This window comes from Blautia sp. DFI.6.71 (assembly GCF_020593585.1).
GTDB classification, from domain to species: Bacteria; Bacillota; Clostridia; order Lachnospirales; family Lachnospiraceae; genus Blautia_A; species Blautia_A wexlerae.
This window is the reverse complement of record NZ_JAJDMJ010000002.1, coordinates 1-57,671: the sequence shown is the minus strand read 5'-3', so window position 1 is coordinate 57,671 and position 57,671 is coordinate 1. Positions and strand designations below refer to the sequence as shown.

The following is a 57,671-nucleotide window of genomic DNA, read 5'->3' as shown; positions in this document are numbered from 1 at the left end:
ATTTCCGCTTTTTTCTTCGCCTTGATTTTGTCCTCATACTGTTTCTGTGCGCCGCTGGCTTTCCGCTTCAAATAATTCTGATGAAGCCTGTCCTTGCGTTCTTCTTTTTTCTGCAGTTCTTCCTGTTCCTCCGGGGTTAAAGGAACCGGCTGTAAGGATGGTGGGATATAGCGCCCTAAAAAATTGAAGTAGATTTCAATTTCCTGCGTGGTGTTCTGGCTGCCTTTTCGGGCGCGTTCGTGGACAAGGATTTTCTCTACAAACTCGTTGAGCATGGTGTTTGTCAGAGTGTCAAAATTCTCATACTTATCAATTAGGGCTATAAATTTCTCTGCGGATTTCTGGCTCTGCTCATAGCCGGTAACAGCCTTTTCCAGCTCTGCAATTTCAATCTCAAGTGCATCCTGCTCTTTGGCATACTGTGCATCAAGCGCCTTATATCGTGCATCCGGCAGCTTGCCGAGGGCGTTGTCCTCATAGATTTTGCAAATCAGTTTTTCCAGTTCTCCGGCTCTCTTTTGGGCAGCAGCCAGACGCCTGCGCTTTTTCGATATATCGGCACTCTGTTGAGCAACCTGCGTCTCCTGAACAGTGTGAATAAATTCCGTCCGGTCATTTCTCGAATATTCAGCGATAGCCCGGAGCGTGTCGGAAACCAATGTCAGGACAGCACTCTCATTGATACGGTGTTGTGTAGAGCATAGTGTCCCACACGGAACTTTGGTATAATTGGAACAGGTATATTGAGAAACCCGCTTTCCATTGTTGGTGCGGTGGACATACATCTTGCCGCCGCAATCGGCACAATAGAGCAAGCCTGTGAGGGGAGCCGCTTCGCCCCAGCCGTTTGGATAACGCCGTACATTGCTGCGGATTTTCTGCGCCAAATCAAAGGTCTGCTGGTCGATAATGGCTTCATGGGTATTCTCAAAGATCGTCCATTCGTCCTCAGAAACATAGTGCTTTTCTTGTCCTTAAAGTGCTTGCGGGTCTTGAAATTGATGGTATGCCCTAAATACTCTCGTTTTTTCAAAATGTTCACGATGGTAGATGATCCCCATCCATATGGGTCTTTGACCGGCTTTGAACGGTTCACACCCTCGTTGAAGCGGGCAAGGTGTACGACAGGAATTTCAATCCGGTCTGTGGATAATTTGCAGGCGATCTGGTAAGGCCCATATCTCTCCAGCGTGAGGGAGAATATACGGCGTACCACTTCGGCAGCTTCCTCATCTACCAGCCAATGCTCCCGTTTTTCGTCTCATAAGTAGCCGTAAATCACAGTGCCGGTCAGGTGCTTGCAACTCATGCCTTTTGACTTAAACTCAGATCGGATTTTCCGGCTGGTATCACGGGCGTAAAATTCATTCATAATGTTGCGGAACGGGGTAAACTCGTCATCGCCTTTCAGACTGTCCACACCGTCGTTGATGGCAATCAGACGAACGCCTCGCTGCCGCAAAACCTCCATAACTTGACCGACCTTCAGATAGTCGCGTCCTAACCGGTTCATGTCCTTGATGACGATTGCCTCTACACGCCCTGCCTCCACTTCCTCCATCATCGCCAAAAATCCGGGGCGGTCAAAACGGGTGCCTGAGATACCATCATCGGTAAAGTGCGTAGGGTTGGGCAACCCATTCCGGCGGGCAAAATCCTCTAACATCTGCTTTTGAGACGAGATTTGTCAAGGTATGTTTTTGTAAAGGAGTGTGCAATTCGCATTGACAAGCAGCCTTCATTGACTGGATGCGGGGTAGCCTCTTCGGGCAGGTAGCCGGAATGGTGATATTCCCCTCAACACTTCTCGGCATTTTGCCGGTGGGCTGCCTTCTTTATTGATCCTTGATCCGCAGTCCGTTCTTCCTGATTTCCTCTGCCCAATTTCCCCGGGCAAGCAGGGTCACATCCTTTCCGGCGTGAAACAGATTCCTTTCCAGATTACACCCTAAAACACCTGCACCATATACCAGAATTTTCATTGCTTGCCACCAAATCTGATCTTTACAATCTGCATCTTCATCATTCTGTCACCGACTTTGGCAAGAAAACGGAAAAATCTGCTGACGGAGGGGTCTTTCAAATCATTGTAGCCCAACATATAGCCCCGGCTGGAGACCTGCAAACGGCTGTCCCACGCGCCGATCTCTTTGGGAGCGTCGGAAACCGCGAAATAAGCGCCCACATCCTTGATTTTCGCACTCTTGAGCCATGTCTTGGCGATCATCTTTACCGCCGTCCGATTTGCAGCGTCAAACACCAGCACACCGCCGGGGAAGGCGTCTGCCATACCCTGCACAAGAGCTTTGACCTGCTCGGTCAGAAAATAATAGAACACGCCGGAGGCAAAGAAAACCGAGCCGCCCGATGCATCGATTTTTGCAAACCACTCAGTATTATTCAAATCGCAGGGGATATTTTTCTCACGCTCCCCGGCGGGCAAAAGCTCGTTGCGCACGGCTATGACATCGGGAAAGTCCAGATTGTAGATTTTGCAGCTGCCGTTATCACAGCTTTTTCCGGTACTGTCCAGCCCGCAGCCCAGATTGACCACCGCCGCATTGGGGTGAGATTTCAGATAATCCCGCACCTCAAAAGCAAGGTCATTCTGCCGCATGGCCACCTCCAGTGAACCGAAACGCTGCATCAGGCTGCGGGATTTTTTCTCCGACTCAGAAAAATCGTAGTCAATCTCGTCAATCAGGCGAACCGCTGTTTCATCCCGGTAAAGATTCGGGTATAGTCCTGAGCAGACCTTCCGCGCAAACAGCGGGATGATCAGCGTTTCCTGTACCGTGTTTTTCTCGATTTTGTATTTCATGGGTATCTCCTTTCAGCGAACAAATATCATCATAATTGTGCCAGCACTGCCGAAATGACCGCCATGCCCACCGCGCCCTTGCGGGTACCGATGGCGCAAACCAAAATGAGCAGAACGCCAAGTCCTATGCCTTCCAAAATCACCTGTAAAATCATCATTTACTTCCTTATCCCAGCGCCACATCCAGCACCATCATCACGCTGAAGCCTACCGCAAAGAACACCGTTCCAAGATTCGAGTGCCGCCCCTGCGACATTTCCGGAATACCGGACATTGCCTCTTCCAGATAGGCGTCGTTTTCCGCCTTGTTCATTGCCCACACCAAGCGGCACACCGCTTTCCCGCTCAGAGTAGAGCAGGTGATCATGCCGTCATAAAGGCTGTTTCCACCTGTCATTCGGTACGCACCGCGAATGGCTTCTTTTCGTTCCATGGTTCTTCCTCCGTGTTTCAATCATCACACGACCGTTTCCAATCTCATTTTTTCAAAATGTCCACGATTTTCGCAAAGTCCTCCTTTGCCTCCTTGAAGATCGGCAGCATACAGTAGCAATGCACCATCTTCGGGCGGGCGGACACCGTATAGGGGACATTTGCCCGTTTGCAAGCTTCCTCAAAGTCCGGCAAAGCACCGTAGAGCACCTCGTCGGCAGAATAGAAGAAGTGAATATCGCCTACGCCGGTAAAATCTCCCCGGGAGCCGGAGAGCATATAGGCCGGCACATTCTCACAGCCATGCCGCATGAACTTCTCCACCGTCACCATAAAGGCATAGTCGATGGAAACGTCCCTTTCATCGAGTGCCTGCATCCGCGCTCTTTCCGCATCGTTCCACGGTACTTCACCGGGGGATACAACGACGATGTGTCTCGGCTGCGGCAGCGGCTCGGGCTGCGCGTTGTTGTGCGCCGCGATCCCCAAAGCCAGCGCACCGCCGGAGGAAAAGCCGCAGGTACTGACATTTCCGCCGCCATACAGCCCAATCATTTTCCGGTAACATTCGTAAACCATCGCATAGGTTTCGGTGATACAATACTCCATGCAGAGGGGATAAAACGGGAACCACACATCACAGCCGGGGATAAGTGTTATTTTCTTTTTATGTATAACGATGAGGGGATAAAACGGGAACCACACATCACAGCCGGTCTCGCGGCAGAGCTTGCGCATCACAGGCAGGTCGCCCTTATCGGGGCCGATCACCATGCCGCCGCCAAAGAAATAGAGAATCGCGCGCTCGGACGGCTTCGGATGTTCTCGCACAATCAGGCAGAGAAAGCCGTTTACCGCGATCGTTTCATAATATGCCTTGCGGTCGGTGGGCGTAAAAACGCCACGATGCCGGTTCTGCTTTTCAATTTCCTTTCTCAGTGCATCCTCCGGCAAGGCGAACGCCTTTTTCGCGCCGGAGAGCTTGTATACGCTGCGTAAGATAGATGCAAAGATACTCATGATTTAGCCCCCTCATTTCCACGCCGTAATGCAGAGCCAGCTTTTCTTTTTGTGTATCTGCACATCGTGAAAGCCCGCCTGCTCCAGATACATCTTCAGCTCGGCGTCCTTGTAGATGGTCATGCCGCCGATGATCTCCGTCCACTTCTTGTCCTTGTCCGTATCGCCGTTGCTTTCGTTGCAGATGAGTAATGTCCCGCCGGGCTTCAGCACCCGGTAAACCTCCCGGAAGCACTGCGGCAGATCGGGCCAGAAATAGACGGTTTCAAAGGCCGTTACCGCATCGAACCAGTCGCCTGCAAAAATCATATCCGCCACGCTGCCTTGCAGAACGGTGCAGCGGCCCTCCGCTATGGCGGCCTCGTTGACCTTTTTGGATTTTTCCACACTGACGGGGGAATAGTCAATACCCTTCACAATACCCTCCGGGCATTTTTTCAGAAGTCTCTTGATGTTCGCCCCTCCGCCGCAGCCGCAGTCCAACACCTTGGCGTCCGGCGCAGCATTCAGAAATTGAAGCCCCCACCGGGCCACGGCGCTGTGCCCGACATTCATCATGGCGACCATAATTTTCCCGCCAAAGCCCACGGGCTTGCGGGTGTTTTCAAAGAATGACATATCACACCTCCATTTTTACACACTCGGCATAGGTCAGCGGGAACGAGGCTTTCAGCACAGCGCTTTTCCGCACCGTCCAGCTGTTCTGCCTTAGGAAGCGCAGGTATTCCGCGCTCGTCCACTTGCTGTGGAGAGGGAAGCCTGCCAGCTTCATGAAAAATGCCCTGACCTTGCCGGTAAACGAGTTCCCTGCGTGGGTAAAGGTCGGCGCAATCAACACGCCATCGTCTTTCAGCACCCGGCGAATCTCGGCAAGGGCTTTCTCCGGCTGCGGCACGATATGCAGTGCGTTGGACACGATCACCACATCAAAGGACTTATCTGCATAGGGCAGGCGGAACATATCCTGCACGGAAAAGTGCAGCTTTGCAGATTGATTATCCCGCTTTGCTTCAAGAATCATCTCCGCAGAGGCGTCCGTCGCCTCGATGTGCGCCGCCGCGTTTACGATGTGTTTTGCGATCAATCCCGTGCCGGTCGCCAGCTCCAACACCGTCTTGGCTTTTACAACCGGCCGGATCAGCACATACATCTCGTCATACGCCACCCGATCCTTTCGCATAAAGCGGTCATAACGTCCGGCATTTTTGTCCCAGAAATTCTTGTGTTCTCGCATCTCTTTCATTCCTTTCGGCGTTAGATTCATCTAACCGATACGCACAGTTGTGCGGTTAGGGGAGGCTAACTGGCATGTCTTGAAAAAGCTGCATTTCTGCGGCCTTTCGGCTTATTCAAATAGCTCCCTGCAAGCACCGTACACCAGCGTTTCCAGCACCTGCGGGTATAGCTCCCCGATCTGCTCCTTATGGGAAACTGTGAGAATCAGTCCCTGCACCGTGGCGGCAGCCAAAGAGATGCCGCCACTCGGCACAAGGTCATATTTTTCCAGAAGCTGACGGATGTGCGTCTCGTCATCGTGGTAATGGATGTTTTTGACATCCTCCGGCAGTCTCTGCAAAAGCAGCTTCGCATCGTTTTCAATGAAAACCATGTCGCCGGTATCGGACAGCCTCCGGCAGACGGCCAGAACCGCCTCTGCCGCGCGCTCCGACGATGGCAAGCCGTTTGCTTCGCTCAGTGCATGGTCAGCCACTCCGTAAAGCTCGGAGTGGATACTTTCCAGAACTGCGAAGAAGGCCATCTCCTTGGATTCGTAGAATTTATAAAACGAGCCTTTTGCGATACCGACAGCCTTTGTCAGTTGATCCACGGAGGTTTTCTTCATCCCCAGTGTGACGGCGCAGCGTCTTGTTTCCTTCAGCAGCGCCTTGTGAAGTTGTTCTGTTTCATAGTCGGTAAAAGCCAAGCCCACGCCTCCTTAAATATGACCAATTCGGTTCTTTTGGTCATATTATACCGCGTTTCTTTCTGTTTTGCAAGAGGTGCGGAGAAAAAATCACTAATCAAAAGGGGTTCAGCGTTGCAGAAAGAGACGCTGGAATTCCGATAATCGTTGTCGCCGCGGTAAAAGAAACTATATCGTAAAAGGGCATCAGAGCGAAGCATCCAAACGCTGCGTTCTGATACCCTTTTTGTTTCATATTGCACAGATGGGGTGATTGCAAGGAGAAGAACAGAAATTCACACAACATGAATGACGTATTCACATAATACTACTGCTTTTGCGCTATCATTAACGTTCGATCTTGCATCGATCCGTTTTAAGGTGAGACCTTTTAAGTTGCTCCGTACTCCTTCGCCGCATGATCATCTGCCGCGCCTGCCGATTCTCCGCATCCTCTCCGGCAGTACGAAGTTTCATAGGCAGCTCCTTTCGCCATTAAGCAAGACTCCATCCAGCCGCACTCTTTCGGATATTGACAAAATCCTGATAGATACCGGGCTGTTTCAAAAGTTCCTCATGGTTTCCTTGCTGTGCAATCTGGCCGTTGTCTATAACTAAAATCTGATCAGCAGTTTGGATCGTATTCAGACGATGAGCAATTACAAGCAGGGTCTTTCCCTTCACCAATTCGGAAATAGCTTCCTGAATATAGCTTTCATTGTCTGTATCCACACTTGCGGTAGCTTCGTCCAAAATGACGATAGGCGCGTCTTTCAGGATACAGCGTGCAATCGAAATACGCTGCTTTTCGCCCCCAGAGAGTGTCGCACCGCCTTCGCCAACCACCGTTTTGAACCCCTCAGGCAGAGCCATAATGAAATCATAGCAGCGGGCTTTTCTGGCAGCCTCATAAACTTCTTCTTCCGTAGCATCCGGTTTTCCCATACTGATATTGTTGTAAATGGTGTCCTGAAACAGATACACACGCTGGAATACCATGCTGATCTGATCCATCAATTCCGACAGAGGTACATTGCGAATATCCACGCCCCTTATCGTCACATTGCCAGATTTTACATCCCAAAGTCGCGCCAGCAAGTTTGCAATGGTGGACTTACCACTACCGGATGGCCCAACCAGTGCTGTCATAGAATTTTTCTTCATGGCAAAACTGATATGATGCAGAACCTCTTTGTCCTGATAAGCAAATGTAACATCGTTGAACTGGACTTCTGGCTGTCCTGGCTGTGCCTGAGCTGGAATATGCTGCTTGCCATTGTCGGAAAGTTCTGGTTCGTCCAGTACCGCTTCAATGCGATCAAGAGCAGCGTTCATAACGGTCAGTCTGGATGCTTCTCCATAGAGAGCCTTCAACGGGCCAAAAAGATCAAATACAAACAGCAGAACACCCAACACATAAGCCAAAGAAAGCACACCGCTCTGTTCCAACACAATAGACAGGCCGAAAATTGCCGCAATACCAATACCATAAAGGATATTCAGCCCCATTGTCCACGGGGTCATTTTCTGTTCAAAGTCAAGCGATGTATTTCTGGAACGCTTGAAATTGCCGGACAATTCTTCGGATTTTTCTCCAAGCAGGTTATAGCTCTTAATAACACCAATGCCCTCCACAAAAGACAGCACCGCATCGGTCAGCCGTTCGCTCTGCTCCTGACGGCCTGCTGCTTCTCGCAGGGAAACTTTGTTCATCCCCTTAGATACCAGCCATGCCAAAATAGTAACTATCGAGGCGATCAAGCCAAGCTGCCAATTCAGATAAAACATGAACGCCAGCAAAAGCAACGAGGATAGCAGATAGCTCATCATGTTTCCCAGCGTACTCATAGAAACTTCTTCAATGAACACCATGTCGGTACTGAGGACTGAACTAATCTTGCCAATATTGCCGGAAGTGAAATATCCCATGGGAAGTTTCCGCAGATGACCACCCAATTCGATACGCTTGTCAGCAAACATCAAATATCCTGCTGCACTTTGCAGGCTGTCACTAAGATAGTGGACGAACATCTGAACCAGCACAACAGCAGCAAGGCCAAGTCCCACATAAAGGCAAGTCTGCCCGGTAATTGTCTTGCTTGCAAATCCGCTCAAAACCACAAAGGCCAGAAAAATCGGCATTTTGGACAGAATGGATTCCAGAAACGCACAAACAAATGCGCCCTGAATACGGCTCTTATAACGGCCAGAAAGTTTCAATATTCTTGAAAACAAAGCAAACATTTATTTCCCCTCCTTTGCAGTATGTACTTTCCACTCGGCGCTGTCCTGTGCCGCTTTCCACAACTTTTGATATTCTGGGCAGGACTGGATCAGCTCCTGATGTTTACCCGTTGCAACCAGCTTTCCGTGATCCATAACACAAATCTGATCTGCGTTTATAATGGCTGGTAATTTGTGCGCGATAACCACAAGGGTTTTACCTTTTACAAGTTCTGCAATGGCAGCCTCCATCTTTTCCTCGTTTTCAGGATCGGCATAGGCAGTTGCCTCGTCAAGCACCACAATAGGATCATCCTTTAAGATTGCCCTTGCCAGAGAAATACGCTGGCGCTGACCGCCGGAGAGCATTTTTCCTGCATCACCAGCCATCGAATGAATACCCTGCGGAAGTTTCTCAAGGAACTCCATACACTGAGCTTTCTTTGCGGCCTCCACCACTTCTTCATCCGTTGCGTTTAACCGACCAAGCCGAATGTTTTCGAGCAGAGAGGTGTTGAACAGGTATTGATCCTGTGCCACATAGGAGATACGGCTGTTCAGTGCTTCAAGACTCATATCGCAAAGTTTCTGTCTTCCGATAGAAATGCTGCCTTTCTGCGGGTCATAATAGTGAATCAGCAGTTTTGCCAATGTACTCTTGCCGGAGCCAGATTCACCAACAAGAGCTGTTTTCTGTCCAGCCTTTGCCGTAAAGGAAATATCATGGAGAACTTCATCCATGGTCACCACAGGCTTTCCATCTGGTCCGGGTTGTGTGTTCTGATAGCCAAAAGAAACATGATCATAAGTAATTGTGTCATCTTTCCCGTGGAACGCATCCTCTGTCTGCTGAAGCTCCGGTGCATCCAGCACTTGCTCCAATGCAGAAATTTTATAGTTGAGCTGGGGCATGGTAGGCAGGAAACCAAGGGATTTCAGCAGCGGCATACCGATACTCAAAGAAAGACACAGTACCAAAATCAAATTAGGAAGAGTTGACCAACCGGAAAGAACGAACCATGCGCCCACAGGCAAAGTCAGAATAATGGTGCATGGAAGCAGACTACTGTAAATTGCCATCCACGGCCACGCCGCCTTATACCACGCCAACGTATAGTCCCGGTAATCTGATACATCTTTGCGGAACCGCTCATAGGAATCTGCGTCCTTATTGAATACCTTGACAACTTCCATACCGTTAATGTACTCAATAATGGTATTGTTCATCTTTTGTCCGGCCATATAGTAAGGCCCCATTTTCTTCATGCCGACGGAATACATCGTCATCATGGCAATCAGACTAATCGGAATAGATGCCAGCGACAGAAGCGCCAGTTTCCAATCCACAAAGAACATTGCCACATAAACCGCAATAGGGATCATCAGGTTTGCAATTCCCTCCGGCATGGAGTGAGCCAGTAAAACTTCCAGACTGTCTACATCATCCACGAACAGCTTTTTGACTGTGCCGGTGCCTTTATCCTGAATGACACCGAGGGGCAGCTTTTCAAACCGTTTTTGAAGTGCCGTTCGCAGACGGAGCAGCGTGTCATAAGCGGCTTTGTGAGAAAGATTCAGTCCCCAGCCATAGAAAAGGGCTTGCAGCACCAGACACGCCAAGACAAGAGCCACGCGCGAAATGATAAAGGATGCTCCAATAGATTCACCCATGACCAGCGGCGCTATCACCTGATAAGCCAACACAAAGGGCAGGACACCCATCAGGACGCTGACCAGCACGATGGCCGTTGCTGCATAAAGCCCCTTCTTATGAGGCCCTGCATACTCAAATACTTTTTGAAACATAATTCCAACCTCCTTATCAGTTAAAATATTTTTCGGACAGCGTTTTCAAAATTTCTGGTGAAAGCCTTTGATTTTGAATAGCCCCGTCATCATCCAACTGAACCACCTCCGTACAGGTACGAACAATAAATTCAAAATCGTGTGACACCACAAACACGATCACACCAGAGCTTGAAAGTTGTTCGATCAGTTTGCTGACACGCACCATAGAATCGTAGTCCAAACCACTGGTAGGCTCGTCAAAGTAGATCACTGGGCTGCCCTTTACGATTGCCGCACCGATAGTAACCCTCTGCTTTTGACCACCTGAAAGGGATGCCGGATGCCATTCACGGTAATCTGATAGTTCCAGTGCTTTCAGCGTTTCATCCACTTTTTCTTTGCAATCATCCTTCATACCAAGGGATAGTTCTTCCTCCACACTGCTGGCAAAAAGCTGATAATCCGTATCTTGCATGACAAGATAGGAAAGTGCCCGCCGCTGGCGTGGTGTAAGTTTTTTACCGTCAAAGCAGACCTCGCCACGCTGCTGCTTTAGCAGACCCGTTAGAATAGATAAGAGGGTCGTTTTTCCGGCTCCGTTATGACCCAGAATACCAATCACATCTCCTGCATGAGCTTCAAAGCTGACATTGTGGAAAATATCCGGCCCTTTCTTGTAGGCAAAACTTAAATTGTGAACTTCCAGCCGATGTGTCTCGTCCTTTGTATGTGGCTTTTCCTGATAATGTTCTGCATCGCGTTCCGGGTATGCTGTCCGCAGACCATAAGAAATTCGTGTTTCTTCAGGCAGAGAGCAAAACTGTTCCCTTGTGAACTCATGCTCAATTTTTCCATTCTGAATGAGAAAGGCTCGGTCAATCAGATCGCGCAAATAATAAAAACGATGCTCTACCACAAAAATGGTGTATCCAGCGTGTTTCAGTTTTCCCATAATTTCTGCCAGCCGTTTGGTAGCGGCATAGTCCAGATTGGCCGATGGTTCATCAAAAATATATACTTTTGGCACCAGCGCATAAACAGAACCGATTGCGATCTGTTGTTTTTCCCCGCTGGATAAAGCAAAGATACTTCTGTTCAAGTAGTCTACCAATTCCAACTCTTTCGCCGCTTTTGCAATGCGGTCAATCGTTTCCTTGCGGGGCAGTCCGAGATTTTCGCAGCCGAAAGCCAATTCCCGCGTGGTATCCGTCATAAAGAACTGAGAACGTGGGTCTTGGAATACCGTTCCAAGCTGTCCGGCCAATTCAGACGGCTTCATTTCCAGCAGCGAATGACCGTCCATGAGCAGATCCCCTTGGATTTCTCCGGGATAAAAGTGCGGAATCAGACCATTGAGCGAGCGGATCAGGGTTGTTTTGCCGCAGCCGCTTCGCCCAGTCAAAAGAATAAATTCTCCTGTCTGTACGGTCATATCAATGCCACGGAGGGTAAAGTCTTTGCTTTCTTCATAACGAAAGCTGAAATTCTGAAATGAGATCATCGTCACACCCTCCATAAAATGATTTCCCCGATTTTAGTCTGGTCGATAAACAATAACCCGACCAAAAAGAGGATACCCAACAGCGATACCACAATTTCCCGCCACGAAAAACGGATTGGCCGCAGCGCATATCGTTTGCACTCCAACTCCAGACCGCGTGTTGTGCCGGATGCTGCCAGTTCATCGGTAACTTTCAAGCACCGCATCAGCAGAGGTATCAAAATATATTCTATGGTTGCTAACGGATGGGATACCCGTTTCCACACAGTATCGCTGATACCTCGAATATCCATCGTGCTTCGGATTTGTCGGTATTCAATCCGTAAAGTAGGGATATATCGGAACATAACAACAAGGGGAATTGTGACCGCCTGGGGCAACCGCATCCGTTGAAGTGCCACCATTAAGTCATCCATGTATGTAGTTCGTAATATCCAAAGTCCCATCATCATGATAGGGATCAATTTTAAGACCGTCACGCCGAACACGCTCATAATCACACTTAAAACCGGAACTTGGACATAACGGAGCAGGGCATTGAGATAAGCAACAATAATATAGGTCACTATCATTTTGACAGCCCATTTTCCACCGTTACCCAAGGCAATAAACAGCCCATAAACCAGCATGAGCGCGAGACTGACAACTTCTCCGGCCAGAAAATAACTGACAAAACCAATGCAGACCAAAAGAAGTATCTTGCAACGTGGGTCGAGGAGCGCAGAGCCATGTAAGGGCTGGCGCTCGATTATTTGTTTAATTTGTGCTTCTTCCATTCAAATGTCTCCCTATAAAAAATCAAAGCGCGGGACTGTTCTCAGCCCCACGCTCTGAAGTCAGGCAGCCCGCTTGCCTGTATTGCCTGATAAAGTTTCAGGGGGCTGATCCTGTTATTTTACTGAAACAAGTCCAGCTTTGATAAAGTGTTTTTTCAATGCTTTCTGACCGATAAAGCCACCAATCAGACCGCCCACCAATCCGGCAGCAACAATGACTACCAGCATGGGAACGGAAGTAATGTTCAACATTCCCTGAATGTACTCCGGGGCAATATTGTTTTTCTCCATTGCTCCGACAAACGCGCTTTGAAGAAATTTGATAGGGCAGATAGCACTAAAAGCAAAAATAGCACTGAACAGCGCATAGGCTGCCATCATGGACTTCATTGTAATTTCATTCCGGCTCATAACCAGGAAATCGCAGATGACACCGCCAATTATCAAACCGATAGGAATGAACCAGAAAGCACCCACCAGCAGAAACAGGATAGCCTGAATTGCGGCGCAAATGGTAAACACGCCTTTCTTCGGTACCTTAGCCAGTAGAAGCATCATAACGATACCATTCGGGATTGCAACAACGGATGGGTAAAATACATTTGTCACCGGACCTGCCACGCTCATAATAGTGCTGATAATCATGCAGATGATCCACATGAGGGCCGTTAAAACACCGATGAGAATAAAATCTTTCGCATTTAGCTTTTGTTTCATACTCTTACCTCCTCATAATAAAATGTAACGCGGTTAGTTTTTTCTAACCACGCTACATAGAATATCAGTTATATTAGACTAAACCAACCCAAAACCAACCCGATTTAACCCAAAAACCGTCAATCTTAACTTTTTATCTAAACAAATCTACTTTCCGGATAATTTTTGGGAGATACACCATATTTTTTTTTAAATGCGGCAGCAAAATTGCTAGGTTTTCCATATCCAACAATTGCAGCGACTTCACTTACGTTCCAATCTCCTTCTAAAAGAAGTTGTGCCGCCTGAGTTAATCGTTGTTCGATGACATATTGGTGGATTGGCATACCGTAAAATAGTGAAAATCCACGAGTCAGTTTCGTCATACTTAAGTGTACTAGACGGGATAGTTCTTCACATGAAGGTGCAAAGGCAAGTTGACAATCTATAATACGCTTAGCCTCCATAATAGCGGTTCTTTCGGTACGGGATATGGAAATATTTTTCCCCATAAGAATATCCTGCTCAAACACTTCACCTAAATAAATAGACAGTAATTCCAGCAATTTGCCGTCAAGATATAGATAGCCTAAGCTACCTCGGTATTGGGTAAAACAACTTAGATCTGTTAAAATCTGTTTCATATTAGGTGTTACTGGAACTTTCGAAATTTCATTCAACAGTTTCTCCTCATAAACTGTAGCTTCACATTTTTCAAAATATTCCTCAAGAATATGCCTAAAATATGTAAGAGGAATTTTAATACTCTTAAATGAATATTCGCTATCCTTTTTATAGCAAATGTATTCTGTTCCTCCATGGCCAGTATAAATACAAGATTCATTTTTTTGTATACTCACAGACCTATAATTACCTGTCATTCCCCATGAAATTCCATCATTTAAGCAAAAAATTATTTGAATATATTCATTACTAACAGGACCTTGAACATTCATATCGCTTTCATAACACATTTTCCAATCAGCTAAAATTACACCATGCTTTATTTTTGTCTGAGAAATATTTCCTTTTCCTATTTTTAAAGGAATATCCATAGTAATCATTTGAGGAGAATTCAAAAGTAATTTGTAATAAATTTCATTTAAAGACCTATTTTTTGCCAACATACCATTTCCTCTCACAAAAGTTAGTTGTTTCTAATTGGATTATATGACTTAATTTTTTTTTAGGCAAGTCCCAAATTTCTTGTACTCTTTTTGCTTTTTTATTTTTTTCTGGCAAATAATAATGTATCTGATACTTTTACACATCTAAAATTTGCATATGATAACTCTTTTAATACTGCTTCCTCACTCTCATAATTCCAGTTCATTGGACAAGTTATTTCTCTAATCACCTTATTTTTATAAGAAATTCTATATGAAATCACCCATTCACATTTCTCCTTATTATTACAATTTATCTCTTTTATAAATGTTTCATATCGATTTTTACCTTGTTGTGCAATGGATATTGGTGTTCCAATAGGTACTGAAAGAAATTTTTTATTCAAAACTCCAATCAAAACAGGTGTACCCGTTTTTAATTTTTTCTCAAAAGTTTCCCACAAAGATTCTCTTTCTTCTTTTGTTAAATGTCCTAAGACACCCATACATAGTACTCCGCTTATATCGTCCTCAAAACTTGTCAAAATAAAAGAGACACCGACAAATATCAATGTCTCAAGATATTTTCTATTATTCTATTATGCTACTTTCCCCTCCCCTCTGCTGTCAAATTCTATATGTATCTGCCCTGTGGACTCCCATGTTTCACATGGAATTTCCATATATTTTAAAAATATGTTTCATTTCTAAACCTACATCTTATACTGACCATATACATAAATCATAATGTCTCGGATATCTCAAACAGCCTGCTTTATAGCCGCATACGAATTTTGTATTTCTCACCTATATATTGCAAAGAAATTCAAGATATTCCAGAACTTTCTTATAATCTGTTTATGTACATTGACTTTGCTGATTTGTACTTGTTGTCTGTCATATTTTTTCAACACAAAAAGGCCATTTAGAAATTTTCATTCTAAATGACCTTATTTATTACAAAGGCAGGAGGCCTTTGGCTTCTTAATGTTTTACTCCCGGTCAGATCCGGAACCAGCGTTTCTTATCTGTATCTACAGATACAAATACAAATTTCACAAGCCTATTAACACAAGATATTGTTGTAGTCAATTATGTATTTCCATATATGGCATCTCATACCATTTTCAATGAAATATCCTGTATTTCATTCTCCATTTCCTGCAAATTAGATGTCCATACGCCTTCTGATACCAGAATCTGCTTGATACTTTTATATATATCATCATTCAACATATTCGTTGCCTTCACTGCTGCATAATCATTTCCAGCAGTACATTTTCCCATCAGCCTTTCAAATCTTGTTTTATACTTTTTCTGATAACCAACCTCTTGCAGATCTTCATAAATTTCTTCCATATGCTGATAGATATTTTCCCACTGTTCCATACGAATTCCCATTACCCGTACAATATCATTTAATCCAATTGCTGTTATCGTATTTTTTCCGATTTTTTCATCATCTATACCTACTAGTCGAAATGGATTTTTCTTTGCCAGACCTATATAATCTGCTGGTTTATCCATACAGGGGTTTACGAGCCGATCTTCATTATCATTTTTCTTTCTGTTACATCGCAAACAAGCTGGAAATAAATTTTCCCACTCTACCACTAACCCTTCATGCGACTTTTTAGGTAAGAAATGGTCAATCGTTACATCTTTCGATTCAATTCCCAAAGCACATTCACAATACGAACATTTTCCATGGCTCATTTCCAGCAGTGCTTCTTTTAATGTTTTTTTTATTTTAGGTGAATTCCAGACATCTTTTTCTTTATCCTTTTTATATAGTTCTGTGAGCTCTTCTTTTACTTCATCAGTAAGCTCTTTCGGGCATTCTCCTCTATTGAGTTTTATCATCTGGTTCAATCATCTCCATGTCTAACTTCATAATCTTTCTTTCCTGACTCTCCGGATGTGTCATTTCCAGCAGCTTTTTATATAGATTTTTTGCCAGTTCATAATCTTCCGCATCTACCGCATCTGAGAATTGTTTGATCAGCATATTATACAATGGAGTTTTTCGCTCAACCCCCATCATCTGTTCCTGTATATTTTCAATACTCCAGCCATTATAATTTCCCTGTTCGCCCGCATATTGCATTTTACTGATGTCATAGATTTCACTTGCTGCTAATGCCTGAATGATAAACGGGGAATGCGTTGAAATGATAAACTGACATTTAGGAAAAGTCCTTCTCAGATCTTCAACGATTGTTTTTTGCCACTTTGGATGAAGATGCAGATCCAATTCATCAATCAATATAACCGCTTCCTCTTCCAAAGGATTTACAGACTGCGGATTTGCAATCGCAAGTCGTTTTGCAATATCTGCCACTACTGAAAGAACTGCTTTATAGCCACCACTTAACTGGTCAATCTGCAGATCAATTCCTTCACTATTTGTCAGAAGCATTCTTGACGGATTTAACTCTATTCGTAAATTACTATAACCTGGGATCATCCTCTCCAATGCTGTCCTGACACAATCAAGTCGTGGATTTTTATAATCGGGGTTTTCCCTCAGTCCTCGTAATTCAATGTCTTCCTCTGTCTTAAACCAATCATAGAAATCCCTGAAATAATTAACATTGTCAAAGCAGTTCCGTAAAGAATCCATCACTTCAAAATTCTTGATATGTCCACGTCTTGGAACCTCTCTTATAATCCTGTCTGTTCCATAATAAAGAACTAATGGCAGATATCCGGCTGTAACACATTCTATATATTTTTGTTTTAATTTTTTCAAATCATTCCCATTTTGTCCTCTTATCTCAATTGCTTCATCATAAGGAAAAATGGAAGCTTTTCTCCTTTTATTGGTCCATGTGTATTTTGCACCTTCAAGATCAATACCAAGCGTTACCGCTACACTTGAAGTTCCTTCTTTAATATCCGTGTTACTTAAATCACATTGTTTCACAGCCTCCCCGTTTACTGCACGCAGTACGGGAACAAACGCTTTGGTGATGGACTCCAGAATCGTTGTTTTACCGCTTCCATTGTCTCCAATTAAAGCCACAAAATTTCTATTTGCGAAATCTAATGCTGCAGAACGCATATTTCTAAAATTTATTATCTCTAAAAAATCTATTTTCACTGTATCACCTTCTACATTCTATTGTAATATCTGCATTATACCGCATACGCCAGTTTACCCGCAACCGTTTTAATTATTATATCCTACATTTTTATAATCACAGCACAAAGCTCTGCCATTCCATGCATTCATGAAAGGCAGCTCCTGTTTCTCTATTTCTTGTTCATTATCCTCTTCAACTTTCTGACACTGATCTCGATTACATCATAAAATAGAGATTCTACCGTCTCCCTGTCACATGTAAATCTTCTCTTTATCTCAGGTCATAATTTTTCGATTTCAATATCTAATGTTTTAGAAATTACATAATCTGCGACAGAAAATGTTCTTGCCAAAGCTATTGACTCCATATTACTTGCCCTTTCTTATCTTTTCCCTTTAATGCACATCATCTTTGCTGCAAAGTGTACGATATGCTTCTGCATCCTCCGGCATATCGTTCCTTTCATATATCTCAGCAATATATTCGGCTGTCAGCAGAACATCTTCATATGCTTCCAGTTCATTGTCTATTTCCATAGAAGCCCGGTAATTTTCCAGTGCTTCATTATCCCTATGGAGCTTATCATACACAAGACCTAAATTAAAATAACCGATACTGATTTGCCCGTGTATTTCAGGAAGGGTCTCTTTTTTAATCGCCAATGCCTCACTAAATATATCTGCCGCATCATTAAGTATTCCCATTTCATAATAAATCAGGGCAAGATTATTTAAACTGATTGCATAGTCCAAACTCCTCTTCCCATAAATATCTTTGCGTATATTCAACCCTTCTGTGCATATATCAATAGCATCTTCGTATCTTTCCATCTCCCGATATGCAGTTGACAGGTTATCATATACTGTTGCCAGAAATGCTGAATCCTCTGTAGAATTTTCACGGTACTCCCGTATAACTGTTTCAAATAGTGAAATAGCTTCGCCATACCTTTCTTCACTGGCATAGACCTGAGCAATATTATTTTTTGTTGCCAAAACCATCGGATGATCTGATGCATAAATCTCTTCTCTTATACACAGCGCACATCCATACAAATCTTCTGCTTTCGGATAGTCTCCTTTACTCCGGTATACAAGCCCCAGATTATTATAAATATCTGCTTTAAATGAAGACGGACCTGGCCAGATTTTATCCGCAATTTCTAAAGCCTCATTTAAACAATCCAGTGCTTTATCATATTCTGTAAGTTCATAATAGATCAATCCAATACTTCCATAGGATTGAATAATGTCTGGATGCTCTCTCTTTAATGTTTTTTGTTTTATTTCTAAAGCTTTTTGAAATAGGGAAAGTGCTTCTGAATATTTTCCCATATTATCATAAAGCAACGCATACCCATCATAAAAGGCAGCCATTTCCGGATGAGGCTTGTCCCCATAAATCTGCTTCATCCCCCGTTCCGCCTTCTGATAATAGGATCTTGCCTTGTCGTAATCTCCCGGATATCCACGCTCCCTAAAAAAAGAAGCCATATCGGAGTAATGTGTACTCAACTGTAGAATATCGGTTTCCGGATTCCGTTCAAATTTGTCTGCCGCCCAGAAATATAGTGCTTCAGCGCGATCCGATCGGTTCAGTTTTACATATATTCCTGCCAATAACTTTATAAGCACAACAACTTCAATATCGTCGGACGAATAATATTTTTTACGGATTGCCAGAGCTTTCCTCAAATACGAAAGAGATTTTGAAAATTGATACATATTATAGCTTACGTCTGCAAGATTGTAGTAATCTGAAGAAACGGTAATGGAATTCGGCCCGGACACTCGTTCATCTATTTCTAATGCCCTTTGAAAAAACTGATACGCATTATCATAGTTTCCTATATCATAATAAATATATGCAAGATTTGTCAGGAACTCTGCATCCTGTTCATTGCACAAATGGTTCCATAGCACATCCGAAATGGACCATGAAAACGGAATCAAATAAGACTTTTCTGCACCATGTTCCTGCTCTCCACAATCCATTTCTTTTGTAATGGAATGGATCACATATCTGCATTTTTCATATAAATGCTCCTCATTCTGAAACCGTATGGCAGAAGCGATAACAGAATGCATGATATATGTTGAAACAAGCTTTCCGTCGCTTTTAAGCCAACCAGTCTTTACCAGATATTCCAACTGTGACTTATGTTGAATCTCAATCCAATTTCTCACAGCTTTATATTGGAATGGGATTGCCGGTATCACGGAAAGCTGGCACAGCAAATCCTTATCTTGGATACGACACTTTGAAATCGTAAATAAGATTTTTAATTGTTCTGTTATCCTCTTTTCCGATTTCAATAATGGATGATGCGAATCAACATTTTCATTACTTATTCGAAATCCTTTTTGAACAAGCAACACATAAAACTCCTGCAAAGTTTTTTCTTCCATATTAGCTGTCTTTGCCAAAAGCTCCAGCATTACCGTATGATGTTCTATTAATCCCAGAATCTTATCCAAGTAATGATTATCGTGATCTCCCACATAATAATGATAAAAGATATCCCGGCAGTCTTCCTCTGGCAAATGGTCTACGGAATATCTATAAAGCCCGCCAATCTTTTCCGTTCTACTCGTTACCAGTATCCTGCAAGGCAGGTCTCCCAATCTTTCAATATCCGGATCCTGTCCTATCGTTTCCACATTATCAATTACAATCAGCAACTTCTCGCGCTGGATTTGTATCACATTGTATATATGTTCCCATGCCTCGTCCCTGTCTGTATACCCTTTTGTATCATGAAACGCCTCAATCAGAGAATCTTTCAACTTTCCATTTGTATATGTAACCCAAGCAATCTGATAAACGCCTGTAACATCACAGGACATGGAATAGATTTTTTTCAAAACAGATTTTGCCGTTTCCGTTTTACCTATCCCGCCTATCCCATATAGAAGCACCGATTTCCCGGATAAAACAATGGTAGTCCATAATTCATTTTCAAGTATCGTTCTGTCCACATAGAACGAATCAATATCTGTAGGCGGATCAGATATATATTCCGGTTTTTCCTGCTGGGCTTCTTTATTCTCTTTCATAACAGTCTGCAACAATGCCAATACCTGGTCTATTTTTTTATCCTGTTCCCTTTGTAGTTCGCCACTTAGCTGTATGTTATTCATCATAAACATAGGACACAAGATGTCATCTTTTATGATTTGGTCCTGAAAAGTGCGATACCACGCCAGGATATCATTCTGCTTTGCATATGCAGAATAGCGACGCAGTATGTTTGCAATCCGCTCAGGTGTTAAATACCCTTCCCGGCACCACGCATCAAAAATACATTCGCAAATTGCAGCGGATACATCTTCACTAGTCCCTTTGCAAAGATATTCCCCAACACTTTTCTCGATTGCTCCATATAACCTGCATTCAAACGAATCAGGCTTATCGCCTATTCTCTTTTTCAATTCTGTCCAGATTTTGCCGGTACCGATATCGGCAGCTTTCTCCGTCAGATATCCCATTACCGTAAATCCGGCAATCTCTTTTGTTGCTGCTGATATAATGATTGATGCCAGGCCCATATGTATTCCTCCACATTCTCTACTTATGACAGGTTCATCATCAAGTAATTACTTCCGAAGTTGCCCCCTTACCATATTCCCTTTTCATAAATTATCATACAAACAAATCCGTCTTGTCAATAAAGTATGGAAAATATCCCTGATTCTCCTTTACAATTTATAACATTTCTATTTCCCCGGCAAACATCATTTGAACACACCAAAACTCTTTTCACTCTTTCCGGCCGTTTGCGTTCTTAATAATAGCAATGATCGCCAGAACTATTTCCTGGTCGCATCGCTCCAATCCTCTATATAATTCAACCAGATCGTAATATTCTTCCAACGTTTTGCCCATTTCTACTGCACCTACTACATCTCTTTTGACATCTGATGTTCCAAGCAGATAATCCGTTGTCACATTAAAATAAGCTGCCACCTTTTTAAGAGATTCCACTTTGATAGATGCAATGTTCATTTCATATTTACTAAGCTGCTGCTGTGTTATTTCTAATTCTGTCGCCAAAGTTTCCTGTGTTAACCCCCGTTTTTCACGGAGCTGTCTGATACGATTTTCCATAATCAATCTCTCCTCTGCTTATTCATAATATCATGCTAACTCAAACAGCATACTTTGACACAAATAATAGAAGTAACCAGATACTCAATTATCATTTCCTCTTGCATTATCATAACAAAAAAACAGAGGGTTTCTAATTTATATTTTATCTACTTGTATTTCTTTTTTTTAATGGTAAAATGGAGAATATATTTTATACATAGGAGTACAGTATGAAAGTTTATTTTTTACCAATAACAAACACTAATTGGGAAAGACATGACACTGAATTGTTACATTATCTATCCGAATATCGTAAGAATAAAGTATTAGCTTACAGATACGATATTGATAAAAAATTATGTCTTTACGCAGCCCTTTTAGTTCGTATGAAATTGATATTGCTAACTGGTATTCCAAACAATAAACTAAATTTTTCCTTTCTTTCAACGAAAAAACCAGTATTTTTGTCTAATTCTTTATATCATTTTAATTTTTCACACACACGTAATGCAATTTTATGTGGAATTTCTTATTCTAATAATATTGGTGTTGATATTGAAAATATAAATACTGCGCCCTTTGAAATTATTGATAGCACTTTTCATTCGGATGAAAAAAATTATGTTATCTCATCAAAAAGTCCAGATATCGCCTTTTACGAAATCTGGACTCAAAAAGAAGCTTATATGAAATATAAAGGTGTTGGTTTAAATGACGATCTTACATTAGTAAATACAAAGCATCCTAAACTACTTCCATATTTCCTTACCTGGAAAAATGGTAACTATATATGCTCAATTTTTTCCGATGACATTTCCTCTGTTAATATAGAAACTATCAACGAGAAACAAATTATTCAGTTTTTTCTTTAATTAATTTCAAGCATATTCTTTCGGGTGGTTGTACATCAATAATTTCATAGTCTGAAAGATTGTTTGAAAACCATTCCCATTTTTTACACAGTTCCAACTGTTTCTGAGCAAACTTCAGATATACTGCACGATTTTCTGTTACATTAACATATTCATTCAAAACATTAAAAATACTATACGGCCAAAGATTGCTGTATTCCTCCAAATAGGTAATCTCTTCATTATCCGTCAGTCTTACCAAAGCCGGATAGTCCTGAAACTGACTATATAATTCTAAACTTCCATCTCGTGATCTTTCAACATATCTTTGGGGTTTCCACATAATTATCCCATCTGTATCACTTAAACTCAGTGTACCTGCATTGAATTCTACGCTAATTCTATGTAGAAAAATTGTACTGTTATCCTCATTAAGTGGATCCATCTGATTTTGTATTTTTAGTAGTACAGGTATATCTGATATTTTTCCATACATTATTGTTAGTGGATGCCCATATTTAGGTGCAATCGGGATGTCAAATTCCCATGTTGAAAAGGAACCAGCCAACCGTTCAAGAATATCAATCGTTGAAAAGAGAACATGCACGCTACAAGATATTTCTATACTATTTATTTTACTTTGTTTTTGAAGATTCTCACAATAACCCAAAAGAGATTTTATACGTTCATTATATGGATAAAAACTATTTATCATATAGAAACAATGATTTTTTATAGCTGTCTTCATACAATTAGCAGCCTCGACATATGAAACTGGCTGTTCCTGTAATACATTAATCCCTTTATTTAATAAACTCAACGCAATATCCGCTCCGGATCCTCCTACTATCCCAGATCTGATAACTACACATGCCAAATCTACTTCTAATGGATTGATTTCATCAATACTAGAAAATAGCTTAATACCATATTGTTCTGAATATTTCCTGGAACGTTCACTTCCACTTGCTAGTATACCTACTAATTTAAATCGCTCTTGGCCATATTTTTGAATTCCATGAATATATATACGTCCAAACGTTGTTCCACATACTATCACACGTATCATAAAACTCCTATCTCCTCATCTTCATAACTTTCTGAAAATCCATTAATAGCAATAACTCCTTCTTCAATTAATTTGCGAATTGTTTTCTGATTATTCAGTATTTCAAAAGGATAATAAACACCTGAATTATGGTGTTCTGACAATATACTTTTTATAACCTCTACCGCAATACCTGCACTTAATAAACTCGTATTAAATACCTTTACATATACAGAAATGGTTTTCTTTTTTCCATTGTATATACCATCTGCTTCTAAGTGCATTCCATACCAATTACCTCTTTCGCGAACTAAATTTTCCTGTAAAGCACTTATTTTCTTAGCCTCTAATACAAGTACGGACTCATCACATTCATGAGATAATTTTACACATGCCATTGATAATGCCTTATCTATTTCTTCATCCACAACAGCATTATAAAAATATGCTTGAGGAATCTTATATTTTTTACAAAGCATATCGAATTCCTCGGTAAAGTAGAGCCTCAAAGAAACATTTTCAGGAAATCCACCTTTTATATCTTTTTCTAGCAGATTATTATAGGTCATCTGCCCGGTATCCATATACATATTCACTTTTCCATAATTTTTAATGGCACTCATTATCACATCTTGACATGCCACAAGACTTCCCAATTCTCTACCGCCTACTATTTCCTTAAGTGTTATGACTTCATCCATTTTCCCCTCTAAAAATCCAACAGGAAGTATCCCGGTAAAACCGGGATAACATCCTGCTGATAAAACGTTGATAGTAGATATACTTACCGCTTTCGTACTATAAAACCTGCTTCCAAAAACATCAACATACGGAATCTTCATATTATTGGCTATTTTCATAGCAATATTACTATAAATATATGAAGGACCCGCACAATTAACTATAAGATCACATTTCTCATAAAAGTCATACAATGATGAAGGTTGTTGCAAATCTACAAATTTGTATATGCTCGCAACTGAATCTGATTGCATCATATGCCTCTGACCAAGTCGAACATCATATTGGGGAACGAGTTTTTCACACACTTTTTGTCCTATCTTACCTGTTCCGCCTATTATACCCACTAATTTTTTCAAGCTTTTACCTCCATCATGACAAATATTTTCGTATGTACCCATAGATCAACGGTATGTTATTATTATCCAAACATGTAAGATGATTTCCTGGTATTGCTTCATAACTTAAATTTCCTAATACTGTCTGCTGTAAAAAATCAGAATCAAATATCATTTCTGCCGGTAAGAAAAAGCCTGTATTGTCATTACACTGTAAAGCCAAAACATCTCCAATGTAAAAATCTTGAGCATAGTTCATTACACCACGATAATTATGTCTAAACATTCTATACAAATTTAAGATTCTATTACGCTCCTCGTCTAACTCTATTTTTTGATAATCGAGTAAAGAATCGAATCTTTGCTTCGGAGAAAGAGTACACAATTCCGTAAAGTATTTATTTACTTCTGAAAACTGCTCACCACAATTGCACAATTCCTCATTAGTTATAGCTGACTTTTTATCAGTCAAAACGGCTCTGACTGCATCTGATATTTGTTGATCCATGAGTTTATCTTGTTCACCACCATTCAAAATAATTTTGAATATCCTTTCCATGATTAGATCATTATCAATACATCTACTGCAGGTACGAGTATCTATTGTAACAATACCGTTTACATTTTTGCCTTGCTCCAATAGGAAACGACCCGTTTCAATTGCCATTAGCCCACCAATACAGTATCCAATTAAAACAATTTCGCATTTACTATATGCTTGCATCAATTTTTGGGCTATAACTTTTCCAATATCAGGGATCAGACATTCTGGTGCTGTTTCAAAGAACACCTGATTTTCACAAAGGTTTACACCTATAATTGTATAACTACCAAATTCCTCCTGTATCTTATTTATCAAACCGTTATACTGACTGAGAGAATTTATCCCATCTGGATATAACACAATAATTTTATTATCGTTTCCATTTCTAACAAAGTTCAAACGAACCAGTTCATTATCTTCTGATTCTTTTACATATTTGACATCCTCAAATACTTTCGCAAATCCCTCTATTGTCGGATTTTCCAGCATCTTACGCATTAATTCATTCCATTGGTATTCTTTTGCCAACGGTAATCTTTTCTTAACCTGCGAAATAGTTTGTGCAACTAAAAGAGAATCTCCTCCCAACTCATAAAAATTATCTGTAATACTGATATTTTCACGGTTCAATACCTCTTTCCAAATTTCAACGAGAATTTTTTCTTGTTCTGTTGAAGGCAATATTTTACTATCTTCATTAGTATCTTTTTCACTCTCCTCCATATGTATCTTTAATTTTTTACGGTCTACTTTTCCATTCGTGCTTAAATCAATTTTGGATACAATTTCAATATATTGAGGAATTTCATATACTGGCAATTCTTGCTCCAAATAGTTTAATAATTTGCCCTTCTCAATGTCTTTTCTACCTTTCCAAACGGACGCTATAAAAAGACATTGTCCTGCCAATGATAATTTGTCATCTATCCCTGGAAGTTCACATACTATTCTCGCATTCACTTGATCTAATAGCTTTCTCCACTGTTCTCTATTAAAGAAAATATGATTTATTTCTTTTCTATAATCCGTAATATCGTTTATAGAATATTCGAATTCCATCGAAGTCATTATTGCATATGACTCAACAGTTTCTTCAATTATAATAAAACTTGCATTTTCACGCATAACCTCTTTTAACTGTTTCATAACTTCCATTCCATTGTGCGCGTTATGTAGAACATTGGCACACAAAAGAACATCAAAATAAACAGCCGGAATATCTTGCTCTCTGTAATCCTGATTAATATCAAACAAACGGTATGTAACATTCTTATAGTCTGCGAAAGTCTCTTTTGCACTATTTAGGAAGAACGTTGAGATATCAGTAAACCAATATTCAACATTTTTATTTTTTAAACTTGGTATCAAGTCTCTACTAGTTCCACCAACACCTGCTCCCACCTCTAAAATATGCAATTGTTTTCCCTGGGCGTTTAATTGGCGTGCAATACTATTTACATACTTAATAATTACCTGATTTATATTTGTATTTACTATATTATTGCGGTACGCAGCTAACGCAGTCTGTGTTTTTCCTTCTGGAAATAGAATAGAAAGTGGATCTTTATTGCCAGATAAGAAATCTAATAAATGTTCCCCTGAATTTTTAAAATACTCAATCAACATTTGACTATAGTGTAATTTGTTTTCAATGTTCTGCAATCTATTCCACGATTCATTGATTTCCGCATTACTTATCAGTTCAACATTAGCTTGGAATACTTGGTTCCCTATAGAAACAAGATATTCTTCCTTACATAAAGCCTCCAGCCAACGTGTTAACAAAAAATCATACTTAGGAAGAACACCAAGCTTATCTCTTATCTGTTTAAAATCCCATAAACTACTTTTATTTACAAATATGCCTCTGCTTTGTAATGCATAGACAATATCTAAAAGAGATTTTTTATCTGCTGCCGCAACCCATTCCTCGAATAGATTACGATCAATATTTTTCATTAGACATTTAGCTGTCTCGGCACATTCGATTCCGTATGCTTCTGCCTCCTTTGTAGAAAAGTCTTTTTCTTCCGGAACAATAAAGGCAGCTAACTTTTTTTCATTCCCAGCCGTATTTACCGCATCTACGACAACCATTTCTGTTCTTGCATAATTACTTATTTTCTTTTCAATTTCTTGTAATTCAATCCTATGTCCATTGACCTTTATCTGCGTATCATCTCTCCCTAGAAATTCAATCCATCCCTCCGGATGATAGCAACCAATGTCACCGGTATAATATATCCTCTCTCCTGAAACCGGATGTAATTTAAAACGTTCCATAGTTAAATCATTTCGTTTATAGTATCCTTCCGCCAACCCTCTTCCGGAAATGAAGATCTTTCCTGGAACATAATTCGGACAATCGTTATATTTATCATCCAATATATAGAATTTCTGATTCGAAAGCGGATATCCATACGGTATGCTTTTCCAGTTTTTTTGTATTTGATCTATCTCATAATAAATAGACCATATGGATGCCTCTGTAGCACCACCTAAACTTATAATCTTAGCATTGGGCATAACTTGATTTATCGCTTCAGGTAATGAAACAGGTATCCAATCTCCTGACATCATAATTGTTTTTACAAAATCAAACTTGTCAGTTCTGGACTCCATCGCCATTGTCATCATCTGCATTTGTGCCGGCACCATATTTAATAAATTAATGTGATAAGTTTCCATTAATTCAATCCAACTATAGGGATTTTTTAAATCCTCATCTTTTGGATATACTAAAACACCACCAGCCTTAAAAATTCCAAACAAATCAAATACAGATAGATCAAATGACAATTTTGCCAATCCCAACGCAACTACATCATCCGCTATATTAAACCGGGCATTGATGTCTTGGATCGTATTATAAGCTGCCTGATGTGTTATAACTACCCCTTTGGGGCTTCCCGTGCTTCCGGAAGTATAAATAACATATGCAATCTGATCTGGTGTAACGTCTTCCACTACAATATTTTTTTCTGCTGGCTCTATCGACGCTGTATAGATAACATTTTTATATCCTATGAAATTTATCGTATCTGTAACTATTGCTTTTGCTTTTACTTCATCCAGTATTTCACATATCCTATTGTATGGATTGTCTAAACTAATTGGTACATAGCTACATCCCAAAGCCAATGTTCCAATTGTAGCTGCCACTTGCCATATTCCTTTTGGCAAAATAACAGCGACATAGTCCTTTTTCTCACAACCACAAGCAATGAGTTTACTTTGAATAGCGCTTATATACTTTTCCAAATCATGGTATGTATATTTCTTATGGTCATATATGAAAGCTATATGATTTGGCCGACTTTTTAAAGTATTGACATATCCTGAGTGTAACGTTTTTGCAACAAACTCTTTCTTTGTTTTATTAACTTTCACTCTTACTTTTTTAGTTTCATCCGGCAATGGTACAATCAATGTTTTATCCATAAATTCGTAGTTTTTGCAAAATAGCATCAACACATTTTCAAAAGCATTAAAAATGTCATTTATCATGCCTTCGGGAAAAATATCATTTCTCACATCCCAATTAATCAACAGTTCTTCATTTATTTCTGAAACCTGACAATCAATCCATACCTGCGGTGTCTGGCTAATTTTATACTCTACGGATGTATTCGCAATCTTTGAAATACTATTTTCCATTCCAAGCATACTTGTAAATACAATAGGTACAATCACATGCGATTTAGTCTGCCGGGTCATCTCTCGTATTACCTGTACGCCAGAAAACATAGAATGTTCTATGTCTCTCCAGAGCTGTTCTTGTATTGTCAGAATTTTTTCTTTAAAATTTTCAGTTTTGTTCTTCAAATCTACCTGCAGAATATTTGTAGTTGTAAAATCGCCAACTATATTTTGAATATTTTCGTCATAATCTGGTCTATTTAATAAGGTAACATTAATGCAGAAATTTTTATTTCTAATCCATTTGCCAAGAACAGATGCATATACAGTCAAGATAAAACTGGAAGGAGTAATTCGTGCCTTATAAAGTTCATTCTTAACCGCAATCCATTTTTCGGCAGCAACACGTGTATTAAATTGAATAAACTTTATTTGCTGTTTCTTATCACTTGATATGCACATAGGCAGATCAAGTTCAACAGGTAAATGCTCAATCCGTTTCATCCAATATTCTTTGTCGATTAAATATTTCTCGCTATCTTGCATTTGATTCTGATATAGAACAATATCACGATACGAAATACTAAATGGAACACTCTCAGCATCAGGATGATTATAGTAAAAAACTAAATCTTTTAAAATAATGTTGGTACTTATAAAATCCGATATCATCATATCAATAGAAAAATGGAGTATACACATCCCATCATCGAAAAATGTGGCTTCAAGTTCGCATAATGGCCATTCTCCAACATCATATTTCTTTTGTGCCAAGCGACTTCTTACTTCCGCAATACATTGATCTTGTTTCTCTATCGGTTTTGTAACTATACTATTCAACAAAACTTTCTGCCACGGCACTTCTTTTTGAATAACCTGATATCCTTCTTCATAAATAACAGCTCTTAGCATATCGTGTTTCTCAATCACTTTGTTCCATGCCTTTTCCAGTATAGATATATCCGTAAAATCTGTTTTTACTTCAAAATAAGTATGGCAGCTAAATCCTCCAAATTCATATACACTACTATTTCCTAACATGTAAGCTGCTTGCACATCTGTCAAAGGAAATGGGTTATATTTATGCTCGGCATCTGGTTTTATCTCTTTTTCCCTTAACAAATACTCTATAATCTGCTGCTTATTTTTTTTCAATACCTCCTTAATTTCTGATGTCATCACACCCTTCGGGGCTTTAAATTTAAGATTTTCCTTATCTAAAAAAAGTTCTATTCCCATTTTCTGATACTCTTCTATCAATTCCTCGATCTTCATATGATTTCCTCCTCATATTCATCCTGCGAACTATTTTCTTCATCAACCTTTTCAGATAACGTCCGAATTGTAGATGCAACAAGCAATGTTCTTAATGAAAGATGCTTTTTTAATATACCATTTGATTCCAATTTCCCCATCAGCACATTCCCTTTTAGACTATCACCGCCACATTTAAAGAAATCATCATCTCTGAAAACGGTACTTACTCCTAATACATCCTTCCAAACTTCCCCTATCAGTATTTCTGTTTCTGTCAATAACGGTTCTTTTCTTTCAATGCTTTCATATTTTACATCGGCCTTTATAATATTCATTATTTCAGTCCTATCAATTTTTCCATTATTGCTTAATGGAAGTTCATCAAAAAAGAAGACCTTTTCTGGCAACGCATATTGGGGCAAATGTTCGCTTAAAAAGTGTAATATTTTTTGTTCTTCATCAAAATCATCAATGGCAACCTTTACAGTAACTGCTGCATACAATTGTTGGTTTTCCTTGTCCAATAACACTACAGCATTTTTAATCTGGTCGAACTGGTATAATATAGACTCTATTTCTCCTAATTCAATCCTATGTCCATGAATTTTTACCTGGAAATCTTCTCTCCCTAAAAATTCAATATTTCCATCAGACCAGTATCGACCCAAATCACCTGTATCATATATACGTTCGCCTGTGATTGGGTGGCTTACAAATTTCTCCTTTGTTCTTTCAGTGTCGCCGTAATACCCTTGCGCTACTCCTTTTCCTCCAATAAATAACTTTCCTGGTACCCAACAAGGAGTGACATTAAAATTATCATCAAAAATATAAAATTGCTGATTACTTAGTGGTTTACCATATGGTATGCTCTTCCAATCCTGTTCAACTTCTTCAATTACATAATAATTTGACCAAATCGAACATTCTGTTGCTCCCCCTAAACCTACGATTGTTGTAGCAGCCAGGTTTTTCTTAATTCTATTTGGCAACGTAGTAGCTATCCAGTCTCCACTTAAAAGCACTAGCCGTACAGAACTTGCTAACAATTGTTCCTTTATCTCCAAATAATCATTAATCAGTTCCATATATGCAGGTACAATATTACAAATAGTAATATGGTATTTCTGTAAAATCTCAATCAGATATACAGGATCATTCTTTTTTTCATAATTTGGAATTACAATCGTACCTCCACATGCCAACATTCCAAATATGTCATATACCGATAAATCAAAATTCAAATTTGATATGGCTAATATTTTATCTGTTTCTGTAACCGAAAATTTATGATTAATATCCAAAATAGTGTTTTCGGCATTCATATGGTTTATCATAACCCCTTTTGGTATACCGGTAGTTCCAGATGTATAAATCAAATACATTAAATCTGTTGACATACAAGCAAAATCTGATATTTCAATATCATTCTGATATGTATATGTATCAACATCCATAACTCTATACTTTGAAATATCCAATTCTATAAATCGGTCAATCCATGACTGTTTCAAAATCAAAGAAATATTCGCATTGTCGAGTATATTCTCTACTCTTATTCTTGGATTTTGGGGATCAACAGGGACATATGCACATCCTGCATTAATAACTCCAAGCACCGCAACAATCTGTTCCCATCCTTTTTCCATCACTATTGCAATAATAGATCCTTTTTTTATCCCTTGGTCATGTATATATTTAGTAATGTTAGCAGACAAACAGTTCAGTTCTGAATATGATAAAGTTCCATTATCCGCAATTACTGCTTCTTTATTCCTCAAACTTCTTAGATTTTGAATAATCATATCCATCATGCTAGTGTTACTTATAAAATTCTGAGTTTTGTTTGCAGTTAGAATATTCTTGCATATAGGAATTTGTAACAAACTTCCAACTGTCAGATCCCATTTCTCTTTAGCCTCACATAACAAGTCAATAAGATGAACATAGGTATCAAACATTTCATCTATCATTCCATCAGGAAATAATTCTACAACATAATCCCATGTCAATAATACTGTACCATTCTGTTCCATGATCTGATGATCTAACCATGTTTGCGGTGTTTGCGATAATCCCTCCACAATTTCACCTAAAAATGTATCCGGTCCTCCATCTGTATTTGTGTTGAATCCCAAACCACTTGTAAATACAACAGGCATCATCACTTGATTTTTGCCGGAATTTGCTTTGTTTAGCTCTCTTTCTACCCATACGCCACCAACAGAAATATGTTCTAAGTCCTCCCATAATTCTTTTTGAATAGCACTACAATGGTTTACAAAACTGCTATCATTATCAACATTTACCGTTAATAATATCAGTGATGTGAAATCTCCAACCAGCCTCATTACATCTTCGTGCAGCAGCATACGGTTAAAGCATGTCAAATTAATTGTAAAACTATCAGATGCACTCCATCTGGACAAAATTGCAACATATGCAGACAGAATAGCAGTGGCAGGTGTTATTTCCGATTCTTTTGCCAACTTTTTAAATCTTTTCCACTTCCCAGACGATAATTGGTATTTCTTTCTTCTAAAAGATTGATTTTTAATGGAAGTCGGTGCGCTCTTAACCGGCAGCATCGGGGCTGGCTTGATTGCGCTCAATTTTTCCCTCCAATACATTTTATCCTGTTCATATTTTTCAGTAGTTTTTAGTTGCTCCAATGCGACTACATAATCTCTGAATCTTAATTTAGGTACATATATATCGCTGTAATTTTCATATACTTTTTTCCATTCACCAAGAATATACAGCATACTCCATCCATCAAATATAATATTATCAAAACTAACATGAATGAAAATTTCATCTGCGTTCAAAACAGTAACCGAAACATCAAAAAGAGGCCATTTATGCGGATTAAACTGCTGTTGACTTTTTTCGTTTCGCACATTCTCCAAGATACTGATTTTTTCTTTCTCGCTTCTATTTTGAAGATTTCTAACTTCTATTGAATATTCTGGCACATTCTCCATAACAACTTGATGTTCACCATCCGGCAATACTACTGCTCTCATCATATCATGGCTTTTTATCATAATATTCCACGACTCTTTAATCCGACGAACATCAATATCCGAACATTTCATTTCAAAATAGCAATGTGTTGATACTTTTCCTAACTCAAATCCTCCCTCTCTTCCCAACCAATATGCTTGCTGTACTTCAGTTAGTGGAAATGGTTCATTCCAATTAGCAACATCCGGACATATTTTTATATCGTGCGGATTTTCCTGAACCTGTTTTACCTTTTTCCCTTCAATAAATTGGCATTGTTTTTGAAAGTTTGACAACTTATAAATATCCGCAATTTTCATTTCTATATGAAAGACTTCATAAATCTTAGTTGATAGTCTATTCGCCAGAAGAGAATCGCCTCCCAATTCAAAATAATTGTCATTCTTACTTATTCTCTCAACCTGTAAAACAGACTTCCATATCTCTCCCAGTTTTATTTCTACCTCAGTTGCAGGTTCAATAAACTCTTCTTCATTGGTTACTGCAGGAACCGGAAAACTTTTTCGATCTATTTTTCCATTTTGGTTCAAAGGGAAAGAATTCATAGCAATATAATAGGAAGGTATCATATATTCTGGAAGCCGCTCCTCTAGTATCAAATCCATTTCCATTTTACTTAATTCATCAATTACCCATTCATTCTGAAATAGTAAAATATTTTCACAAAATATTTTATCCTTATCATCATATAAGCAAAACGCCATCTTCATACCTGCATCTTTAAAATACTTCTTCCACCCATTTACAGACAATAACGGAGAGACTGTATGTCTTATATTACAAATGTCACAAAATCCCTTTTCAATAATGCCTGTAGATATATTGATTACTGGATGATCACGTGTCACTTCAAATGCAACTACAGTGCCTGTCGGCTTAAGAAGTTTAATAATATTATCAATAACCAATGGCAGATTTTTCATTGTATGAAGAATATCTTGTGCAATAATTACATCAAACTGATGCCACATTTCCATATTCGCGCATTCATTATCTCCAATATCTTCATTAAGATAAGAACACTGTCCCTCCAGATTATCCTTCATTCTGTTCAAATAGAATAATGATGCATCCATATAAGTATATTTATAATTAAAATCAAATGCTTTTAAAGACCTATGAATAGCTTGAGTTCGTTTAATATTTCGAGATCCAATTTCAAGGATCTGAATAGGTCTATTCTCTCTACCACTTTTTTCAAATAGTTTTGAAAAAATAACCGGCATCTGCTCTTCCAAAAAACTATAATAAGGCAAACGTTCAATAAGTTCCTCTGGCCCAAGATATTTCGCATTTCCAATAATATTTGAAACGTTTTCCTTATTAGTAAGCAGTTCTAATGCTATACTGTAAAATTGATACAAATATTCTTTGTACTCATTCCACAAATCATTATTTTCCCAACGTCCTACCACATCTCCAAAGTCTACTGTATTTTCAAACATATTACCGGATTTAACAAGATATTTATTTTCAACAAGTAATTCTAACCACTTGTCCATCAAATATTCATAGTCATCACTAATGCCGCTTTTAACAAGCATCTCATATGTAGAGAATCTGGCATTTTTTTCAGAATATCCACCTAAACTATCAATCACTTTCATAATAAAAATACAAGAATAGTCTGCCAGAAACCTTTCTACCCTCTTATTACTTTGTACTATTCCATCATCGGCACAACCGATAGAAACCAAAGCATTTACATTCATTAAATTATCGGCTTTAATTTTATTCCAAATTACATAAGCGGCCAACTGTTTATTTTTAGCTGCATCTGAAACCGCAGTCACAATACAATCATTTACCTGAGGCATTTCTTTAATTGCATTCTCTATTTCACCTAATTCTATACGGTGTCCATGTATTTTTACTTGATTATCCTTACGACCAAGAAATTCAATTAAGCCATTATCCCAAAATCTACCCAAATCTCCCGTTCTATACCAACGGCTGGTACCATTCATAATAAACTTCTTATTAGTTAATTTCTCATCATTAACATACCCAGTTGCTACTCCATCACCACCTATCCACAATTCGCCAATTACCCAGTTTGGACAATCATGACCGCTCTCATTAACTACACGATACTTTTGATTCGGTAATGGGCTGCCATACGGAATAGATACCCATTCATGAGGAACCTCTTTAGACACAATAAAATAGTTTGACCATATTGCACCTTCAGTAGCTCCTCCCATTGCTATGATCAATCCGTTTATTACAACTGCATTTATATGAGAAATCAAAGTTGGAGTAATCCAATCTCCTGATAAAAATACTTTCATAGAATCATATGTCAATTTGTGACTTATTGCATATTCACACAGCATCTCCATAAGCATCGGTGCTGAATTAAATACTGTAACTGAATATTCTTTAATATATCTTGACCATACAGCCGGTTCTTTCCTATCTTTATCGTCAATAGTTACTATTGTCCCACCTACTTGAAGTAAACCAAACAAATCATAAATTGATAAATCAAAATCAAATTCAGATACCGCCAGAGCTTTGTCCTTTTTGCTAATTCCCCACATTTTATTTATTGCTGTTATTGTATTCAATGCCTGACCATGTGTAATTTCAACACCTTTTGGTGTACCTGTAGAACCAGATGTAAAAATAATGTAAGCCAAATCCTCTTTTTTAACAGGAAAAACAGGCAATTCAGAAGAATATTTATCGGCGTCATTTACGTTAATAATGGTCATACCGTCAGGCCATTCAAGAACATCAACATACCTCTGGCTTGTTATCACGTTTTTTATCAATGCAGTCTCTACAATTCGTCTACGTCTTTCTATTGGCTGTTGCGCACTAATAGGCACAAATTTTGCCCCCAAAAAAGAAACACCTAAAACCGTTGCTATTTGCTCAATTCCTTTCTCAATACAAATTGCAACAGAATCTCCTGATGAAATTTTATTTAATTTCAAAAGTCCAGCTATCTTCTTTGCTTTGTTATACAATCCCCAATATGTTATCTTTGCACCAGTACCACCTTCTATAACAGCAATCCGTTCCTGTTCTGTATATGCCATCCTCATAAATGAACTAAACAGATTTTCATCCTCGATTTCCATCTTACTTTCCAAATCTTTCCTGATTTTTAGTTGGTGCGATGGTAACATTACAAATTGTTTATCCCAATTATCGGCAACTGACAATTTTTCTAATACATTGATATAACAACCAAACATGTCCTCTATTATCTTACCTGGAAACAATTCAGCGACATAATCCCAAGCAATTAAAATCCCCTCATTTAATTCTATAGTTTGGTTATCCAACCATACTTGGGGCGTTTGAGTAATCATATACGAAAGATGACCTATGCTTTCTTCAAAGGTTTCAGAAATCATAGCCTCTCCCACATTATATGAAAAAACAACCGGTGCAAAAAAGCGTGAATTAGGATACAATTTTGTCATTTCACGTTGTACTTCAACCCCGCTATAAGCTGTATATTGTATATATTTCTGAAACGTCTGGCTTATAAGTCTTAAATGCTCACTAAAACTGTGAGTTTCATTTATCGATACTGGCAGCAATAGCAAATTTGTAAAGTCTGCTACCGCATCTTCAATATTATTCACATTCGTAATACGATTAAATATTGGTATATTAATCAAAAATTCTTTTTCACTTGACCAATAACTTACCACCTCTACATATGCGGTTAAAAGAATCATGGCTAATGTTGCTTCAGAATGACGCGCTTTGTCTGCTAACAACATCCATGTATTCTTATCTATAATTCTACTTTTTCTTTCAAAAATAGGATTCACAATTTTAGAAGGGTCTTTGGCCAGTGGTAACTCCGGATTCTTAGGTAGCTCCCTTAATCTGCTATTCCAAAATTTTTTTGATTCAATATATTCATTATTCTTTATAGTCTTTTCCTGTTCCAAATACTCCAAAAAAAGCATATCAAATCTTTCTGCATACTTTTCCGGAAATTTATATGCATTAACCAGATCACGGAATATTATTTGTAAACTCTGCATATCAGCTACCAGCATATCAATATCTATTACCATTTTTTTACTATCAGGCAGCTCTATGATTTCCAATGCAGCCCCTATTCCATGTTCAATATCTAATTTCTTATGTGATAATTCTTTCCTTAGTTTTAAAAAATGATTTTCCGCCTCATTACTAGAATAAGTACTCAAATCATGAATTTTGATAGTGTTTTTTGTGTTATCCAATATACAAAATTTTCCATCTTTCTGAAAACAGGCACGTAACATAGGGTGATAATTGACAACTTTTATCCACGCTTTTCCCAATCTTTCTATAGAAATATCAGCTTCACAGTCAAATTCAAAATAAGCATGACATGCTCTACCACCCATTGCCTGTTCTGAATCCCTTCCAGTCCAATAGGCATACTGTACATCCGTCAACTGAAAAATTTCTTTATTTTCATGCTCTGGTAACTCATAGTTAAAATTGATCTTCTGTTCACTATTTAATAAAGAAAACCAATCATCAATTGTTTTAGAATTTGCTAAATCTTTAAATTTTACATTATATCCCTTTTTCTTCCATCTATTTTGTAAGCGCATCAATTGCAATGAAGTAATACCAACTTCTGGCAATTGATACTTTCCATTTTCGGCATCAATTTGTGGTATACACTTCTGAATGTCATCAATAAATTCCATTTTACGCATAATGTAATCCTCCCTCATACTTTGTTTAGTACAGAATCAATTAGTTTTTTTATATCTATTTTTTTCAAAGGGGTCATTGGCCATTCGTCAATGAAATACATCTCATCTGGAATTTTGAATGGAGCAATTCCTTTTTCTGACAAATAATCCCTTAATTCTTTAATTGCTATATCTTTCTTTGCTTTTATAAACGCACAAATTTTTTCTCCTAATATTTCATCTGGAATAGGTGCTACGATGCTTTCTTCAATATACGGATGATCAGCTAAATACTCTTCTATTTCTTTAGGAGATATTTTCTCTCCGCCTTTATTTATCTGATTTTTTATACGCCCAACAATATGAATATTATATTTTTCATCAAAATATCCCAAATCTCCCATACGGAAAAATCCATCTATAGTAAATGACTCTTTATTTTCATTTTTATAATAATGTGTAATAGTATATGGTCCTTTAGCAAGAATTTCCCCTGTTTTTCCCGGTAAAACCTCAACTCCACTATCATCAACTATCTTTATCTCATCCTCCGGTAACAAAGGTTTTCCCTGACAACTGCATATAGTTTCAATAGAATCCGATAAATCTGTGCAGCATACGACACTTTCAGTTGCACCATATAACTGTTGAATTTTACACTTCAATAATTCACATGCCTTTTCTGCTATTCTATTTTCAAGCGGTGCTCCACCAACTTGCAGTACTTGCAATGAAGTTAAATTATAAGAATTATCCCACTCTAAAACTTCAATCCATATTTTCAATAATGACGGGACAACTGAGGTTATATTAACTTTCTCTCGTTCTATTATTTTAAAAACTGAATCATAATTTACATCATCACAAACAATTACAGTTCCTCCTTTTAATAAGGTTCCTAAAATTCCAGGGCTGCAAAAAGCAAATTTATGTGGAATAGGTAAAATAGCCAAGTATTTCGTGTCCTCGTTCATATTACACTTTTCTGAAAAAGCATTCGCATAAACATATAATTGCTCATACTCCAACGGAGCAAGCTTAGGAAAACCTGTTGTCCCACCTGATAACATTAAATTTGCAACCGCGCTTTTGCTTTCATGTTTTATCTCACACAATTCGCATTTAATATTAGCTTTCAGCTCTTCAATACCTAGGCATTTTACATGAATACCTTCTTCATGTATTCTATTTATGTTTTTTTGGTAAAAAGAACAATTTCCCTTTTGTGAATAAATATATGCTGTTGCCTGCGTTTCTTTAATAATATGGCAAATTTCGGTTTCCCTATATTCCTGGACAACGTTTATTCCTACAGCACCTAATTTATAAATAGCAAAATTAACCTGCAAAACCTCAAAACTATTGGGGAGCTGTATTACCACATGATCTTCGCTACAAATTCCTGAATGTTGCAAACGGCTAGCCATTTCTTCAATGCTCTTACCCAGTTCAAAATAGGTAAATGATTTTTGATTTTCTACTACTGCAACATTATCTTTAAATTTCAGACAACACTCCTCTAAATATCTATCTAATGATTTCATTTTTACTCCCTTCTATAGTTCTTAAGTTAGCAGTGACTTACTTGATCATACAAAAGTACTAACTACAAATTTAACAATATATTTTTAATAGTATTAAGAACTGCTTTTTCATTTGTCTTAATAAAAAAATGTTCTCCTGAAAACATCCTCAATACACATGGAAAATCAGTATACTCTTTCCATTCCTTCAATTCCTCTTCAGATGCTTCAGGATCTTCTTTTCCTCCCAATATAGTAATTGGGCATCGAATTTTTCTTTTCTCTGTATAAAAATATGTTTCATCCAATTCAAAATCTGCTCTAAGCATTGGAAGAAAAATTTCCAGTAATTCCTGATTCTCTAAAATCTCATTTGGCGTACACTTAAATCTTTTTATCTCTTTGATAAAAGCCTCATCTGGCAACGCATGAATAGGATTCTTTTCTTGAAAATGAGGTGCTCTACTTCCAGAGACAATTAAGTGGCGAATTTTGTTATGAGATACTTGTTCATAATACTTTGTAAACTCATATGCAATCCTGGCACCTATACTATGCCCAAACAGTACACAATTTGTAGAAATTCCATGTCCTATTTCCTTATATATTAATCGAACTAATTCTTCCATATTTGTAAAAGGTTTTTCAGAAAATCTACTCTCATGGCCAGGATATTGAATTGCTAAAACGTCAGCTACATCCATAAGCTGCTGCTTCCAACTATAAAATACAGACGCTCCACCGCCTGCATATGGAAAACATATAAATTGAATCTTATTATTCTTCATCGCTTCCAGCTCCTATCTCAAAAAATTTTCTATAACTATTGCAACTTTTTTCCATTCAGGATCCAGCATCATATCATGTGTTAAATCATCAAACATGACTATTTTTCCATGATAAAACTCTGCAGTCTTGCGAATTGCACTACGGGTTAGCATTATATCGAATTTACTTCCCAACACTAAAACAGATACGCTAGGGTTAAAGTTTTTAGACACAATAGGTTTTAAAGTTGTTATATTTGTTCTTATAGAATCTTTTTGAATTTTTTCACAATATTCTTTTCTTTTTGTTAAGCTAATTTTATTCGACAAAAATAATGATCCCACATCGTTTATTGAGTGAATATTTTTGCGAAAATTTATAGTTCCCAGTTTCAAGAATTTCCAAGGATGACGAAGTGCAAAATGTCCCATATCAAATAACATTCCAGTGGGTGGAATAGATGAAATCAATACCATTTTCTCAACTTTTTCAGGAAATTGTTCTAAAAATAATTGTACGATTGCACCTCCAAAAGAATGACCTATTAATATCGCTGAGTCCAATTGTTTTTTGATAAACACGCTATTAACATCTGCTACATAATCAGAAAGCGTAAATGATTCTAATTTTTCAAATCCATCACTTTTCCCGTGCCCCCCTCAAGCTTAAAGCATAACAATCATATCCTATACGGCTAAAATAAGGCATAAAAAACTCTTTCCAACACCAAGCTCCCTGATAAGCACCATGAACAAAAACAATTGCTCCCCTCTTACAATTATCCTCATTTTTTGCATACTGTGATAGAATCTCTAAACACATTTTCGGTGCTCCCTTCCGGCCAGAGAAATACTCTCTGGCCCATTTCATTTCTTTTCGTAATATTTCTTTATTTTATTAAAACTTTCATCACTTATTGCATGTTCTATTTTACATGCCTCTTTCTCGGCAACTTGCGGATCAACTCCTACATCAATAAAACTTTTTTTAAAAAAGCAATGTTTTTCATAAGTTTTACTGGCCATTTCAATTCCTTTATCTGTCAATACTAAATTACCGCTGTCATCTAAACATAAGTATTCTTTTTTCCTTAATTCTTTTACTGCATGACTAATAGATGGTTTTGAAAATCCCATGTATCTCGCCACATCAACAGATCTAACAACTCCATATTTATGTTTCAAGATATAGATTGCCTCTAAATAATTTTCAAGAGATTCTCCCAGATTCAGTTTTCACACCTCCTATAATTTCCAACTTTTAATGGATTTTTCTTTTTCCCACATAGTTTTATAAAGAGGCACTGACTGCAATAATTCATCATGCTTTCCGCAATCCTGCAATACTCCGTCAGATAGCACAAGTATCTGATCTGCATTTTGGATATAAGACAAAGTATGCGATACAAGGAAAACAGTTTTGCCTTTAATCATTTCTTCGATACCTTTTTGAATTATAACGGCATTTTCCGCATCAAGACTGGAAAGAGCTTCGTCTAAAAGGATAATTGGAGAATCTTTCAGAATTGCTCTTGCAATCGCAACTCTCTGACGTTCACCGCCGGATAGACTTGCGCCGCCCTCACTGATAACTGTCTGATAACCCTGCGGAAGTTTTTCTATAAATTCGTGACAATGGGCTTTCTTCGCCGCTTCTATTACCTGTTCGTCCGTTGCGTTCTGGTTTCCCATGCGGATATTATTCATCATCGTATCTTGAAACAGATACACGTCCTGAAAGACGATGCTGACATGGCGAATCAGATCGTTATGCTCTAAAGTTGTCGTGTCCTGCCCATTCAAAAGGATTCTCCCGGTTTCAGGGGCAAGGAATCCCGGAATAAGATTTAGCAAAGTAGATTTTCCACTTCCAGAGGGGCCGACTAATGCGGTAATGGTTCCTGGATTTGCTGAAAAACTTATGCAGTTTACGGCCTTGCGTTTGCCGTCATAGCTAAATGACACATCTTCAAAGCGAACATCCGACTGCATATCTGTAAACGGCCTATTGCCCTGTGTTACATTTTCATCCGGTAAGTTATGGATTTCTGATATGTTGTCCAATGAAGCATTTGCCAGATTCATCATAGCAAAAGCCCCCATAAGTGCTTCCAATGGGCGGTAAAAGATAATTCCCATAATCGCAAAAAACAGATAAGTAGCAGGAGCCAATGCGCCGGAATGAATCAGAGAGATACCGATTCCCAAACTCAAAAACAACCCTATATTCAAACAAATTTTATAGGCCATATTCCAGTTCGTTAATGTAGATTCATAGCGGTCAGATGCAGTGCAATATTCATCTACCTGCTTTTCCACCAGTTTCCCGGAATCTTCCAGTCGGTATGCTTTAATCGTCTCCATACCCTGCACATATTCCAGCGTTGAATCAATCATAGCCACCTGACTATTTTTCTTTTGCTCTCCACATTGCACCATATTTTTTTGAAATCGTTGATACAAAAGATAGCCAGGTATAATCCCTACAAGGAGAAGCAGAGCCATTCGCCAATCCACGATAAGAAGCATGAGTGCGAAAATGACGGTCATAGCCATACTGGAAATAAAACCGGCGATAATCTCCATAATATTCATTTCCACAAAACCTAAGTCCGTTGTAAACAGAGAAGTAAGCTGGCTGATCTTGTCTTTTGTAAAATAATGAAGCGGGAAACGTTTAATTTTAGCTGCAATCGAGAGCCGTTCATCCCTCATCATGGCATAAGATACCGGGCGCTGTTTTGCAATCGTAAAGTAATAGAAAACGAAATGCAAGACAGTATAGGCCAGAAAAGTAAGACTATATCGCAGCAAACTTTCTCTTGTAAAGGAACCGTTCAAAATATCCCTCAATACAAGGAACAAAGTAAAGTAGATTGCACCCTCACAGACAGAGGTCAACGCCTGAAAAAGCCACGCGAGATAAAGCTGCTTTTTACGTTCACCAGCTAGGTTTAAGAATTTCCGTATCATAGCAATCATGCGTCCGCACCTCCCATTTTCCACTGATCGGATTGCTCAAAGGCTGCCCACATATCCTGATAGGCAGAACAACGACTTATCAACTCATTATGTGTACCACAGTCAATAGCTGCTTCATGCTCCAGAACCACAATAGAATCTGCCTCTTTGATACTGGAAAGACGGTGTGCAATCACAAGTACGGTCTTTCCCTCCGACAATTTAGCTAAAGCCTTTTGGAGTAAATCCTCATTGTCGGCGTCAATGTAGGCTGTTGCCTCGTCAAGAATCACAACCGGCGCATTTTTCAGAATCGCCCTTGCCAATGTGATTCTCTGTTTTTCGCCGCCGCTCAATTTCGTTTCTTTGTCTATGATGGTGTCATAGCCTTTAGGCAAGCGCATAATAAAGTCGTGGCAGACAGCTTCTTTTGCCGCCTGTATCATTTCATCCTCGGTTGCCGCAGGATTTCCCATCATAATATTTTCCCGGACGCTCTTTTTGAGCAGAAAGGTGTTTTGTGTTACAAAAGAAATTTGAGCCATCAATTCAGATAGAGGAATTTTGTCTATCGGAACGCCCCCCAAACAAATACGTCCATCCGTCACATCCCAAAACCGGCAAATCAAACTGGCTGCTGTGCTTTTACCGCTACCAGAAACACCGACAAGCGCAGTCACTTTTCCATCAAGGACAGAAAAGGAAACATCTTTCAGCGCCGCTTGGTTTTCGCCACGGCCCAGGCCGCCCTCTCTGTCTCCTTCGGAGCCATTCACCTTGTAAGAGAATGTAACGTGTTCAAAAGAAATCGTGTGGTTTGGAAGTTCAGCATGTGACGCAGTATCAGGCATTTCATCCAACTTCAAAATATCGTCAATCTTTTTTGCAACAGAAGCGTTCATGCCTATGTAGTCAAAATTGTTTGAAACAGTTTCCAGCGGAATCAACATAGCAAGGCCCATAAACAGATACATGATAAAACTGGCTGCCGTTACGCTCCCGGAAAGATACATCAGACCGGCAAGCGGAAATAAAAATACAAGATTGCTATTTAAGTCGGCATGATTAAAGGCAACATACTTCAAGCAGCTTTGGAACCATTCTGTCACAACGGTACTGTAAGTGCGGATGCTTTCTGCCAGACGGCCATAGGTGGATTCGTCCGCAGAAAATATCTTTAGTTCTTTCATTCCGTTAATATATTCCACGGTCTTAACGCTGACATCAGCAAATGCCTGATTAAATTCATCCATCTTTTTCATCTGAACCATAATCATCAGAACGCCGACAATGATAAAAAGCACAACAGGAATCAACATGATACCTGCCACCCGAACATCCAATATTACCAACAGGATTTCCATACACAGCGGTACGGCAAGGCCGGAAATGATTTCCGGGATGTTGTGCGCATAAAAAGTTTCCAACTGCTCCATGTTATCCACGATAATGGTTTTGACCTGTCCGGATGCAGTTGTTTTTACATATCCCATTGGTAAACAGGCGATTTTACGGAACAGTTTTTTGCGTGTTTCGCCCAATGTCTGATAAGCTACCTTATGTGAGATTTTTGTACCGGTTCCAAACAGCAGATGCTTCAAGATGATCGCTACAGCGATCAAACACACATACCGATACAGGTTCCCGGTCTGCTCATTCAGAAAGCAGGTTACAATACCCAAAACGCCAAAATAAGGCAGAATACCGCATAAAACAGACAGGACGCAACAGATTACCGCGCCGATCAATCTATGCTTATTTTTCTTATCAATCAATCCGAACAGGGCTTTTATATCCCCCATTACAATCCATCTCCTCCCTAAACAGCAGATATTCGCAATACCCAAAGGGCACGATGTCCGCTTTTCTACTTGCTCATAGAAATATCCTGTTTACAGGTTATTTCTAAATAGTGAAATTCCAAAATCTTCCCGGTACTCCATTTTGCCAACCAGATATAGCAACAGTTCCATTACCTTAATACGCATAAGATAATTGCGGTATTGTTCCGGCAGTAAAAGCAATTCTGTGAAGATATGCTCCACACTTTTTGCCGCAGGAGCCACAAAACAGCCGCCCGCTGTAAAAAGCCCCTGAAAATCCATATCCTCATTAAAAGCAACTGTTCCCAGCATGATATTTAAACTGTTTATGATCTGCGGCAGATAGACCACCACAGAAACGCCAATAAACGGTTTTCCTCCAAAGTCACAGCTTTTCAACCGGTTTGCACCATTAAAAACAGAAATATAGTGATCGCTCATTGTAATATCCGACTGGTCGCAAAACAGCATATTCATTCGTCCATGAAAGCAATAGGTAACTTCAATGAAACGCTCTTTGCATTGAATGTTCTTTTGAATCGGAGCTGTGATATACACATTACTATAAACAATTTCAGCACCAGGCATCACTTCAAAACTCTGCATAGTGCCTTTTCCAAATTTCGGAGAAATTGAGTATATCTTTGAATCCTTTTCAACGGAACAGTCACCAATCAACTCATGGAAAAACAGAATGTCATTTTCCATTCGCCTCAACACTCTGTCTCCTTTCTGACCGCAGGAAAAATTCTTGCAGCCGATGCAGATTATCAGGGGAAAGCGGATAGTCCTCCTGCTGTTTTCCGTTATCCAAATGGATTACTCTTGAACAAGCCGCCGCTAAAAACTCATAGTCATGGGTCACAACAAAAATCACTTTTCCCATTTGTGAGAGCGTCTGGAATAATCCCACAACCTGAGTCATGCTATCATAATCAAGTCCACTGGTTGGTTCATCAAAAATCAGAATATCTTTACGGCATACCATACTGACCGCCACAGCCGCCCGCTGCTTCTGGCCGCCAGAAAGCGTATTGGGATGATGGGTACGGTAGTCATAGATACCTAACCGCTCCATTGCCTGCTTTGCCGCATCCAGATCAGGGTGTCTGATCCCGAATACACATTCTTTTTCCAACGTATCAGCAAATAACTGATAGCTGACATCCTGCATTACCATATAGGAGCGCTTTAACCTGCTCTTTGCATTCAACTCTTTACCGTTCCAAAGAATCTGCCCCGTACAGTTTGTATGCAGGCCGCATAGTGTCCTGGAAAAAGTGGACTTTCCAGCTCCATTATGACCAATAATGCCTATGATTTCTCCCGGTGCGGCACTGAGATTCAAATTATCCAGAATCAGCTTTTTCTTGTAGAACAAGGCCAGATTCCGAACCTCCAATATCGGCTTACGTGAACTTCCTGCAACTACACAAGGCTTTATTTTTGATAAATCCAAAGCACGGAGTCCCATACTGTTACGTTGCTCTTCCGAAATGGAAAGAAACTCATTCGGTGAAAACACCGCAGCTACAGCCCCGTCTTGCATATATACAATGCGGTCAACCAAATCCTTGAGATAATAAATCCGATGCTCTGCAATTAAAATTGTTTTACCCTGTTTTTTCAGCAGTTCAAGTGTACGCCTTAAATCCTCTATGGCATCTATGTCCAGATTGGAAGATGGCTCGTCCAGCAGATATATGTCCGGGGACATGGCATAGACGGATGCAAATGCTACTTTCTGTTTCTCGCCGCCTGATAATTCAAAAATACTCCTCCCAGTCAAATGGGCTATATCCAATTCCGTAACCGTCTTTGAAATTCGCTCTTTCATTTTTTCTCTTGGATATGTCAAGTTTTCCATTCCAAAGGAAATTTCACTGTCTGTATCAACATTGAAAAATTGGGAGCGTGGATTTTGAAATACAGACCCCACATACTCTGATACCTCATACATGGGATAATCCTGTATATTTTTACCGTCAACATAGGTTGTGCCGGTAACTTCTCCCGGATAAAAATAAGGGATCAGACCATTTACAAGACGTGTCAATGTAGTTTTTCCACAGCCGCTCCGTCCGCAAAGCAATACGCACTCGCCTTTATGGATTGTCAGATTAATGTCACGCAGTCCTCCATGCTGCATGGATTCCTGATAGGTAAAAGAAACCTTTTCAAAACGGATCATCAGCCTATCCCCCCTTTCAATTTCAGCCAGACAGAAACGAACATAAACATGGTAAACAGAATAACACATATCACATCTGCAATGCTAAAATGGATTTCCTGCAGGCAGGTTCGTGGTTTTGGATTCTCCAATCCCCGCGTAACAGCCGCCGCCGATAATTCATCAGCTACTTTCAGGGCAGACATCATCATAGGAACATAGATGCACTCCACTGTACGGGCCGGATGCGTCAACAGGCTCTTGACATTGGGGGCCACGTCACGCATACGCATAGCATCGCTGATGTAGCCCCAATCTTCATGTACCATAGGGAAATAGCGCAGCATGACTGTCAGAGGAATAATCATAGCTTTTGGCATATGAATACGGTTCATTGCCGCCATAAATTCATTCGCTCTTGTGGTGCTGACTAATATCCCTCCGAGCATGGCACAGGGAAAGATTTTACGGATAAATACGGTAAATGTTACAATGGCAATCTGTAAAGTTCCTGTCAGATAATTTGTACCAACGATATGCAGAAGTACCATTCCCGTATAAACCGCAGCCATTTTTACCGTAAACCGCTTTGCGCCTACAAGGATGCCGAGGATTACGACACAGGCAACCAGAGCAATTTCATAAACCAGAGAGGGTGCAAGAAACAGAGTCACATTCCCTACAATAAGCAGATACAATTTAGTACGGGGGTCTAAATGTAATGCAGCAAGCGGATCTTTTGTTTGTAATTGCAGTTCCATTACACTACTCCGGCCTTTTCAAAATGCTTTTTCAAAAGTTTCTGGCCTAACAAACCACTAAGAGCGGCACAGATCAGCACACCAATAATCATAGCTGGAAGCATCCAGTTTTGAGCGGTGGAAACCATTGTATCCATGTAAGCCTGTTCCGTCCCTTTTTCAACCAGATAGTTCACATAAGCGTCGCGGTCGAACCACAGCATCCCATAGGAGAATACAGGACTGATAACAAAAACCATATAGGACAACAGGTTACGTCCCTTGTTTCTAAATTTTCCGGAACCGGCCAGCAGATCAGCCACGACCCCGAGAATACAATAGGCCAGACACATAGACCAGTACATTCCGAGTACAAACAACACTCCACCCACCAAAATACCGGTGACGATGATCGGTCCATGCTTCGGCACCTTTGCCAGAATCAGCATATAAACCGGGCCGCAAAGCAATGCGATAGACAGCGGGCAAAGGAATGTCAGTACGGGAAAGAATCCAAAGATAGCCTCACCAATCATGGCGCATACCATATACAGGGCAGCAAGGATTCCAGTGGTAATCAGATCGCGTACAGACAATCCTTTTTTCATTTGTTGCGAATTAGACATTTTCAACGTCCTCCTAATTTTTATTTGTTGGCGGAGCTTCATTGACCTAATGACAAAAACATGATAGAATCGTCATAGTTAGAAAGCTCTAACTACCAACAAAGTCATTTTATACAGCGTTTTCCAGAGTGTCAAATATGGTCAAAAAGGTCGATAGGCATTAATAAAAGAGAGAAATTACCGTGTATATCAGTGTTTTTTCCTTTTTGCTTATTGGGAAACGTGATATTTTGGAGCATAAAAAAAGATATTGCGGATTATTCTATCCGCAAAAGAAATGGGGTAAAAGAGATGTTTGCTGATTCTCCACAAGCTGTCCACGAATTAGGGGATGCTTCTTTTTACTTGTACGATTATCATTTTCGGCAGGATAATCATAATGGAATTTTTACTTTGAAGCCACAAAACCAGCAAGGATATGGTAATGTCTATCAAGTTCAGCCGGCGAATGGATTGTTTCTGTCAACCGGAAACTGGACACCCTATGCACCAATGGAACGTAAATACACAATCAACCAGCCTCTGGTAAAAATTTATTATTTGGAATCCGGTGGTGTTACCCTAATTCAAAACGGTAAAAAAGCCCAGCCTATCACAGAAGGAATACACCTCTATTTGAACAAACCATCGCAGGGACGGGTGTTATACCAGCCCGATATACCGATCCGTTATGCATCGGTGTTGTTATTTGAAGACTACATAGCAAAAAATCTTCAAGAGCGGTTCACTTCGGACGATTTTGATTATGCAGAAGTCTACAACTGGAAATCTTTTGACTATAATACTCCGGAAATCGGTGCCCTTTTTTTGCAGATACGAGACAAACTGATAGCTGGTGAAACGTCACGCCTTTACTATGAAAGCAAGGTAGGCGAGTTGCTTTCTATTGTAGCCGGAAATTTTCACAAACAGCAACAAGAAATCATGTTAAACCAACAGCCTTTTTCGCAACAAGAAAAAAAAGCATTGGAAGCTGTACGGCATGCCATTGAGCAAAATATCTTAAATCCACCTGAAATGTCACAGCTTTGCAAGATATCCGCAATGGGACAAACAAAACTTCGGGAATCGTTCAAGGCCATGTATGGAGTTCCTGTTGGATATTATATTCGCCAGGCGAAAATGCGGTATGCACTTCTATTACTGTCTAAGCCGAATCTGACAATCGGTAATATTGCAGAGCATTTAGGCTATGCCAACGCAAGTAAATTCTCCGCTGCGTTCCGTAAGGTTTATGGAAAGTCTCCAGAAAAATATCGAAACCCCAAAAGATGAAGATAGTCCCACTTACCCTATCTTCATCTTTTGGGTATAGCATATCTACTCAATGTCATTTAGTTAAGGTGCTTTCCAGTGGTTTCATCATTATGAAGCCACTGGTTTTTTTGTTGTCAAATTTAAAAATTATTACATATCAAATATACCTGAACTCATAATACTAAAGTTCATCTCATTTCCTGTTATCTCTCTTCCCATATATCCCTCAATAAAATCAAAGTATCCATCTGAGCCTGAACGTTTTTCCCATGTGTCAATGGATTCTTTGATCCTTAACAGGCACATTACCGGAAATTTATAGTATTCTTTCACCTGTTCCTGTGACAGCATATCCACATGGAACTGTTCTTTTAACAGTTCCATTATCTCATGATTCGTATAAGGGTCAAATGCCATAAGCAATGCCCTTTCAAGCATTTCATTTTCTCTATTTCTAAACTTTCCTGTATCATATTCTTCACCACTGTAATTCACTTTTACATCAAATAACGCCAGGGCAATAGCCTCCCTTAGTCTACGGCTGTTTGCCCCTGGGTATTCGCGGTGTATTTTTAACACATTTCCCTCCATTGGCAACAGCAGCATGGCGTATGTTTCTTCTTCTCCCTTTCGGATCTTTCCAAATTCCCTCTCCATCTGTGAATAGATTTTTTCAAACTGGTATAACTGCATGATTGTTTTCCCTCACATATTCCCATGTTTTTTCAAAAAAAGCTTGACAGATCAGCCGATATATGTTTCATAAACGTTGATTATAAACATATTTCAAGGAGGTACCTCATGGCCCACATTTTCTTATCACAATTAAAAACAGTTCTCAATAACTACATTGACGAACTGGAGCAGATCCATTTTTTATTCTCCAGGAATCCGGAAACCGATTTTACCAGGAAGCGTAAACTTACTTTTAAAGAATATATACAGTTTATGCTTCTGATGCAGGGCAAAACGGTTTCAAATGAAATCCTGGATTTTTTCAGCCATTCCCTGTCCGCACCGTCAAAATCAGCATTCACACAGCAGCGTTACAAGCTTCTTCCTGAAGGATGGGATTTCCTGTTCCATTCCTTTGTAACACAGTGCAGGTCCCTGTCTGATGACCTGTATTGCGGCTACCGGCTTCTGGCCTGCGACGGCTCCGATGTGAATATAGCCAGAAACCCGTCTGATGAAAGGAACTTTCATCCATGAAGGTGAAAAAGGCTACAACGCTGTCCATATCAATGCACTCTATGACATCATGAATAAAACCTACTGTGACTTTCACGTACAGGGAAAGAAAAAGCTCCATGAGCGTGCAGCACTGAACCTCATGGTTGACCGTTATTCAGATCCTGCTCCTTCCATCCTGATGGCAGACCGTGGTTATGAAAGTTTCAACACATTTGCACATCTTATCCGGAAAAACATGAAGTTTGTTATCCGTATGAAGGATATCGGCAGCAATGGGATCCTTTCCTCCTATGACCTTCCGGATGATGAGTTTAATACCCGGATAAAAACAACCCTCACCAGACGTCACACAAAGGAAACAGTTGGAGATCCAGATATTTATACGATCCTCCAGCCTTCCACGGATTTTGACTTTCTGGATGAAAAATGCCGGTATTATGATATCAGTTTCCGCATTGTCCGCATCCGGCTTGAAAATGGAAGCTATATTTGTATTGCAACAAATCTCCCAGAAGAGGAATTTTCCCTTAAGGATATAAAAAAGCTTTACAAAATGCGCTGGAGCGAGGAAACAAGTTTCCGGGAGCTTAAATATACGATAGGGCTTGTCAACTGGCACAGCAGCAAATATGATGGGATCCTGCAGGAGATTGCCGCCAGGATGCTGTTATACAATTTCTGTGAACTGGTCACTTCCCATGCTGTGATCCAGACAGCTGAAAATGTCAAACACGTTTATAAAATAAATTTCGCCACCGCAGTCAACATATGCAGGGCATATCTGAAAAACGGCGGTGACGAAACTGAGATCATGCTCCTCATACAAAGGCACCTGACACCAGTCAGATCCAACCGTAAATACCCTATCAACCTCCGACCAAAGAGAAATAGGGATTTCATGTATCGGGTAGCTTAAACCTCATCCCTATTATACATCTTAATGCGGCAGATGTGCAATCTGTCTTTTCGGTATGCCTGAAAATATTTTTGCAGCATATGTGAGTATTTTTCCATAATGTACAGTACAAGTTCTTCCATGACCGTCCTTAACTGAACAATGTTTCGGAAGATGTGATATACTTTATTTCGTTATTTGAACTTAACTAAATGACATTGCATATCTACTACTGTTTCATATTTTAGAACTGAATTCAATGCATAAAAAATCGCCACAGGATTTACCCATAACGGCTTTTCCTTTATTCTTGCTTTTTTCTCATAAAAAAGTGCAGCATTCTTACTTAGGCTATACAAAATATTTTTTATTGTCGAAGGAGAAACGACCAAACGTACTGCCACTACATTCACTGTGATATCTTTCTGCTTAATCAAATTGCTTAAACGACATATAACTGCTATTTTTATATCCACGGTATCGACACATTTTTTTCTTCTATTATTCTAACAGAAATCCGCAAAATTTTTATTTTGTCAGATGCAGAAAGACCCTGCAAGAACATTTCCGGTCCTACGCAGGTTTTTTCACTTATTATAAAATTTTCATATTTTCCCAATATGCCGGTTTGGAGCCACTATTCTACTTTCCTGCTGCTGCCAATCGTAAAAGTTTCTCATCTATGAAACAATTCCTTCGCCGTACTGTAGTTCCATTCCTCTTATCAATAATGGATAATACTATATTATCTACTTTTGGCCGCTATAAATGTAACGTATTAATCGAATCCTTTAACACTTCCAAATGTGTTTTCAATGACTATTTTGTTCCGTAAAACCAGTCATTGGCTCTTGCGAAATGCAATGGTATACAAAATTTTCTTTAAGGAGGATACTATCTTGACAAAGAGTATTTATGATAAATGTGCTAATGAAATAAATGAATTAATAACATTAGCCGAATTGACCAAAGACAAAAATCATATTATTACAGTATTTGACAATCCTTATAAAATTGAGGCTCCTTCTGGTATGATTTTCCCAATTGAAATTGAAGATGTAGAAGCCGGATTTTTATGTTCCTCAGCAAGGTATACAGGGTATAGTGATTATGACTCTTTTAAAAAAGATGTAACAAATAATAAATTTAAAAGTCCTAATACTGAATATCTCGTTTACAGCACATCGCAAATTGGTGTTGACGTTGAAAGGCGCTCTTTTGTACCTTGGTTATGTAAAGAGTATAATTTGCGGATTCTTACCTGTGATTCATACAGACTAAGTTTATTGATGAACAAAGCACATCACTTTTTTTTACTTAAACCATTGGGACATATACCTGAAACAAATGTATATTATGGGCAAAAATCCTTACATGGCACTATTCAGTCTGAATATGTTATTTTAAAGCCTGCGCTAGAATGTGCAGCTGTTGGAGTAAAGAAAATTAAAAATAATGATATTCAGATTAGGGATGAAGTATTTCGTATGAGGAATCTTTACAATCAAAATATCATTATTCAAGAATACATTGATGGTTATGAAGTTTCTGTACCGGTAATAAATAAAGGTAATAAGTATATTTCGCTACCACCTGTATGGGTTACATTTGAAGGTGATATTCTTACATATGCAGCAGTTGATGATTTTAAATATGGATTTAAAGTTTTGCCAGATAGTAGTTTTCCTTATAATGATGTTATTCCTAAATTACTCCATCATGCTGAACAAATTATGTCTTTTTTGGGGACGAATGGTTTGACCAGAGTAGATTATCGCATCAAAAATGCAGAGGAATACTATGTGTTTGATATAGCAGCACTTCCTGTTCTTGCTAATACAGGTACCTGTATGCAATCATTTAAGTATCTATTTGATAACCAGAATAGTCTATTTAAAGCCATTATCGGTTCAACATTGTTTCAACATTAATCGGTCCAATAATTTATATCAGAAAATAATAGCAATCGGACATAATTATCAGAGCAATAACCCGTAGATAATGTTTGTCGAACAGAAAGCGGCATTATAACATTTTCTACAGGTTTTGCTTTTTGATAAATTTCCATCATAAGATTACATCGTTTTTGTAAAAATGGATAAGAAAAAATCGGCACTAATTTTTGCTCTACTAATTGTTTGCATGATTGTTCTAGCAAATAAGCTTTTTGGCTATCTCCGCACAAATATTCAATGGCCGCTAAATTTGTTTGAAGTAAATATCTACAGTATACACTTTGACTTTGTACCCGACATTGCTGCAATGATTTACGCAATAATACACATGCTTTACGTGTATGACCAGCCGCGGTCAGTAATATTGAATAATTTGAAGCACATATAAACGGCTCATGCATTCTGCTTCGTATGTAATCTTGATTCCATACTAGTTTGTCATATTTATCAAGCAAAGATTGAGCGTTAACTGGACTATTCATATACAAATCTGCAAATATATGCATCTGCAAAAGGATTCCCCAGTAGCGTTCTAAATTATTGCTTTGTATGAATTCTACAGCTTCGTCCAAAATTTGGTAACTTTGTTTATATTTATTTCGCCACATTAAATCACATGCATAATTACATGCAGCTCTTAAATATTTCTTATAATATCTATCCTTATTTCGCCTAAGTATATGATAGCCCTCTTCTAAAATACGAATCTTGTCTGGAACATTTGAAATAATGTTTATTTTAAGCAAGAAAGACGCATATCGTATTTCCCATTGTTTTATAGTAAACGTATTACTTTTTCTTATATGTGCTCTATATAAATCACATATTTCAAAATATTTGTTAAAAAGAATTCGCTGTTTTTGATTTGACTGATCACTAATATAGGTCTCCAATAATAACGATTTTTCTTGTAATCGTAGTAATAATTCGTTATTTCCTATTAGTTTGGCACAATTGTTGATTGCGGAATCTACTAATAAAAGTTCTTCTTTAATAATTCCTGTATCATAATCAATTATTCGTCCAGCACACATTTCTCTAAGAAAAATCAATTCGAGAACAAATTCTGGTATATAAATCGAAAGTATAAAAATTTTATCTTTCCAAATGCCTTTTTCATTCAAAAAAGCATTAATATTGTTGTAACATTCTCTATATTCATTATGATTATATAATTTATACGAATTCTCTAAAGCCATAAAAAAGTCAGCATACGGAGAGTTTCCTAGAAAATCACTTAATTCTAAAAGTTCCTCATTTGTTCCATATATATCTCCTCTTGCTATAGAACAATATGCTAGAATTGAATTTGCATAAGAATTGTCATAATTTTCTATTTTTTTGTACAGTTTATATTTCAACACATAATTAAATGGCGCTATATTTTCTAATTCTCTAACAAATATTTCATATCTATGCAAAGCAATATAATCAGGAATTGATTTTCTTATACTATTTCGCAACAAATCTGGCACTTTATAAAATATGTTTTTATCAATTTCCAATCTATCTATTAATGAATTAGCTGTAAGAATATCAAGTCCTTGTGATAGTTCGTAGTTTGTTAAATCCGATAAGAGTATTGTTAAATTAGCAAAGGACATCTGCTCATCAAATAACGATAATGGTAAAATAATTTTCTTAATATACGTGTTTTCCTTTGAAAGATTATCCAGTTTATCACTATAATAGAATTCAATATTCTGACACTTATCGCCTAATTTCAAGAGATATGTTATCGGTATATGACGTGCCAAACTATATATTGCTGGATCAACAAGCGTACTTAAATCCGTATCTGTAGGACAACAAATATTTACTTGTTCCATCTTAGTCAAATAATAACTATCAATAATTTTGTTTCTGCCTTCTATAGTTGTATCTATAACAACTAATATTTTTACGTTTTTTAATTTATGATATAGTACAGCATAAAGAATTTTATGCAAAAAAAGTAAAGATTTTTTGTCGAAATAATCTAGACCATCAAATACATATAATTGTTCTTTATTATACTTCTTCTTAGACATGAAAGATATAAATTCATCAATTTCGTTTTTTTCATCTGCCGAGAGAAGTGATTCTAATAAATTCTCAATACTCAAAAATGCTATGTTTGAAACAGTACTAGCAATATCCTTTAATATGCTTTTACCGTACTCATTACGTTGAAGTTTATCATGGAATTCTTTTTTTAGTTCCGGCGAAAGACAATTAAAGTCGCAAAATTTGTACTGTGGTTCAGAAGAAAAGAATGTAATAAAATAATTACTATTTTCCTTACAAAACTTTCTAATCAAAACAGTTTTTCCACTTTCTTTTTCACCCATTAACATAACAAGATTGTTATCTGACAATTTGTTTTTAAGTTTCTCAATGGTCTGATGTTGAAATTGAAATAGATCACACATAGAATACTCCTATAAATATATTCGTTACAATAATACAGGATAATATAGTATTATCCTCGAATTCCATTATATCAGATATATATAGAATTTACCATACTAACATATACGGTAACACAAATTTTCTACCTTTTCCGCCGTCACCTACAAGAGATGCAAATAGTCCATGTATCTCTGATAATTTCTCTAACTCTAACGACAAAAAGACCACCCTCTTTGGCCGGCCAGATACACACTTCAATATTCACTTAATTTCATGAAACGATTAAGCCACGTCTACAATACTCATACTATTTCTTGGATGCATTTCTCTAAGAATCTCTGCCTGCTTCTTTGCTGCTATGTGGATGTATATTTGGGTTGTCTTAATGGAACTGTGTCCTAAAATTTGTTGAACGCAGCTTACATCTACACCTTCTTCAATTAAATAGGTTGCAAATGAATGCCGGAACATATGAGGGGTAATGTTCCGCTCTATACCGGCCTGCTTCGCATACTTTTTTAGCATTGCTCGAATTGACTGTTCCGTATATCTCTTTCCCCTGTTATTAATAAAAAAACAACCACTTTTTTTGATTTCATTTTCATTCTCCATATAATATTTTTTTAAAATTGCAAGTACTGAGGAATTACTGATCTGGACGTATCTCTCTTTTCCGCCCTTTCCCATAATTCTGATCTGACCAGAATTCAGGTTTACACTGTCTTCTCGTATGGTAGATATTTCATACACTCTGGCACCTGTAGCAAAAAGGACTTCCACAACTGCTATATCCCTCAATTTGTATTTATAACCCGTTAAATCATACTCCTTCAGACAATTATACATGTAATTTAATAATATTTCTATTTCTTCCCGCGGTATTATCCTCGGAAGAGTCAAGTTTTCTTTAAATTTAACTTTAATCTTCCTAAAAGGATTACACGATATAATCTCCTCTTCCTCCAAATAATTGTAAAAAGCCTTTAAAGTTGCGATTTTCCGCTTTACCGTTTTCTGCTTATATTTTTTATGTAATTCAGTAATATACGCTTCTATTTTTTCTTTATCTGGCTCATCACAACAAATAAATGCAAAGTACTGACGCAAATCAATCCGATATGCTTTGATCGTTTTTTTATCAAGTTCTTTTCTGTATTCACAATATTCCAAATATGGCACCAATTTATCCTGTATCCTCATTTCATAAAACCTCCATTGTCTTTATTATATAAACAACATACTATCGTTTTCAGTACTATTTTCAATAGATAGTTTTTCTGAAATAAGAAAAATCAAGGTATGATACCTGCTAATTTATAATCCATTCAGTTACCTTTTCATCGTAAGCGCTTAAATCTCGGGTAGCTTTACTAATTCCGTTTTCGAACTCATAATGATGATAGTAAATAGATTTTTACTACACTCTGCTTGATAGGAGCTAGAAATTTACTACACTTGGAGGTTTCATTATGGGTAACAAACGTGTACCAGGGCGTTCCCTGGACGAATGGATGGATCTGGTGATCCAGTGCAGGCAGAGTGGCCTGACAGATGCTGCATGGTGTAATAAATATGGGATCTCTCCCAGCTGTTTTTACAATGCAGTTACCCGTCTCCGAAAAAAAGCCTGTCAGATACCGGAACCAGCTGGAAAAGCCAGCACGCTTGATCTTACAGCCCATAAACAGGATGTGGTGCAGATCGCTATAGAACCTGAGTCTTCTCCAGCGGAGCTGATTTCTGATAGTGGGAGCGGTTCTACGCACCTTGCTACGAAAATAAAACTCGTAGCCAAAAACTGAACCTTGACAACAAATGT

General features: G+C 38.7%; 41 protein-coding genes and 3 pseudogenes (1 of these 44 running past the window's edge). 6 read left to right on the top strand and 38 right to left on the bottom strand.

Annotated features, from left to right (window positions below; all coding sequences use genetic code 11):
* The 20 genes and pseudogenes from LJE12_RS01950 to LJE12_RS01860 form a co-directional block, all read right to left on the bottom strand.
* Positions 1-1,684 (bottom strand): annotated as a pseudogene (locus LJE12_RS01950) (DUF4368 domain-containing protein) (its annotated part extends 40 nt beyond the left edge of the window); the annotation flags it as partial.
* 151 nt (positions 1,685-1,835) lie between these two features.
* Positions 1,836-1,982: a ketopantoate reductase family protein gene (locus tag LJE12_RS01945; protein ID WP_227226476.1), complete on the bottom strand. Its 147-nt coding sequence runs from the start codon at positions 1,980-1,982 to the stop codon at positions 1,836-1,838.
* Entirely contained in the window at positions 1,979-2,821 is an 843-nt protein-coding gene (locus LJE12_RS01940) for a class I SAM-dependent methyltransferase (RefSeq protein ID WP_055153108.1), read from the bottom strand. The genes LJE12_RS01945 and LJE12_RS01940 overlap by 4 nt, the downstream gene beginning before the upstream one ends.
* A 29-nt stretch (positions 2,822-2,850) precedes the next feature.
* Complete coding sequence (locus LJE12_RS19965; protein WP_255601776.1) at positions 2,851-2,979, bottom strand: hypothetical protein; 129 nt, start codon at positions 2,977-2,979, stop codon at positions 2,851-2,853.
* Positions 2,980-2,987: 8 nt separating this feature from the next.
* Positions 2,988-3,086 (bottom strand): annotated as a pseudogene (locus tag LJE12_RS20455) (ZIP family metal transporter); the annotation flags it as partial.
* A gap of 212 nt (positions 3,087-3,298) precedes the next feature.
* The gene (locus LJE12_RS01930; RefSeq protein WP_118613646.1) at positions 3,299-4,273 is read right to left on the bottom strand and encodes an alpha/beta hydrolase; all 975 of its coding nucleotides are present in this window, start codon (positions 4,271-4,273) and stop codon (positions 3,299-3,301) included.
* 12 nt (positions 4,274-4,285) lie between these two features.
* Entirely contained in the window at positions 4,286-4,891 is a 606-nt protein-coding gene (locus LJE12_RS01925; protein WP_055153112.1) for a class I SAM-dependent methyltransferase, read from the bottom strand.
* A 1-nt stretch (position 4,892) separates the two neighbouring features.
* Entirely contained in the window at positions 4,893-5,507 is a 615-nt protein-coding gene (locus LJE12_RS01920; protein ID WP_055153114.1) for a class I SAM-dependent methyltransferase, read from the bottom strand.
* A gap of 111 nt (positions 5,508-5,618) precedes the next feature.
* Positions 5,619-6,197 (bottom strand): TetR/AcrR family transcriptional regulator, encoded by a 579-nt coding sequence (locus tag LJE12_RS01915; protein ID WP_055153116.1) that lies wholly within the window; start codon positions 6,195-6,197, stop codon positions 5,619-5,621.
* A 474-nt stretch (positions 6,198-6,671) separates the two neighbouring features.
* Positions 6,672-8,420, bottom strand: a complete 1,749-nt coding sequence (locus LJE12_RS01910; RefSeq protein ID WP_055153118.1) for an ABC transporter ATP-binding protein — start codon at positions 8,418-8,420, stop codon at positions 6,672-6,674.
* Positions 8,421-10,205, bottom strand: coding sequence for an ABC transporter ATP-binding protein (locus LJE12_RS01905; protein ID WP_055153120.1), 1,785 nt, complete (start codon positions 10,203-10,205; stop codon positions 8,421-8,423). It abuts the gene before it with no gap.
* A gap of 16 nt (positions 10,206-10,221) precedes the next feature.
* Positions 10,222-11,688, bottom strand: coding sequence for an ABC transporter ATP-binding protein (locus LJE12_RS01900; protein WP_227226478.1), 1,467 nt, complete (start codon positions 11,686-11,688; stop codon positions 10,222-10,224).
* Positions 11,689-11,690: 2 nt separating this feature from the next.
* The gene (locus LJE12_RS01895; RefSeq protein ID WP_118613642.1) at positions 11,691-12,464 is read right to left on the bottom strand and encodes an energy-coupling factor transporter transmembrane component T family protein; all 774 of its coding nucleotides are present in this window, start codon (positions 12,462-12,464) and stop codon (positions 11,691-11,693) included.
* A gap of 114 nt (positions 12,465-12,578) precedes the next feature.
* A complete protein-coding gene (locus tag LJE12_RS01890; protein ID WP_055153122.1) occupies positions 12,579-13,181 on the bottom strand; it encodes an MptD family putative ECF transporter S component in 603 nt (200 codons plus the stop codon).
* Between the two features lie 137 nt (positions 13,182-13,318).
* A complete protein-coding gene (locus tag LJE12_RS01885) occupies positions 13,319-14,287 on the bottom strand; it encodes a helix-turn-helix domain-containing protein (RefSeq protein WP_055153123.1) in 969 nt (322 codons plus the stop codon).
* A gap of 98 nt (positions 14,288-14,385) precedes the next feature.
* Positions 14,386-14,772, bottom strand: coding sequence for a hypothetical protein (locus LJE12_RS01880; protein ID WP_055153125.1), 387 nt, complete (start codon positions 14,770-14,772; stop codon positions 14,386-14,388).
* Positions 14,773-15,382: 610 nt separating this feature from the next.
* The gene (locus LJE12_RS01875; protein ID WP_055153127.1) at positions 15,383-16,129 is read right to left on the bottom strand and encodes an HNH endonuclease; all 747 of its coding nucleotides are present in this window, start codon (positions 16,127-16,129) and stop codon (positions 15,383-15,385) included.
* The gene (locus tag LJE12_RS01870; protein WP_118613640.1) at positions 16,113-17,369 is read right to left on the bottom strand and encodes an AAA family ATPase; all 1,257 of its coding nucleotides are present in this window, start codon (positions 17,367-17,369) and stop codon (positions 16,113-16,115) included. Before LJE12_RS01870 ends, LJE12_RS01875 begins: the two co-directional genes overlap by 17 nt.
* 378 nt (positions 17,370-17,747) lie before the next feature.
* Positions 17,748-20,900, bottom strand: a complete 3,153-nt coding sequence (locus LJE12_RS01865; protein ID WP_227226479.1) for a tetratricopeptide repeat protein — start codon at positions 20,898-20,900, stop codon at positions 17,748-17,750.
* Between the two features lie 211 nt (positions 20,901-21,111).
* Positions 21,112-21,459, bottom strand: a complete 348-nt coding sequence (locus LJE12_RS01860) for a helix-turn-helix domain-containing protein (RefSeq protein WP_227226480.1) — start codon at positions 21,457-21,459, stop codon at positions 21,112-21,114.
* 212 nt (positions 21,460-21,671) lie between these two features.
* Here LJE12_RS01860 and LJE12_RS01855 point away from each other — a divergent pair, with 212 nt between their 5' ends.
* Entirely contained in the window at positions 21,672-22,313 is a 642-nt protein-coding gene (locus LJE12_RS01855) for a 4'-phosphopantetheinyl transferase family protein (protein WP_227226481.1), read from the top strand.
* On the opposite strand, the gene LJE12_RS01850 is transcribed toward LJE12_RS01855, so the two are convergent.
* From LJE12_RS01850 to LJE12_RS01785, 14 genes and pseudogenes are all read right to left on the bottom strand, one after another.
* Positions 22,294-23,361: a Gfo/Idh/MocA family oxidoreductase gene (locus tag LJE12_RS01850; protein WP_227226482.1), complete on the bottom strand. Its 1,068-nt coding sequence runs from the start codon at positions 23,359-23,361 to the stop codon at positions 22,294-22,296. The genes LJE12_RS01855 and LJE12_RS01850 overlap by 20 nt on opposite strands.
* Complete coding sequence (locus tag LJE12_RS01845) at positions 23,358-24,440, bottom strand: hypothetical protein (RefSeq protein WP_227226483.1); 1,083 nt, start codon at positions 24,438-24,440, stop codon at positions 23,358-23,360. The genes LJE12_RS01850 and LJE12_RS01845 overlap by 4 nt, the downstream gene beginning before the upstream one ends.
* A 13-nt stretch (positions 24,441-24,453) precedes the next feature.
* Complete coding sequence (locus LJE12_RS01840; RefSeq protein ID WP_227226484.1) at positions 24,454-29,877, bottom strand: non-ribosomal peptide synthetase; 5,424 nt, start codon at positions 29,875-29,877, stop codon at positions 24,454-24,456.
* Positions 29,874-37,571, bottom strand: a complete 7,698-nt coding sequence (locus LJE12_RS01835) for a non-ribosomal peptide synthetase (RefSeq protein ID WP_227226485.1) — start codon at positions 37,569-37,571, stop codon at positions 29,874-29,876. The genes LJE12_RS01840 and LJE12_RS01835 overlap by 4 nt, the downstream gene beginning before the upstream one ends.
* Positions 37,572-37,585: 14 nt before the next feature.
* Positions 37,586-39,094: an AMP-binding protein gene (locus LJE12_RS01830; protein ID WP_227226486.1), complete on the bottom strand. Its 1,509-nt coding sequence runs from the start codon at positions 39,092-39,094 to the stop codon at positions 37,586-37,588.
* Positions 39,095-39,156: 62 nt separating this feature from the next.
* Complete coding sequence (locus tag LJE12_RS01825) at positions 39,157-39,861, bottom strand: thioesterase II family protein (RefSeq protein WP_227226487.1); 705 nt, start codon at positions 39,859-39,861, stop codon at positions 39,157-39,159.
* A 12-nt stretch (positions 39,862-39,873) separates the two neighbouring features.
* A pseudogene (locus tag LJE12_RS01820) lies at positions 39,874-40,485 on the bottom strand (alpha/beta hydrolase); the annotation flags it as partial.
* 222 nt (positions 40,486-40,707) lie between these two features.
* Positions 40,708-41,067, bottom strand: a complete 360-nt coding sequence (locus LJE12_RS01815; protein WP_430393951.1) for a metal-dependent transcriptional regulator — start codon at positions 41,065-41,067, stop codon at positions 40,708-40,710.
* An 18-nt stretch (positions 41,068-41,085) separates the two neighbouring features.
* On the bottom strand, positions 41,086-42,822 hold the full coding sequence (locus LJE12_RS01810; protein WP_227226488.1) for an ABC transporter ATP-binding protein: 1,737 nt from the start codon (positions 42,820-42,822) through the stop codon (positions 41,086-41,088).
* Positions 42,819-44,603 carry an ABC transporter ATP-binding protein gene (locus tag LJE12_RS01805; protein WP_227226489.1) on the bottom strand — a complete coding sequence of 595 codons (1,785 nt, stop codon included), beginning with the start codon at positions 44,601-44,603 and terminating at the stop codon, positions 42,819-42,821. Before LJE12_RS01805 ends, LJE12_RS01810 begins: the two co-directional genes overlap by 4 nt.
* A gap of 90 nt (positions 44,604-44,693) precedes the next feature.
* Positions 44,694-45,341 carry a hypothetical protein gene (locus LJE12_RS01800; protein WP_227226490.1) on the bottom strand — a complete coding sequence of 216 codons (648 nt, stop codon included), beginning with the start codon at positions 45,339-45,341 and terminating at the stop codon, positions 44,694-44,696.
* Positions 45,322-46,815: an ABC transporter ATP-binding protein gene (locus LJE12_RS01795; RefSeq protein ID WP_227226491.1), complete on the bottom strand. Its 1,494-nt coding sequence runs from the start codon at positions 46,813-46,815 to the stop codon at positions 45,322-45,324. Before LJE12_RS01795 ends, LJE12_RS01800 begins: the two co-directional genes overlap by 20 nt.
* Complete coding sequence (locus LJE12_RS01790; RefSeq protein ID WP_227226492.1) at positions 46,815-47,555, bottom strand: energy-coupling factor transporter transmembrane component T; 741 nt, start codon at positions 47,553-47,555, stop codon at positions 46,815-46,817. The genes LJE12_RS01795 and LJE12_RS01790 overlap by 1 nt, the downstream gene beginning before the upstream one ends.
* Positions 47,555-48,160: an MptD family putative ECF transporter S component gene (locus LJE12_RS01785; protein ID WP_227226493.1), complete on the bottom strand. Its 606-nt coding sequence runs from the start codon at positions 48,158-48,160 to the stop codon at positions 47,555-47,557. The genes LJE12_RS01790 and LJE12_RS01785 overlap by 1 nt, the downstream gene beginning before the upstream one ends.
* 222 nt (positions 48,161-48,382) lie before the next feature.
* On the opposite strand from LJE12_RS01785, the gene LJE12_RS01780 reads away from it, so the two are divergent.
* A complete protein-coding gene (locus tag LJE12_RS01780; RefSeq protein ID WP_227226494.1) occupies positions 48,383-49,435 on the top strand; it encodes an AraC family transcriptional regulator in 1,053 nt (350 codons plus the stop codon).
* A 132-nt stretch (positions 49,436-49,567) separates the two neighbouring features.
* Here LJE12_RS01780 and LJE12_RS01775 read toward each other — a convergent pair whose 3' ends face one another.
* Positions 49,568-50,110, bottom strand: coding sequence for a hypothetical protein (locus LJE12_RS01775; RefSeq protein ID WP_227226495.1), 543 nt, complete (start codon positions 50,108-50,110; stop codon positions 49,568-49,570).
* Between the two features lie 108 nt (positions 50,111-50,218).
* On the opposite strand from LJE12_RS01775, the gene LJE12_RS01770 reads away from it, so the two are divergent.
* Both LJE12_RS01770 and LJE12_RS01765 read left to right on the top strand, forming a co-directional pair.
* Positions 50,219-50,629, top strand: coding sequence for a hypothetical protein (locus tag LJE12_RS01770; protein ID WP_227226496.1), 411 nt, complete (start codon positions 50,219-50,221; stop codon positions 50,627-50,629).
* On the top strand, positions 50,607-51,527 hold the full coding sequence (locus LJE12_RS01765; protein WP_227226497.1) for an IS4 family transposase: 921 nt from the start codon (positions 50,607-50,609) through the stop codon (positions 51,525-51,527). Before LJE12_RS01770 ends, LJE12_RS01765 begins: the two co-directional genes overlap by 23 nt.
* A 173-nt stretch (positions 51,528-51,700) precedes the next feature.
* On the opposite strand, the gene LJE12_RS01760 is transcribed toward LJE12_RS01765, so the two are convergent.
* A complete protein-coding gene (locus tag LJE12_RS01760; protein WP_227226498.1) occupies positions 51,701-51,982 on the bottom strand; it encodes a hypothetical protein in 282 nt (93 codons plus the stop codon).
* Positions 51,983-52,405: 423 nt separating this feature from the next.
* Here LJE12_RS01760 and LJE12_RS01755 point away from each other — a divergent pair, with 423 nt between their 5' ends.
* Positions 52,406-53,437, top strand: coding sequence for an ATP-grasp domain-containing protein (locus LJE12_RS01755; RefSeq protein WP_227227151.1), 1,032 nt, complete (start codon positions 52,406-52,408; stop codon positions 53,435-53,437).
* On the opposite strand, the gene LJE12_RS01750 is transcribed toward LJE12_RS01755, so the two are convergent.
* Positions 53,434-55,872: a hypothetical protein gene (locus tag LJE12_RS01750; RefSeq protein ID WP_227227150.1), complete on the bottom strand. Its 2,439-nt coding sequence runs from the start codon at positions 55,870-55,872 to the stop codon at positions 53,434-53,436. The two genes, LJE12_RS01755 and LJE12_RS01750, sit on opposite strands and share 4 nt — an antisense overlap.
* Before the next feature lie 262 nt (positions 55,873-56,134).
* Positions 56,135-57,052 carry a tyrosine-type recombinase/integrase gene (locus LJE12_RS01745; RefSeq protein ID WP_227227157.1) on the bottom strand — a complete coding sequence of 306 codons (918 nt, stop codon included), beginning with the start codon at positions 57,050-57,052 and terminating at the stop codon, positions 56,135-56,137.
* A gap of 269 nt (positions 57,053-57,321) precedes the next feature.
* On the opposite strand from LJE12_RS01745, the gene tnpA reads away from it, so the two are divergent.
* The gene (tnpA, locus tag LJE12_RS01740; RefSeq protein WP_227227158.1) at positions 57,322-57,654 is read left to right on the top strand and encodes an IS66 family insertion sequence element accessory protein TnpA; all 333 of its coding nucleotides are present in this window, start codon (positions 57,322-57,324) and stop codon (positions 57,652-57,654) included.
* Positions 57,655-57,671 lie beyond the last annotated feature (17 nt).

Bases quoted from the DNA above. Each gene is read 5' to 3' on its own strand.
- LJE12_RS01945 (WP_227226476.1), bottom strand. From the start codon at position 1,982: ATGAAAATTCTGGTATATGGTGCAGGTGTTTTAGGGTGTAATCTGGAA.
- LJE12_RS01940 (WP_055153108.1), bottom strand. From the start codon at position 2,821: ATGAAATACAAAATCGAGAAAAACACGGTACAGGAAACGCTGATCATC.
- LJE12_RS19965 (WP_255601776.1), bottom strand. From the start codon at position 2,979: ATGATGATTTTACAGGTGATTTTGGAAGGCATAGGACTTGGCGTTCTG.
- LJE12_RS01930 (WP_118613646.1), bottom strand. From the start codon at position 4,273: ATGAGTATCTTTGCATCTATCTTACGCAGCGTATACAAGCTCTCCGGC.
- LJE12_RS01925 (WP_055153112.1), bottom strand. From the start codon at position 4,891: ATGTCATTCTTTGAAAACACCCGCAAGCCCGTGGGCTTTGGCGGGAAA.
- LJE12_RS01920 (WP_055153114.1), bottom strand. From the start codon at position 5,507: ATGCGAGAACACAAGAATTTCTGGGACAAAAATGCCGGACGTTATGAC.
- LJE12_RS01910 (WP_055153118.1), bottom strand. From the start codon at position 8,420: ATGTTTGCTTTGTTTTCAAGAATATTGAAACTTTCTGGCCGTTATAAG.
- LJE12_RS01905 (WP_055153120.1), bottom strand. From the start codon at position 10,205: ATGTTTCAAAAAGTATTTGAGTATGCAGGGCCTCATAAGAAGGGGCTT.
- LJE12_RS01900 (WP_227226478.1), bottom strand. From the start codon at position 11,688: ATGATCTCATTTCAGAATTTCAGCTTTCGTTATGAAGAAAGCAAAGAC.
- LJE12_RS01895 (WP_118613642.1), bottom strand. From the start codon at position 12,464: ATGGAAGAAGCACAAATTAAACAAATAATCGAGCGCCAGCCCTTACAT.
- LJE12_RS01890 (WP_055153122.1), bottom strand. From the start codon at position 13,181: ATGAAACAAAAGCTAAATGCGAAAGATTTTATTCTCATCGGTGTTTTA.
- LJE12_RS01885 (WP_055153123.1), bottom strand. From the start codon at position 14,287: ATGTTGGCAAAAAATAGGTCTTTAAATGAAATTTATTACAAATTACTT.
- LJE12_RS01880 (WP_055153125.1), bottom strand. From the start codon at position 14,772: ATGGGTGTCTTAGGACATTTAACAAAAGAAGAAAGAGAATCTTTGTGG.
- LJE12_RS01875 (WP_055153127.1), bottom strand. From the start codon at position 16,129: ATGATAAAACTCAATAGAGGAGAATGCCCGAAAGAGCTTACTGATGAA.
- LJE12_RS01865 (WP_227226479.1), bottom strand. From the start codon at position 20,900: ATGGGCCTGGCATCAATCATTATATCAGCAGCAACAAAAGAGATTGCC.
- LJE12_RS01860 (WP_227226480.1), bottom strand. From the start codon at position 21,459: ATGGAAAATCGTATCAGACAGCTCCGTGAAAAACGGGGGTTAACACAG.
- LJE12_RS01855 (WP_227226481.1), top strand. From the start codon at position 21,672: ATGAAAGTTTATTTTTTACCAATAACAAACACTAATTGGGAAAGACAT.
- LJE12_RS01850 (WP_227226482.1), bottom strand. From the start codon at position 23,361: ATGATACGTGTGATAGTATGTGGAACAACGTTTGGACGTATATATATT.
- LJE12_RS01840 (WP_227226484.1), bottom strand. From the start codon at position 29,877: ATGAAGATCGAGGAATTGATAGAAGAGTATCAGAAAATGGGAATAGAA.
- LJE12_RS01835 (WP_227226485.1), bottom strand. From the start codon at position 37,571: ATGCGTAAAATGGAATTTATTGATGACATTCAGAAGTGTATACCACAA.
- LJE12_RS01830 (WP_227226486.1), bottom strand. From the start codon at position 39,094: ATGAAATCATTAGATAGATATTTAGAGGAGTGTTGTCTGAAATTTAAA.
- LJE12_RS01825 (WP_227226487.1), bottom strand. From the start codon at position 39,861: ATGAAGAATAATAAGATTCAATTTATATGTTTTCCATATGCAGGCGGT.
- LJE12_RS01810 (WP_227226488.1), bottom strand. From the start codon at position 42,822: ATGATTGCTATGATACGGAAATTCTTAAACCTAGCTGGTGAACGTAAA.
- LJE12_RS01805 (WP_227226489.1), bottom strand. From the start codon at position 44,603: ATGGGGGATATAAAAGCCCTGTTCGGATTGATTGATAAGAAAAATAAG.
- LJE12_RS01795 (WP_227226491.1), bottom strand. From the start codon at position 46,815: ATGATCCGTTTTGAAAAGGTTTCTTTTACCTATCAGGAATCCATGCAG.
- LJE12_RS01790 (WP_227226492.1), bottom strand. From the start codon at position 47,555: ATGGAACTGCAATTACAAACAAAAGATCCGCTTGCTGCATTACATTTA.
- LJE12_RS01785 (WP_227226493.1), bottom strand. From the start codon at position 48,160: ATGTCTAATTCGCAACAAATGAAAAAAGGATTGTCTGTACGCGATCTG.
- LJE12_RS01775 (WP_227226495.1), bottom strand. From the start codon at position 50,110: ATGCAGTTATACCAGTTTGAAAAAATCTATTCACAGATGGAGAGGGAA.
- LJE12_RS01770 (WP_227226496.1), top strand. From the start codon at position 50,219: ATGGCCCACATTTTCTTATCACAATTAAAAACAGTTCTCAATAACTAC.
- LJE12_RS01765 (WP_227226497.1), top strand. From the start codon at position 50,607: ATGAAAGGAACTTTCATCCATGAAGGTGAAAAAGGCTACAACGCTGTC.
- LJE12_RS01750 (WP_227227150.1), bottom strand. From the start codon at position 55,872: ATGTGTGATCTATTTCAATTTCAACATCAGACCATTGAGAAACTTAAA.
- LJE12_RS01745 (WP_227227157.1), bottom strand. From the start codon at position 57,052: ATGAGGATACAGGATAAATTGGTGCCATATTTGGAATATTGTGAATAC.
- tnpA (WP_227227158.1), top strand. From the start codon at position 57,322: ATGGGTAACAAACGTGTACCAGGGCGTTCCCTGGACGAATGGATGGAT.